The organism is Gracilibacillus sp. HCP3S3_G5_2 (assembly GCF_052063305.1).
In the GTDB taxonomy this organism is placed as follows: Bacteria; Bacillota; Bacilli; order Bacillales; family Amphibacillaceae; genus Gracilibacillus.
The window spans coordinates 57,672-115,342 of the sequence record NZ_JBQHXU010000005.1; the positions used below are offsets into that span (position 1 = coordinate 57,672).

A 57,671-nucleotide genomic window follows, 5' to 3' on the forward strand; every position below is an offset into this window, starting at 1 on the left:
TTGCTGCTCTTGCTAATTCAGCATATTTGATTCGGAGCTTTTCTTCCTCACTATTTTCACATACTTGATTAAGCCATGGTGCCATACCTACTAATAAGCGGGCTAATGCTTCCAAATGGGAAAATTTCTCCCTATTGGTTCCTTCCTTCATCTCGACCGGCATTTCTTTTTTTAATGTTCTATCTTTCAAGTGTAGAAGAACAGGATTTGCTATTTGCAACATCGACTGAAGCCAATAATCTCGCTCTTTATTGTCTATCATTTTAATTTCTCCCCTCTCACTTTACTAAAAACTCGTCAGGTATTACGAAGATTTTCTTAACTATCTATCATTATACTAAAAAAGAGAAGGAGAGTTTTCACCTCCTTCTTCACAATTATATGCTTTTATTCACACTATCACTTAAATCTGTCAACCCTTTATCCCACCAATCATAACCCCTTTAACAAAATATTTTTGTAAGAAAGGGTATAAACAAAGAATTGGCACTGTTGCTACAATAATAGTAGCGTACTTAACCGTTTCACCTATTGGCATAGCATCCACTGCACTTACACCTGATGTCATACTACTTGTATCGTTTGCGATTAGTATTTCACGTAATATTAACTGTACTGGAAATAACTCCCTATCTTGTAAGAAAATCATCGCATGGAACCAAGAATTCCAGTGAAACACCCCATAGAACAGTATCATAACAGCTACAACAGGAAGCGATAATGGCAAAACGATTCTAAACAATATTGTAAAGTCATTAGCCCCATCAATACGCGCAGATTCTTCTAAGCTTTCTGGAATTCCTTGAAAGGCAGTACGCATAATAATTAAATTAAATGCACTAACTGCTGTGGGAAGAATTAATGCCCAACGTGTATCAATCAAATTCATTTCATTTACAAGCAAGTAAAGAGGAATAAGGCCCCCTTCAAAAAACATCGTGAAGACAATCATAAACATAATAAAGTTACTCCACAAAACATTTTTTCTTGAAAGTGCATAGGCTCCTAGAGATGTTAGAAGAATATTTACAGCGGTACCGACAACCACATAAAATAAGGTATTAAGATAAGAAGTAACAATCATTGGGTTATTAAATACCATTTTGTAAGCTTCGACTGTAAAATTCTTTGGAGCAAGCATTATCCCTCTAGTTTGCGCAACGTAAGCGGGATCGCTTAGGGACGCAAATAATATATAAAGTAATGGGTAAAACGTAACTAATGACAAAAGAACAAGAAATATTATGTTCCCATAATCAAATAAGCGCTCCCCCAGTGTTTTTTTCATCATGTATCCCCTCCTACCATAATTTGGTGTCACCAACTTTTCTTGCTATTCCATTTGCTATTACTAATAGCGTAAAGGCTATTAGGGCCTTAAACAGTCCCACTGCAGCACTGTAGCTAAAATTACTTTCTAGAATACCTTTTCTATAAACATAAGTTCCAATTACATCTGCAGTTTCATAAGTTGTTGGATTGTACATTAACAATATTTTTTCTTCACCTACTGTCATAAACTTACCAATAAGCAAGATTAGCAAGATGACAACTGTGGGCATAATTCCCGGTAAAGTAATATGAAACATTTGCTTAAATCGACCAGCACCATCCATTTTTGCAGCTTCGTACAATGCTGGATCAATATTTGATATAGCAGCAAGAAAAATAATGGAACTCCAACCAACATTCTGCCAAATATCTGAGCCTATAAAGAGTGTTCTAAACCACTCTGATTCTTGCATAAAAGCAATCGGTTCAATGCCAAATAAAAATACTAAAATGTCATTAATCACACCATCTCTTGCGGTAAAATCAAATAATATACCCACTATAACTACCAGAGAAACAAAGTGAGGCATGTACGTAACCGTTTGAACAGTTCGTTTGAATATTCTGCCTCTGACCTCATTAAGTAATAATGCCAATATTATCCCTGCAGGAAAAGCAAAAAGTAAGCTGTAAAAACTAAGAAGAATCGTATTCCTCAACAACCTCCAAAAGAAGAAGCTATTAAAAAATTCTTTGAAATGTTCGAAACCTACCCACGGGCTTCCAAGAAATCCAAGCTCTGGCGAGTAATCTTTAAAAGCAATTTGCAATCCATACATTGGTCCGTATTGAAAAATTATATAATATAAAATTACTGGAGAAACCATCAGATATATCATTTTATTTCTTTTAAAATCTTTCTTGACCCTCTCTATGAAGCTAACAACTTTATCTCGTAGACTGCTTTTAGATTTAGAGTGAAAAGAAGTAACTTCCTTTTCCGTTTTCGCCATTTCCTCACCCCTTTCTTCATGATAAGAATATATCATTTGCTGTCATGCTGAGACTTTCAACACAACAGCATACATACTATAGTTACCTTGCTATATAACGATCTAAAGCTGCTTGTTGAAGTTCAATCGCTCTTTCAATCCCCATACCTTTTAACGTCTCAACGAAATCTTCAAAGTTACTTAAAGGTTCTTCTCCCATAATAAATCTAAGAACCATTTCATCGTAATAAGTGTCCAAGTCGCTCATAATGGAATTATACTCTTCACTTTCATCAGCATTTAAAGTGATTGGCGGCATATTAATTTCGTTTTCTGCTGTTTCCCCCCATATCTCTACCGCTTCTTGCTGTTGAGGCAATTCTAGGTATTGCTCTACGTAACGTACATCTTGCACCAATGGTCCACCATAAGATGCCCTTATATATTTACCTAATGCCTGATTCATGGGCAGACCATCTGGATTCTCCGTGATTTCCTCCGTGTAAGTAGGATATCCATCTACCATTTCATAACTTTCACCTTCAATACCGAAATTAAAGAGCATATGTCCTTCCTCAGAGTATGCAAAATCCAGCCATTTAACAATTTCTTCCGGATTCTCAGCCGAACCTGAAATGGCAGCACTATGCATCCCTTCATATGGATGTGCAAGTTGAGCTGTAGCTGCTTTTTCACCCTCTTTAAGACTAGGATGAGGAGTCGGAGAAAGTGTAAATTCAGGATTTTGTTCATCCATTAACCCCATATATTTACCTATCCCACCACCAGTAAAGCCAAATAAACTACCAAGTTGATTATTTGTTACCTTAGCATCTAGTAGTTTTGTATCAACTGCAGCAAAATCCGGATCAAGTAATCCTTGTTCATACCATTTGTTCATCGTTGTTAAAAATTCTTTAAATTCTGGTTGTATGGATCCATATTTAACAGTTCCATTATCGTTATAGAATTGCGCATGAATTCCATATGCACCAACAAATGCTCCGATATTCTTAATGTCATCAGGCTGAACCATAAGCGGAATTTCATCCAACTCACCGTTTCCGTTAGGATCCTCATTTTTGAAAGCTGTTAAAACTTCTTCCCATTCACTTATCGTCGATGGTTGTTCTAGGTCCAGTTTGTCCAGCCAATCTTGACGGATCATCATCCCCATAAATACCATTAATTTTTCATCCCCACGAATAAAAGGAAAAGTATAAATATTTCCCGCATCAGTTGTAACCATTTTCTTAACTTCTGGGTTCTCATTTAAATAACGATTAAGATTCGGTGCATAATTTTCTATCAATTCATTTAAGCGTATAATGTTACCCGCTTCAATTGCCTTATCAGGACCATTTGGAACAGTCCGCCAATTATATTCAATTACATCAGGTAACTTTCCTGAAGCAATCATAAGGTTAAACTGTTCTGTTATATCAGTACCTTCTCCTGATGGATGCTTGAATTCAACTTTTGTTCCTGTTATTTTTTCTAACTCCTGATAAACTCCAACATCATTAAGCGTTTGAGAGGTTTGTGAAACACTTGGATGTAATTCAGTCCAATAAGTAATTTCTTCTGGATATTCAACTTCCTCAGGATCTTTTAGTTCGATATCTTCCCCTTCGGCTTGTTCCTCTTGCTCATTAGATGTTTCATTGCTAGAACACCCAACAACTAATAGAAGTAAGATTAGCAGCAAGAGTAAAAATGATAACGTTTTCATATGATTCCTCATATTGATGTAGTCCTCCCTTTTCGTTTTAAATTGAAAATTATTTCGTAATAATCATAAGTCAATAAATGACTAAAAGGATATAGTCCATTCTTTGGATTAGTTATCAATATTTTAGAAACGATTATTATCTCTTCACTATTACGTTATCAAATCTTTATATATAGCCGTTCAGTACTTGATGCACACAGTTAAATCCTCTACCCAAAATGTCTATAGGACTATAATGGGAGAGGATAACTCAAGCCATCTTATACAATATTTTCCAAACTAAAATTTCACATATATCTTCAAATAATCTCTCGATACTTCCCAGGTGTTACGCCCTCTACTTTTTTAAATACTCTAATTAATCCTACACTGTTTGAATAACCTACGTTTGTCGCAATCTCCGATATTGTAAGTTTTCGATTTGGCAGCATTTTCTTAGATTCTTCTATTCTAATTTTGGTTATAAAATCACTAAGAGTAATACCCCCCTGCTTCTTAAAGAAGGCAGATAAATAGGATGGATTCATGGAAAAGTGTTCAGCGATCATCCCTAGGCTAAGCATGTTATTATTATAGTTTTCTTCAATAAAATGAGTAATTTCCTTATATAGGCTTTCTGCTTTAGTCGAATGATTTTCTTGTATTTTATGGCAGAACTTATAATATAAAAAATTAATTTTCTCTTGTAATTCTTCGACCGTATTAGAGTCTGAAATAACCTTAAATGGTTGCAGCGTATCAATGAACTTTTGCTTATCTTCTTCTCTTAAGTTACTAAGTAATTTAACCCAGGTACTTAATAAGTCATAAGATAAGCATTTACTCATTTCCGGGGTCATTTCTTGTTGAACATTATTACTAAAAATTTGATCAAGGGTTTTTTCTACATTTACAAAATCACCATTCTTTGCAAAATTAAGTATCTGAACTTCCGTTTCCACTGGATAATGATAATCATACCCACTATTGTTTTTAATATCTTTATAAAAAATAATAGAACCTGGTCCTTTTATCACCCGATAATCTAGAGCCATTATTGCTTCTCCGTAACATTCTGAGACTTTATTTAATCCATAATGAATTTGACTAATAGCTACGGAAATCTTTATACTAAATTGTTGATCTAAAATGTCTTTCAATTTTTTAACAAGGTTTACTTGTCTATTTTCTTGGCTTTCCGAATTATCATAATAATTATTTAATATAACTAACTTGTCACGCTCTATTTCAACTGTATATCCGTTCTCATCGAAAATCTCCTCACTAAGATTAGCTATAATAAATCTCGTCAACACCCATTTCATTACGATATTCTCTTTCGTAAATTGACAGTGATCCTCAATTTGGATGATGATGACACTAAAATAGTCCCCTTTAAAGCTAACATTCATGCTGTCTAACTCTTTTTGAGGAATAGTCGGTAAATCAACTTGGCCCCTAATCAACCGTAAAATAAAATTAGCTCTTATTACTGGTTCTTGTTGAGAAACGATCTGTTTTAATTGTGATTGTTTATGTTTAGAACTTACAACCGCCTGCTTTATTAAGTCCAACTCATTCGTGAATGTACCTTTTGGATGGTCATTCCCTATAATTGTATGAACCACTTCACGAATTGGTCGATAATTCTTATTTGCTAAATAATAAGAAACGATAATACCTAAAATGATAGATATAAATAGTAAACCGAAAGCCCATGATTTTACTTGATTTACTTTTGATAACACAGTCTCCCTTGGAAATAAAGATAAATACGTCCAACCGTTTTTTTCTGAAGTTGTAAAGGAAGCAACCATAGTGTTTCCGTTTATATCTTTTTCGAAGGAACCTTCTTTCTTATTCAGTAACGGTTTTATCTCTTCAAAAGTACCCTCATTTTCACTAGTGGACATCATAATTTCTTTATTCTCATCTGCTATATACATAATTCCTCTGTTAAATCCCTCTAGTTGTTGAAGCATCTCTCTAATCTGCTTTTCATCAATGTGAACCATAAGTATTCCTCTTACATCTGTTACCTCCCCATATGGCAATGATTGAATAAGCGTGATGATGTTTTCTTCTCTTGAATTCATAATTACTTTTTCTGAAGGATAATAATCTCTCAAATGAAAGCCTGACATCTTACTATTCATTATTTCATCATAAGTAGAATGTTGGTAACGCTTAATGTGGTTAAAAAACATAGATGAATTTGTTTTCATTGTGGGTGATAGTAACACATCAGACTGAGAAAAATACACGTAAAAATCATCAATATGGGTACTAACCGTTTTATATTTTTTTAATTCTTTTATAAAATGGATATATTCATAATTACTCACCTTCTGTTGCATTGTCATTAAATCGTTTAATCTCTGGTTTAATGAAATTTGTATGGATAATTGCTCAGTTTCCTCAAACCTGTTATCTAAGACATTTCTTACTTGTTCTAACATAGCCGTATTCGATTCATGTGCATTTTCGACCATGATTGCTTCAATTCGGTTAAATAACATAAAGCCAATTAGTACAGGTATAAGTAGCACAACCAAATAGGAGACAAGAAGTTTCACAAAAACATTTATACGCGTTTCACCATTTTTAAAGCGCTTCCATTTTATCATTACGTTCACCTCGTATTATAAATAAATACAACTTTATCAAACACATACTTTATAAAGAAAAAAGTCCACCTTAGAAAATTATAAGTTGGTAGATACAATAAAAGTTATTGTATAATAACCAATAATGTCGTTCTGTTGTTTTATTAGGAGGGTGTTATGAATAAATTATTTGAACAAATTGATTTAAAGCCATTTCATTGGATTTATCGAAGAATTTCTGAAGATAATTTTAGTGGATTCTATCATTGGCATCAAGGCTGTGAGTTATTATTTGTTTACCGTGGACAAGGACGAGTAATTGTTAATCAACAAACCTATGATATCAAACCAGGTATGCTATTCTTCTTTCAACCTTTTCAATTGCATAAGGTATATGTAGAAGTATCTCCTGACACCCCTTACGAGCGAAGCATTATGCACTTTGACCCTTTAACACTAGGAAAAAGTTTGGATAGTTTCCCTGGTTTAAGCAAATTGTTAAACCGGATGCAGAATAGCGTTCTTGAGGAACAAGCATTTGACTTAAGTAATAATTATCACTATGTATATGAAATTTGCGAAGCACTTAATAATTCGTTAAAAACAAATACCTGGGAAGAAGATAGTCAACTTTTTCTCATGCAAATGCTCTCTTGTATCCGATCCAATATGCAAGATAAGAAATTAGACACTACTATAGATAAATATCGCTCTCTACATCATTCTGAAAGAATCATGCAATGGCTACAAGAACATTATATGGAACCTTTTGACCTGGAAAAACTATCAAATGACGTTCACCTATCTAAATCCTATGTTTCAAGAATATTTAAGCGTGAAACCGGGAGTAACCTAACTGAATATTTAACTATTCTTAGAATTAAGCAAGCATGTCAATTATTGCAAATGAGCGAAGAGCCCATAGAAATCATTAGTGAAAATGTCGGATTAGGAAATGTTTCCTATTTCATTCAGTTATTCAAAAGAATGATTGGCACAACACCACACCAGTATAGACTTTGGCATAAAATAACATGAAAGACAGATCTATTTTAAGTAGTTCCTTCCTTAATAGTAGAGTTAGGATCTAACATCTATTCTCTTTTTCTCTATGAAAATAGCTATTTATACTGCCTTCATGAAATACGATACTTTTTTATGTAAAACTCTAAAAGAAATCCTTTCGGTATCACTTCTTCTATCAAAAACATAAAGACCTCCATATTTTATGGTAAATTCTGTTTAAATAAGAGAGAGCGATTATGCAAAACAATATTAAATAATGGTGTGTGGGATCAGGAGGTATAAACGTACAAAATGAGAATTTTTAAGCAAGCTTTTATATTAAAACTCTTCGTATCTCATAATAGTCCTATATGGTAAGCACTTGCTTCTAGTATATAAGTAACTCTATCATTATGGATAATTATTATTGGTTGTAGTATACGAATTTTCTAGTAACAGAGTTCATACCAAAACAAAAAACTTGCAGAGAATACTCCCTACAAGCATTTTAAATATAGCTACAAACCTTAGTTAACCTATCTGCTGATCTACATTGACAACTGGTCTGTCATTGACAAAATCAATTTTACTTATACAAGTCTCTCTCAATAAACCCTTCTCCGGATCTATTAGTCGGTGATAGACCAGAAACCATTCACCCTTGTATTCTGTCATGGAAGCATGACCTGTTCCCAATGCATATTGTGACGGTTGAGTCACTCTATTATCTGTTGGAGCTTTATAAGGACCATATATATTTTTACTCGTTGCATAACAAATTTGATATCTTGGATCACGTGTATCGTAGTTACTCCAAGTTAATAAGTAATCATCACCCCATCTTTGTAAATGAGGTCCTTCATTATAAACACCAATGTCAAATTCTTCTGGATCTTTACCACGACTTTTATATATTTGATCAGATAATAGTTTCGGCTCGGACTTAAATGAAACCATATCTTCTTCTAGCGGTACGATCCAACATTTCCCTTGTCCCCAGAGTAGATACGGTTGATTATCATCATCAACAAACAAGTCTGCGTCAATACTTTGACAATTATATTCATTCTTTTTAATTAAAGGATAACCCAACAAATCCTTAAATGGACCTACTGGAGAATCAGATACAGCAATACCTATTTGTGCTTCTGCGGAGAAATACATATAATACTTACCATTATACTTATTAACACCTGGAGCCCAAGCTCTTGAATTTGCCCAACTTACATTAAGTAAATCTAAAGCTAAATATGGACCGTCCCAATGAACAAGATCTTTACTGTGAAACACATGAAACTTATCGTAAACCCAACCATCACTATCTTTTGTCGGATACAAATAATAATCCTCTCCGTCTTTTAATATAAATGGATCAGCCCATTCTCCCTGGATAATTGGTCCTTGTCTGTTCATCTCATTTCCCTCCACAATCATGAATTATAAAAAGGCTTTCATTCAATGTCATAACATCTGTACCATTTACCTACGCCGAGGTAATCTTATCGCATGTGCTTTTAAAACAAAAATAGGCGATAAAAGCAATAAGTGAGCCCATGAAAAAAGGTATAACAAAAGTAACAACCTCAAAACTAATAAAAATAATGAAGAAGCTAACTATTCCTAACGAAAGAGATTGAATCGGTTTTCCCAAAGTAATCCATAGAGCATTTTTTAATATGCCTAAAAATTTCATCTCTATATGAACTGTTAAAGAAAAAAAATGCAGACTATAAACGACAATAAAATTGATAACCAATAAAAGTAACAAAGAACTACTGAAGCTATAATATGTCACCAAATAATAGTAATCGATAAATATCACCACTAGTGCAATAGATATAACGAATCCACCTAGAACACTATATCCATAATTCGTTTTATAATATGTTAAATAGGATTTGAATATGGCAACATCTTCTCCTCTACTCCATTTACGTATCAGCCCAAACATTGCTGTTGTGGCCGGGAAGAAAATAAATGGTACAACAATCAATAGAGTTATCCCTAAAATCGCCAGATCCTGAAAACTTGTTACTAAAAATATATTTAACAATAAATATATTACCGGTATATTAAAAACTAGCCATAATATATTGGCTGTGGTAAATCTAAATATCCACTCAGACATTCTTATAAACAGCCCCATAAATCCATTAGTATTCATTGCCTATTCACCCTACTCTCCAGACGTTATTCTTTCACTGAGCCTAATGTAATACCTTTTACGAAATACTTCTGAAGAAATGGATAGATAATTAGAATGGGAAGCATCGTAACAACTATCTTAGCCGCATTAAATGTTCTTGTTGACGCTTTTTGCATAATTTCCTCTTTATTAGCAGAGGTAATTTCATCCGGACGAATAACTAGCTGTTGAATATATGTTTGTAACGGCATATTTTCGGTTTTATTCATATAAATCAAACCATCAAAGAACGAATTCCAATGCATAACAATGCTAAATAACGTGACAGTCGCAATTGCTGGTAACGCTAAAGGGACATAAATCTGAATAAGCATACGCCATGGTCCAGATCCATCAACAATAGCTGCATCTTTTAAAGCTCTAGGTAATCCCCTAAAAAAGTTCATTAAGATGATCACATTAAAAATCGGTACTGCAGTCGGAAGAACTAGTGCCCACAGTGTGTCAATTAAACCTGTTGACTGTACGACCATATAGGTTGGAATTAAACCACCATTAAACATAAAGGCAAAAATAATAATCCACATATATATATTTCGGCTCCGAAATTCAGAAGTTTCATTAGACAGAGCGAATGCCATCATCACAGTTAAAACAAAGTTAATAATTCCGCCTAACAGTACTCTTTTTACCGAAACAAAAAAGGAATTAAAAAAATACGGATCATCCATTATTTGTGTGTATGGAGCAAAAGTAAAATCCACCGGAAACAATGTAACGCTACCGGCAGAAGCAGCAGAACTACTGCTAAAGGATAGTGCAAATATATGAACTACAGGTAGTAAACTGAGAAACGATATGAATAGTAAAATGACAAGAATGATCATATCCGTAATATTAAGTCGTTTTCCTTTGTGTCCCACTTTAATATTCGTATGCTTTCTTACAGCTTCCATCAAATACACCCTCTTTCCCAAAATCAAAGTTAGAATATTCTGTAGTTAGCATATTTATAAGCCAGTCGATAAGATAGGATAATTAAGACGAACCCTATTAATGCTTTCATCATGCCCACTGCAGTTGCTAAACCAAATTGTGCATTTATTAATCCCGTACGGTAAACAAACGTATCAATAATATCACCAGATTCATAAACTAGAGGATTATATAGGTTAAAGATTTGATCAAATCCTGCATTAAGAATTTGACCGATACTTAACGTTGACAGTAATACAATCGTCGGGGCAATTCCTGGTAAGGTGATATGCCATATCTTACGCAAACGAGTAGCTCCATCGATATCTGCTGCTTCATATAATGCCGGGTTAATAGCAGTCAAAGCAGCCAGTATAATAATGGCATTAAAGCCGAACTCCTTCCAAACATCACTTAAAACCACTATAATTGGAAACCAAGTGTTACTTGCTAGGAAAAAAATCGTATCACCAGTAAAAAAGGAAATAACTCTATTAATTAAACCATCACCAGACAGCATATCTATTAATACACCTGCAAGAACAACCCACGATAAAAAGTGGGGTAGATAAACAATTGTTTGAATATACCTTTTTACTCTCATAAGTATAAGTTCGTTTAAAAGTAGTGCAAATGCCACTGGTACGATGATATTCATGATAATTTTCATACTAGCTATAAAAATGGTGTTAAAAAATACTCTTGTACTGCTGTCCAACTCAAACATGTACATAAAGTTTTCTAATCCTACCCACTCTGATCCTGAAATTCCCTTTGCTGGAATATAATTTTGGAAGGCCATCACGTTTCCAAATATGGGTAGTAGATTATAAATCAGTAAAAGGATCATCCCCGGTAATAACATTAAATGGTAATGTATCGTTACTCCTTTATATCGCATTCCTTTTCCCCCTCAGCACTATAAATCTTACTTGTATATGGTAAACGAGAAATGGCTGTATCCATCCATTTCTCGTTTATCATTAATTCTCGTTAACAATTTCGCTTACTTCTTCTGTTATCGTGTCACCGCCCTGACTTTTCCATTTTGAAACAAACTCATCAAAGTAATCTAAAGGCTCAGAACCGAGAATAATTTGTAGAAAAGCTTCATCTTCCATTGTTTGTAAATTAGCCCATCGTTTTTCCATGGTTTCTGTCTGCCCATAAAAAACTCCTTGAACTTTATTTACATCTGTTGTATTAATAATGTCCGCACCTTGTAGAAATGCATTCGCTCTTGCCCATGCAGAAAGGTCCTTTTTTGGATTTTCTTGGTTCACTAAATAATCTTCATAAACCTGTTTTGGTTCTCCCATTAAATCATCTGGCGATCCATTACCTTCTATAACTTCTTTGACTTGAGCAGCTTTTACTTCCTTATCATCATACCTACTTAATAATAAGGAGAAAGGCATATGTGCCCAGTTAAATCCCATATCTTCTTCACCCTCGTAAAATCCGTAACCATCCCCTTGGACCTGATCAATATCAAACTGATAGTTCAACGTTTCTACAATAACTTCAGGTCTTTCAAATCCTTTTCGTACTACTAAATAAGAAGAGCTAGGGGCTGTCATATGAGTATTCATTGTTCCTTCAGCATTCTTAGGTACAGTAAGTGCAATCCACTCCGCTTTTGGATCTTGTTCTAATTGATTTCTGAGTACCGAGAATGGTGCCCACCATGGATATAGAAGCATACCGGAGGTTCCATTGACCACAAGTTCTTCCGAATCCTCAGGTTTTTTGACTCCAAATTCTTGCTCTATTACACCTAATTCGTACATTTCCCGTAATTTACCTAGGGCTTCCTTTGTTTCAGGTTGAATAGATCCATATACAACCTCACCATTATCATTTTCAATCCACATTTCTGGATAAGCATCAAAATAACTAAAAATGGTATCGAAGCCAAACAAACTATTTCCGATATTTACTATACTCTGACTTCCTAAAAGCCCGACTGTATCATCTTTCCCACTTTGATTTGGGTCTTGTTCTTTAAATGCCTTTGCTACTTCAATGAGATCGTCTAATGTTTCCGGTACATCAAGATTAAGTTGATCCAACCAATCCTCACGAATCCAAAGTAAATTTATTCCATCTGCACCTGGATTAATATTTGGAATCGCCATTAGTTTTCCATCATAGGTAGCTTGTTCTAAACCATAGTCACCAGTATCTTCATATGCCCCCCTTAAATCGTCAGATACTGTATTGTTAAACGCTTCGGTCATATCCTCGATTAGGTCCGCCTCAACAAGCTGAGTTAGTTGTGTTTTATCCACTACCATGACATCTGGTATATCTCCGCTTGCAATCGCTAAACTATTTTTCTGCTCAATATCTTGTGAACTACCTTGATAAGCTAGCACATAGTCTACATTTAATTCTTCTTCTAAGAATCTTGTATATTCATTGTCCTCCACCGTATCACCATTAGGTAAGTTAGAATCTAACTCTCCCGCTTTACCTATTGTTATTTCGATGGTATCAGATGAACCTTGTACGTCCTCACTATCTTCAGACGATGAAGATTCATCATCGCTACATGCTGTTGCAAGCGCTAGCAAAATAAATAAGATAAATAATAATGACTTTCTCACAACATCATTCCCCTTTCTTTTTCATTTTGTAATCCCAATACAATTGTAATGGAGAAGTTGTGATAATAGGGATAGATAACTGTATAGAAAAACAGTTATTTTTGTAATCGCTTCCATTTAAAGAGAACAACTTTCTGCATTATTTTATACCATTTTGGCTATTTTCTTGAAATTTCACCTTTTTTCTATACGCAGATGGTAAACATTTTACTTCCATTTGAAATACCTTGCTGAAATAGCGCTCATCCTTGAATCCAGTTTGCTCAGCAATTTCATAAATAGGTAGCATGGTGGTCGAAAGAAGATGCTGGGCCTTTTCAATACGGAGTTGTTTTACAAACTCGGTAAAGCTTGTTCCAGCAATTCTCTTAAAATAGCGACTAAAATAAGCTCTACTCATGCACGCATATTCAGCAATTTCCTCCTGGGTAAAATGAAGGTTTTCTTGTTTTCTCATATAATTAATCGCTTTATAAATACCTGCGACGATTTCTTCAGGGTATTGACTATTATTATATCGTTCTCTTATGACTTGCCGAACATCTAATAACCACATTTTCCAATCATGCCATGAAGAAAAATTTTCAAATTTACTTAACCATTCATGTATACAATTACCAATGTCAAATTCCTCTGCCCATTTAAACATGGACTCATAAAAAATTTGCTTTACTTTAGCGGGATACGGTCTGAATTGTTCCACTGTAGCCTGTAGTACATGAAAACATTCATCACGAAACATCCATTCATAGCTAGACCATTTTATAACTAGTTCATTTAAATCGAAAGAACGATTGTCAGGAAGGTTACTTATCTTACAGTCATACAATTTTTTATTAGGTTGATACTCATAGAAAAAATGATAATCTAAGTATTGATTTAACATTTTATAGATATCTTCCCATGTAAATCCTTTCAGGTCGGATACTTTTACACCAACTAGTCCATGGTAATTATAAACAATACTAGATTCTTGAAACTCCTCCTCATCACTCTCAGTTGGGATGAACCAAACATTATCTGCAACGGGAAGGTTAGGATGTAGTTTTAACCACTCTTCGATTTCCTTATTCTCCTTTTGTTCTATTGAAATTAACACCATACCACACTCGAATTGGAGCCACCTTTCCTTTGGTTGTATAGAATGGAGTCGTTTTGTTATAGATGCTAACACCTCATCGACTTTATCATTTTCTAGTTGCGTTTTTAAAATATAATCAATCGCTCCAAATCGCAACGCTTCTTGAACATAATTAAATTCTTCATAGCAGGTTAATACAACTACGGAGATATCTCGATAATCTCGTGAAATGTCTTTTAATAACGCTAAACCATCCATCTCAGGCATACTTATGTCTGTAAAAACTACATCCACTTTATTACCTTGAATGTATTCGAGAGCTTTACGTCCGTTACTAGCTTCGCCAACAACTTTAATACCATATTTATCCCATGGAAGTAAAAAGTTAAGCCCCTTTCTAACAAGGGGCTCATCATCTACTATCAAAGCTTTAATCATTATCCTCCACCCTTTCTTCATACTCTAATAAAATGCTAACCTCTGTTCCTTTATTCTTTTGACTAGTTATATACAATTTACTATTTGGCCCGAAATAGCTTTTAATCATTTTATCAACATAGTTTAGACCAATACCTAAACCATGTTTCTTGTTTTCACCTGCTAATAAAGCCTTCATTTCCAAATCATCCATCCCCTTCCCATCATCCGTCACCACAATAGATAAGTATCGATCTCTTTCAGTTGTAACGCTTACTTTGATTGTGCCTTCATTTCCCTCTAAACCATGGTATAAAGCATTTTCTACAAGGGGTTGTAACAGAAATCTTGGTGTTTCGTAATCCCACACCTGTTCATCCACGGTTATTTCAACATCAAATATGTTTTCATATCGAATTTTTTGTAATTCTATATAATCTATCAAAGAATTGATTTCCTCTCTAATCGGAACAACATAGCCATCCTTTGCTAGATTATAATTTAACAGCTTAACAAACAATGCTACATATCGGTCAATTGTTTCATGTTCTCCCATTCTCGATAACCACTGAATCGTGTTTAAAGAGTTATATAAAAAGTGAGGATTAATTTGAGCCATTAATTTTTCAATTTCGACTTCGCTTTTATTTTTCTCCTCCTGTTCCACCTTCTTCACTAAATTTTTAATCTTAGTAGTCATTTTATTGAACTCAGAAATGATAGAATCAAACTCTCTAATACCACTTGTGCTCATTTTTACATCTATGTTGCTATGGGAGATCATCGAAATCCCCTGATTAATCTTGCTTAATGGCTTATACACGATTTTTTTGAAAATGACTGCAAGAAGAAAACTACATAAAAGAGATAATAACGTAACTGCCAAGAAAGTATATAACCATTTCCTAAATTCATATCCATAATCTTTTTGGTCAATAAAGGCAACAATCTTCCAGTCTTGATCACTGTCCTTACTAAATATTTTATAACCATCCAACTCACTTAAATCATATTTATCCCCAATAGAAAATAAGCTTTCCTTCTCTGTGTAAATAACTTCACCTTGATTATTTACTAAGATATGAAATGCTTCCATTCCATATTGCATAGAATTCAATATATTTTCAAAGGTACTAAAATTGCTTTCTATGTATATCACGACATTGGATGTTTGTTCATTATTAGTAATATCAAATTTCCTACTTAAGGAAAATACAGTATTTTCACTATTTTTATATTGTGATTCGTGAGGACCATAAAAATGACTACCGTGCATAGATGTTAATTCAGGTAAGTGTTTTAATTGAAAATCCTCTGTTTGCATATTAGTAAATAGTTGTATATTGTTTTTCTGATCATAATACAATGTCATGCCAACTATCGGATTTGTATAATTCATTAAGGCGATATTGTGTTCAATCTGATTCGTTAAACTAATCCTTTCAACCAAATTCTCGGTACTCATATACTTATAAACATCTTGTCCAATTAATCCATTAAATGTAAACTGTTGAGATGTATAATTCATATTCTCTAAAGTGTTTTCTAAGTTTAAACTTACCTTTTCAACATTTTCTTCAAGTCCTTTGTCGATCTTATTTACTAATATTGAATAAATTGAGTACACTGAAATGGTGCCAATTACTATTAAAGGAATAACGGAGCTTGCTGTTAACATCATATAAAGCCGGCTTTTTAGCGATAATGGATAATTGAAGAAGTGGTTGGTGTTATACAATTTATTATCCTCCTGAAAATAATATTGAATGAGAGAAAAAATGAAAACGCTTACCTTTAAAGGCATATTCTATAGATAAATACAGTACTTTGATAGACAGAAAGGATAAAAGTACTTTCTAATAAGTGGTATAATTTTAGCATTATTAAGAATCCTATTCAATAATGTAATCCAACACCTCTAGGTTTAAATCCCCAATATATCTTTTTTGACTTTTCCATATCTTCAATATTTGGAGCAAATACAATATGATACTTACAATTCCAGTTCGTATGTACTAAACTATTAGAAAACTCCTCCGTATGCTATTATTTTGGTTCCGGTTTCTAGACTAAACACTATCTTATTGCCTCCATCTCTTTTCATTTATAAAAAAATTGACTACTTATAAAAGTAGTCAGGAATACATATAAACATTATAAATAATCTTTTTGTTCCAACGTATACCGTATTTTCTTCCGTGCCAGTTTCCCCCAGTTTTTCACTGCGTTTTCTGTGACACCTTGTTGTTCGGCAATGGATCTGACAGAGCGGTCGTGCAATATAAATTCTACAAACCAACACCATTGCTTATCCGAAAGCTCTTCTTGGATATCCATCAGCATTCGTGTATCCAAATCCAATTCGTCCTCGATAATTAAATCTTCGATGGTTACTTGATCAAGCCATTTCTGCTGCTTTTCACGTTCGCGATTCTCCTTGCGAATCTTATTGATGAAGCGACGTGCGATACAGCTGTATACATAGGTTGATAATTTTGACTTCGTTTGATCGTAGCTTTTAAATGCTTCCCATACCGCAATTAATCCTTCTTGATAAAAATCTCCTTCCACGTCACGAATCTGATATTTATGGATCAAATGATGAATCATACGCTCATAATCTTTCAATACTTCTTCAAATTTCATTTTCGTATTCTCCTAGATGATAAGCGCTTATCTTGAATTACCGGTGAATCTAGCATATCGGAAAAGCCTCTGCCATTCACATTCCCATACTTGCTCCATGATGAAAGAAATTCAAAAAAGCTTTTGTAATTTCGCTATTTTCTCTTATGAAAATTGTTATATTATGCTGTTTAAATGGAATACGCTACTTTTTAGAAACTAAAAGTTATCCCGACAGCTGCGTTTTCTTCGGGAGATGCGTTCCAATAATTATATTTAGCGCTTACAGCCTCGAAGTGAGCTAAATCCTCTGGTGTCACAGGTTGGGGAGAATTCTTCACTGGTCTTCCTATCTCCTTAAAAAACTGTGCCATTGTATTAGTCACGGTAATGTAAAGGACCGCGGGTTTGTTAGAAACGTTTCTCCAAGCATGATGTGAATTTCCTGGAATGTGTATATAATCACCTGCCTGTGCCGAGATCCATTCGTAGCCCTGCTTATCTTGTCTTAAAGCCTCTATCTCTCCAGAAATGACGATAAAATCCTCCGTATCACTGTGACTGTGAAGCGGAACAGCAACACCAGGCGGGATCTCACCTTTCATAACACAAAAGTCATTGTGCTCCTCTTCTGGCAATGTTAAAAACTCTACGGTAGGCCCAAAGACTTCAAGGGTCAGGCCAGATGTGGGATTCTTTTTTGTACTCATGTATTTCCTCTCCTTTTTTCGCTTCTATTTGTGGAACCAGATTTTTTCCGTTTGAAGCGCCTATTGTTCGTTTTTGTTTCTATATTAATTCCTAACAGCAAATCTCCTTTTATCTCCTATATTACTTTTTTGAAATCACCTTATCATTTTCATAACCTCCTATAATTTGTTAGTGATCGATCAATAACATAATAATCAACTTTAATCTCCAATGCAAGTGTAAATGTGTAATTCCAAAAAATCGCTATTTTTTTTAAAAAAACTGCGTACTTTTTTTACGCTACTAGTATCTGGAACTTTGTTTCCGATCGCCATTCTAGAGCTGCACCTTCGGACACCACAAATCCTGGCAACTGGTAATATTCTGACATTTTTCCAGTAGAAAGTTTGCTTAAATCAGATTGCTCGTTAAACTTATGAGGATTAAGGGGAGAGTGTTCAGCAGCTTCCCCTTAATCCTTGTAATTGTTTAAAAACTCCTTATCGCCAAAACGTAATCTGTTCTGGACTAAGACGAACGGAATCATGGCCACTTTCTTCAGCCTTTCCAAGAGCTAATACTACAACAGGCGTATATCGCTCGGAATCTAAGTTAAAGGCTTCTGCTAACTGATCTGCTTCAAAACCACCTATTGGATTGGTATCATACCCATAGGCTCTTGCTGTCAGCATCAATTGCATAGTAAAAAAACCACTATCCACTTTAATAATCTCATTAGTTTTATCTCTTGGGAGTGCTGGATAATAGGTCTTAATGGTTGCTAATTGTTTGTCACGCACTTCTGGTGGCATCTTTCCTTGTTCAACAGCCATATTATAAATGTAATCAGCATTCTCATAGGATTTAGTATCTGCAAAGATTAAAAGCATCGCGGAAGACGTATCATTTTGTTGAGTATTAAACATAACAAGAGGACGCAATTTTTTCTTTCCTTCTTCACTCTCAACGACTACCACCCGCCAAGGTTGTAGATTAGCTGATGACGGAGCTGTTGACGCATCTTCAATAATCTGCGTCAACTCTTCTCTAGGTATTTTGTAATTTGATTGATACATACGAACAGAGCGTCGCCCCTTCATAACATACTCAAAATCGTTTTGTTTGAAAGCCATATTATTACTCCTTTTTTAATATTTGTGATATCTTGCATGTATCACACTATGATGATTGTAAACTATGAAGTTTACTTCATAGCAAGAAAAAAAAGGGGTGATTTATTATGAAGATTAGCGAAGTAGCAAGAATGGTTGATCTTCCAATATCAACCATCCGTTATTATGAGAAAATAGGCATTATCCCTGATGATTATATACTGAGAGACCAGAATAATTATCGAAATTATTCCTTAGAAATCATTCATCATCTGAATGTTGTAAAAAAATGTTTAGCCGTTGGTTTTTCAATTAATGATATACAATCTATGATATTGAAGGATGGAATGTCTAAAGATGAACAAACACACATTATTAAAGAAAAAATATCAGAAATTGAAGACGCTAAAAAAAAATTAGAGAAGTCCAAACAAGAACTTTACGACATTCTTGAATTGGATATTACGTGTGAGGATGGATTCGGAAAATATCACAATGAACAATTTTAGGGGCTGAAATTTTTAAGTTCGCACGCAGTCCACATGTTCTACTGTATATTCCCGAAACGCAGTTCAAAATGATTGGAATCAGATTTATCTATTGATTAAATACATTTGCCAGCTTCTTTTTGGATTATTCATACATCAGTGTGAGATTTAACCTGCTCCAATATATAGATTTGGAACTTACCACTTGCATTTGAGGGCAAAGTTAGTTATTATGTAATTGATTAATTACTAACTTGTTGTAGGAGGTTCTAGCAATGGTCAGATCGACATCAAAAATGCGTAAGGAGGAGATTCTTGAGGCCGGGTTAGAAGTATTCGCTAAACGGGGGTATTATAATACAACCACCGCAATGATTGCAGAAAAAGCTGGTATATCTCAACCATATGTCTTTAGATTCTTTCAAACAAAGGAAGAGTTGTTTATCGCTGCATTAGTTCGGGCATTTGAAAGAATACTTCAAACTTTTAATAAAATAGAGTCCGGACCGGAACAGCTGGGTGACAAAATGGTCGAAGCCTATGAAGAATTGATGCAATCACATCCTAATGAAATTGCTTTAATGGTGATCGGAATTTCTGTTACGGAAGAAGCTGTTCGAAAAACTACAAAAGAGGGGTTATCCCGCATTCGAAATTATGCTTTGGAAAGGTTTAAATCAGCTGGGATAAAGAATGCTGAAAGGGAAGCAACTATCTTCATCGCAATGGGGATGTTATGTAATATCGCTAATTTCATAGATCTTCCTGAGCTTTTTGATATGTAAAAAATAAATAACCTATCATTGGTTATTTATTTATCATCAAAAGTTATTGATTAATCACTAATAATCATGATTGTGAAATAGAAAAAAGCAAAAAATTTTTTATAGAAATGGTGGCAAATGAAAAGCTTTTCTTGGACTAATTTCTAGGTACATTTAATGATGAGCGATCATAATGCGAATGGTTGATAGACCTTATCAAAAAAAAGATTTGTTTTGAATCGAGAGAAATAGAAGCAACATATTGGCCCTATGCAAGTAACTCCATTGAAAAGGCCTTAAAGAAACGCTACAAGTTTTTAAGCTTAGTAAAAAATAAATGTTACGTTACGGTACGAATAAAAAAAGGAGGCGAACAAACAATGCCATCAAAAGAAAGAGAGAAAGAGACTCTAAAGACCACGCTCGATAGTATACTAACCAATTCTGTGAAAAGAGCAGGTGGTGTTCCTGGAGTGGTTGCCATGGTAACAGACCGTGAAGGAAATATTTATGAGGGAGCCGCAGGTGTTCGTGATTCCAATACTCAGCAGTCTATGACTACTGATACTGTGTTTTCCTTATTCTCAACTACTAAAGCATTAACAGGTTCAGTCCTGATGAAATTGGTAGAGGAAGGAAAGGCTCATCTTGATGATCCTGTTAAGGAGTATGTTCCAGAAATTGCTGATATTATGGTTCTTGAAGGATTTGACCCAGATGGGCAACCCAGATTAAGGAAACCAAAAATAGATGTTACAATCAATATGCTAATGCTTCATACAGCAGGATTTGGATATGAATTTTTTAGCGCTGAGGATCGAAAATATCGTGAAGCTAAAGATGTGCCTGCTGTTTTGACAAGTACTTTTGATTCAATGAAAAGTGTATTGCTATTCGAACCAGGTGAAAGATGGAACTATGGTGTCAATATTGACTGGGTCGGAAAAATTGTTGAGGCTGTGTACGGCATGAGATTGGAAGAAGTAATGAAAAGGGAGCTTTTTACTCCTCTTGATATGTCAGATATTGGTTTTACACTATCATCATCAATGACGGAGAGACGTGCTACCATCCATACTCGTAACCAGGAAGGGAAACTTACACCTAAACCTGACATGATTTTGCCACAAAATCCCGAAATCGATATGGGTGGACACGGGTTATATGCGAGTATAGGAGAATACATGAAATTTATAAGAATGATTCTTAATGATGGTTCTGGTGTGCTAAATCCAGAAACCGTTTCCAAAATGGCTCAAAGCGGCCTGGGAGACTTAAAAAGTGGAGGATGGGTTTCATCTGATCCAGTAGTGGTAAATGACGGGGAATTCTTCCCTGGTTTTCAAAAATCCTGGTCGTACACATTCCAAGTAAATGATGAGCCCCTTCCTACAGGACGTCCAGCTGGTCAATTGATGTGGGGCGGTTTAGCCAATCTTTTCTACTGGATTGATCGCGAGAATGGTATTGGTGGTTTTTGGTCTACTCAAATGCTGCCTTATCAAGATCCTTCCTCATATTTAGGATACCTGGAATTTGAATCAGCTGTTTATCAAAATGTGAAAAAGTAATTTTATAGTCTCTTAAGTTTAGATCAATGGTAAATACGTCTATCTATTTTAAGCTCGATTTGTTTTATTCAAACAAATCAACGTATATCAACAAATTCTATAATCAAAATTTATTTTGAGGAGCGATAGAAATGGAAAACTTACAATCTAAGGTAATTATTATTACAGGGGCATCCAGCGGAATTGGGAAAACAACTGCCAAGTTTTTAGCTCAACATGGTGCAAAGGTTGTATTGGCTGCAAGAAGAGAGGATCGACTAAAAACTATAGCGGATCATATTCTTCAGGAAGGTGGTAACGCAGTTTATAAGCAGACAGATGTGACTAAATCTGAAGATATGCAGAAGCTAGCTCAGTTTACACTCGAAAAGTTTGGTCGAATTGACGTTCTTATCAATAATGCTGCCTTTCAGTTGATTTCTCCATTACATGAACTGAAAGTGAACGAATGGGACCAAATCATTGATGTGAACATCAAAGGAGTTCTTTATGGCATTGCTGCAGTACTTCCAATCATGAGGAAACAGAAATCAGGACATATTATAAACATGTCATCAGTTGTGGCACATAAGATTGTCCCCACAACTGCTGTCTACAGTGCAAGTAAATCTGCTGTCCAAGCAATCTCGGAAGGACTGCGTCAAGAAGAATCAACAGAGTCTGGGATTCGGTCTACAGTCATCACGCCAGGAGTAACAGCGACTGGGGATCAGTACTCCGATTTTCCAAGTCTTGAGCCCTCCACTGTATCACGAGCGATTGCCTACGCAATCAATCAGCCTGATGATGCCAATTTAAATGAAATCGTCATCAGACCCACATTGCAATCCATATAAAGGTTTTCATTTGAATTTCAGGCATGTTAACCAAAACCATCAGTATATACTGGTGGTTTTGCTCTGCGGTTGAAAGTCTTTGCCTAAAAGGCCCACCGCATGGGCCTCCCTCTTAATACTAGAGATGGTTGTGATTGCCATCCTCTCTATTACTAAATGATCACGTTAATCTGTATGGGGCCCAACGAATAATTCCATGTAAACACGTTCGTTAAAACCTTTTAATTTTGAAAACCTTTCTTTTTTCCGTTCTAACTCTGAAAATCCAAGCTTTTTATATCGATAGGCGACTTCATTAGTATCTATCACTTCCAAGATATAATGTTGATATGAGGCATACTTCATGACGTAACGAAACAGAGCAGTTGATACTCCTTTTCCACGCGCTTTCACTGTTGTGGCAACACATTCAATATATCCTGTATCATCTTGGTAAGGTAAACTCTTATTAAATTCGCTCTTCATCAATTGATAAGCCATACTCCCTTTTATACCTCTTTCATCATCTTATGGTGCTTTTCCAAAGGTCCTCTCTTACTTAGTCTAAAAATTTTTGGTTTGTATGATTTTTTATTTTCTTTGTATTTGGGCTTTAATCTATTGACATGAATTCCTCATCATCCTGCCAATCCACATCTAAGCCTTCGATAATCGTTTCGAAATCACCAGAAACAATAGTATAAACATCCCTTCCAACGATTAACGTGTCATGATTAAAATCAACCATGACGGAATTGTATCCGGTTTGTAGGGTTATATCATTCTCTAATAAGTATGGATCTTTAAATAGATCTTTTTTTAACTCTATTGTTTTTAGTTGATCCAATAAGGTATCCACCTCACCTTGATCGGTAATTACTCCCAAAAGACTCCCACGATCTTCTGTCGCGTTTCTTTGCTCTATCACAATTCTAGTGACATCTTTATATAGTTCATTCATGACAACATCTTCAAAAGCGGTGATTCGTGTGGCCTGGAAATACCAGATCAATACAGCTAGCAGGAATAAAGAGCCAAATGACAAGGCGATGATCTTTTTTTCTTCATCTTATCTCTCCTGTTAGATATATTGAGGAAAAACTTCAAAGAAGGTTTATTTTTTGACGCTAATCCTTCTTTATCTTTAATATGGGAGTAACTTAACTCCTTTAAAGGAATAGAGTAAAAAAGGTTAATTATTGTTATATTTAGGTTAGGAAAGTGAAATAGTTGAAAGTAAAGCCCCGTTACTTTGATAAGCGTATGGTATTTTTTATTTGCTCAAAATGGTGGAGGTCATGCTGAGCTAAACCCTTAAAGTATTCGTATAAGGATAAGGTGGTTTTCCCCATTAAAATTTTTACTTCCCAATGTTCAGTAGGAATTTCATCAATTGCTTTATAAAGTGCAATTCTCGTAGAAACAAAATTATCTATTGTCACTCGTTTATTTTGTTCTCTACTTATCAAAGCTGATTTTTCATTTGTTTTCTCAGTATCTGGACTTTTTGGAAGCTCATGCTTTGAAAATAAAAAAGGTAAACGCTTAAGTAATACAAATTCATCCCAAGGTATAAAATGACCAATAATTTCTGCCACTGTCCATTTACCTTCAAGAATTTGAGTTCTCCATTCCATTTCACTTAAAGTGTTTAATGATTTAACATACTCTATTGTGTTTAATTGATGTTGGAGAATTTCTTGTTTAAATTTATTCACTACATCATCTCGCTTTTATTTTAATAGCTTCATTATAACATTAACTCTTTTTGAACAAAAACTGCTCATTAGTTGACGAAGGATTTATATCTTCTTAAAGTAATCAGAAAGCTTTTCTTTTTCTTGCTCACGTAATTGTTTATTTTCTTTTCCTCCAACTTTTCAATCCTTCTATCAAAAAAGACATAGGTTCATTTTGTTATACTCAAAAAAGCAACAATAATCACCTATGCAATCTAGTAATTAATAGAAAATAAATAGAAATCCAACATGGAGTGATATAGGGTGACTAAAAATGTTTCAAATAAGCAAATTGGAAGATGTTAAAAAACAAATTAAAGCGTCTGCAAGTGCAATATACGTCATACAAGAAGATAACGTAATAGGTAAAAGGTATTTCCGGGTTTAATCCTTTAACAAAGCGAAAAGTAATTAGCCACACTTCTCTAACTACAGTTAATGGTCTGCTTCAAGAATATGTTTTTCAACCATTAAAGTTCTCAGAAACTGGTCGGGAATCAACGTATAAAAGTAATCTTGTTGCAGATGTTTTTGAATTCCCTGAAGAACCTAAGATTAGATTAGCTGATGATAGTGTATGTGAAAGAAATTTGTATGTAAGCGCTAGAGAATTTGCACATTGGGGTTACTTACATTTGAATAAGAGGAAAATTCATGGTAATCAAATTTTACCAAAAGATCTATTTCATTTAATTACCTCCGTGCAAACTCCTAAAGATAATGAAGAAAACCTTGAAAGAGACACTGTTAAGCCGATCAAGGTTTTCCATTCTATCTTTCTCGTTAAAGCATGCATTCGCTAATTGCTAGCCACTAATTGTCCAGCTGCTTTCACTCTAATTTTCGTAGCATTTCCCGGCAAATATGCTAGGGGCACATCTTCTATATCTACTATTGTTAAATTATTTGGATCTGCACCAGCTGTAATAGCTTCATTGAATGCTAATTTCTTCGCTTGTTCTAATGTTTTCTCACGCCCTGCTTCATCTATCCGAAAGATTTTCTCAATTTGTCCACTTACTTCTGAGATAGCAGAACCTATCGCATTTGCCACTCCAAAATTATTCGGACAAATCGTTTCTTCAGCACCTGTTAATCCATCAGGGAATAAGATACTTCCACCACCTACTAGAATAACCGGAACAGGTTCTGAACTAGTTTTCATTTGATCGATACCTGCCTCAACCATCTGAACCATTTCTTGATAAACGGCTTCTACAAAATCCTTCTCTAAATGACTTACTAAACGAGCATCTCCTAATGAAGCTTTACCATATGCTACCGCAATATCGGTAGTGGTAATCGTATCTCCTCCGAAAACGAGGGCTTTTTCTTGTAGACGATGGCCAACACTTTCCGGTCCAATACTAAAAGTTTTATCCTCATGCTTGGTAATAATCGTTCCGCCGCCTAGACCTATGGATAAAATATCTGGCATTCTAAAGTTTGTTCTCACTCCACCAATATCGACTGCTAGAGAAGATTGTCTTGGAAATGAATTGCTTAATACTCCAATATCTGACGTTGTTCCCCCGATATCTAGTACAAGGGCATCACTTTTTCCTGTTAAATAAGCGGCACCGCGTAAACTATTGGTTGGTCCACAAGCAATCGTTAAAATTGGATATTTCACCGTGTATTCTACTGACATTAACGTACCATCATTTTGGCCAAAGAACACCTTTGCATCGATGCCTTCTTCTTTTAATGCTTTAGTAAAACCATCTGCTGTCGTTCTCGCCACATCTACTATAGCAGCATTTAGGATTGTTGCATTTTCCCGTTCTAATAAACCAACATTGCCAATTTCACTTGAAAAAGATAAGGCGACATCATCACCTAATACCTCTTTTACAATCTCTCCTACACGTACTTCGTGCTCATTTGAAACTGGTGAAAAAACAGATGTGATAGCGATGGAATCTACTTTTCCTTTTAGTTCATGAGCAATTTGGTAGATTTCGTTCTCATCTAATTCACTGATTAAGCGACCATCGAATTCATGACCACCTTTGACAATATAAACATGCTTATCTAACATAGTCCGTAAATCTTCTGGCACACCAATTAACGGTTTTACAGCCAAGGTTGCAGGAGCACCAATACGAATAACTGCAATATTATTTAGCCGTTTTCTTTCCACAATCGCATTAGTACAATGAGTTGTGCCAAGCATCGCATAATGTATTTGCTCTCTTGGTACATTGGATTTTGCCACAACCTCTTTTAATGCCTGATAAATCCCTGTACTAACATCTTCTGTTGTTGCCTGTTTGGTTTCTGCTATAACATGGTAGTCATTGTCCAACAAAACTGCATCTGTATGTGTTCCCCCTACATCAATTCCTATACGATATTCCATTTATTTCACCTCACCTTGCAAGATATGTTCAACTGGTTGATAATCCACATCATAACCGAAATATTTTGGCCCTACTGTTTCAATTGCTTTTTTGGTACGCCACTTCTTGTCACATGGAATCCCAATTACTACACAACGCGCTCCGTATCGTAACCCCTCTGTTGTAATGGGCATTGCTGTCTCAGCATCAAGTACAGCAATTAAATCAGGTGTCATACAAATAGCTTGGTCACCTTTCTTTGCTAATAAATGTTCATTTTGGAAATGAAGTGAGAGAGACTCATTGTAATATTCGTCAAACCCTTGAATTTTTGCTACTCCTTTAGCAAATCCCGCATCTGTTCTACGATCAATATCACTCACTTTTCCTTTAAATAATTCAAAGCCTCCCACAATATCTAATAGCTTTTGAATTGGGTTTTCTTTTGCTTCACGCAATGTCCGACCTATCTTTTCTTCCAGCTCTAGCATATGGTGGATACCTGTAGCTTTTACATTTTTACCTGTCATCGGATAAATCGATAACATAACCGAGCCACCCATTTCTACAGTGGCAACTCTTGCAATTCGTTCTGCCCATACATTATTAATTGTATTTAATAAGGAAGTATTTCCTTTATCATCTGCTAATACCATTGGCGTTGCTGAAACGCCTTCTAAATAAAAGGTTACCATTTGAAGTTCTGGAAAGGCACGTCCCATTCCATCTGCATCAACTACCGGAATCCCTTGTTGAGCAGCAAGTGCAAAAGGTACGAGTGAATTCACTCCTCCAGCCTCAATTGGCATGGTTGCATATACTTCCTTGCCTAAATATTGCTGAATTTCTTCAAAAGCCATTTTGGCTTCTTGGCCACTCGGAATTTTTTCAACCATAACAGTTGGTGCACCCATCATCGCTGTTGGTATAACGAGGGCATCATCTGGTAGCTCATCTGGTGTGATCACTTGAATGGAGCCATGCTCTTCTATTGCCTGTAGGGCCATTAGCTTTCCGATAAAAGGATCACCACCTCCACCTGTTCCAAGTAAAGCAGCACCTACCGCAATGTTCTCTATTTCTTGTTTACCAATATATCTCATTAGATCACTTCCTTTTTCATTTCTGGTTGCTGTTGACTTATATTGCTACTCATTTTACTTGCAATTAACTGTAAAATGAAAGCTATTAAAAAGGCATCAAATCCGGCAGCTCCTGTAATCTGAAACAACCCAAATCCCGTTGGAGCTGGAGTAGTCATAAATGCTACCACAGTTGCCACAACCCATACACTAATTCCTATAGGTTCGATAGATTTAACTTTAGTAAGATTTGAAAAATGAAATTTGCTTCGATCGATCAAGAAGGTGGCCACATATATACCGCCGATTGGGGGAATAAATGCACTTAAGAAATTAAGAAACGGGATAAAATTATCATAAATTCCTGCTACTGCAAGAATCGTCCCAATCGCACCACCACCAATGGCTAAATAAAACTTCGGAACTTTCTGAAAAATTGTTGCAAACCCTAAAGCAGAAGAATATAAATTATTATCATTTGTTGTCCACTGGGCTAAAATTAACACTAATAAAGCTGCTGATCCCCAGCCTAGCCCTATCATAATTGCCACAATGTCCCCTACTGCAGTTGCCTTCGCTAATAAAATGGAAACAATGAGGACAATAGAATATCCTAAAAAATAACCCACAAAGCTGGAAATCACTGCATCTTTAGCTGTTTTCGCATATCGAGAAATATCTGGACCAATGATGGCTCCGATAGCTAATGAACCAATAATTAAGGAAATGGCTGCCCCTATCGTTATTGGTTCGGTTATTACTGATTCACTTATAATTGCTGAAAATGAGCGACCATTTAGTGCCTTAATTAAGGATGCAACAAGCAAAATTCCTAACAAAGGTACTGCCGCCATACTTAATTTCTCAATCGCCTTATAACCAATAACAGCGGTTAATGTCATCAATACCCCACCGATTAAAATTAAGATGGTACCTGATACAGTTATACCAAAAACATCAGATATAATATTTTGTAAACTATCTCCAAAAAGAGCTAACTGTACACCAAACCACCCTAACAAAGCAATGGCTAAAATAACCGAAACCCCAAAAGCACCATATCTCCCTAATGCAAACATCGACACGAGTGAAGTAGATAAGCCTGTTTTTGCACCAACTACACTACAAAGCGCACTAAGAATAGCGAGAAGAAACGTCCCAATAAATGTAGCGATGAGTGCATGTGAGAATGTTAATCCAGCACCTAAAGAACTACCTAATACAACAGCAGAAAGTGCAATAATCCCTCCCATCCAAACAAGGGAAAGTTTTCCCCAACCTTTTCGGTACTCTTGTGGAACGGGTTCTCGCTCAAAATCATTGATAACTTTTTTATGATAACGATCTGACATCTTATATCCTCCTAAATATAAATCTGTTTATTCACATGAAGTGGGTGCTATTCCTAACCAAAACTGCTTCCATATTACATCTAATCTTCGATACATGAGATTATCATCATATCTTTGCATTTCCCAAAACAAACCATCCATAATACATTGAAAGCTTGTGGCTAGTTCGTATGGATCTCGCTTTTGAATTTCATTCTTTTCTATGCCTATTTCAAACATTTTCACCAAGCTTTTATGCTCTTGCTCTTCCAGTTGTTGAAATTGTTCATGAATGATACTTTTGGCAATTTTTGGCGGGAATAACATTAATCGCACTAATATTTTTCCTTGCTGATCTTCTCTTAATTGAAAATCAATAATATCTGTTAACATTTGATAAAGCTGATCCTTTAATGGAACTGAATCTCTCCATTTCGTTCCTCTTTCGACAATTTTCGCATGTTCGTTCAACGTATCTTGATAAACTTGTATAAAGAGGTCTTCCTTATTAGCGAAAAAAGCATATATGGATGGTGGTTTGATTCCAACTTCTTTTGCTATTTCCTTTAATGTCGCTCCTTCATATCCTTTTTCTGTATATAAACGAACTGCTACTTCTTTTATTTGTTTTTTAGTAGACATTCCCTGCCTCCTTTACCTAACTAATATTAGTTAGGTAAATTATAAATAGGTCACAATTAAATTGCAAGAATTATTTGAAAATTAAATATATTAATAGAGTTAGAAATATACTTTAAGTAGGAAAAAGAGTATTTTAAAAATTTGTTGGAAGAAACCATGCAGCAAAGAGAACTCAGATCCAAAACCCGATACGTTCAACAAACGACTACGTAAGATATTTATCTCCATTAAAAATTAGATATACTCTACTAACTCACTTATGTTCTTTAATGAAATTATATTGTCTTTCTTATACTCCAATCCGCTTCCAATCCCGAACCCTTTCATACCCAACCTAATTGCTAATTCTATATCAACTGCTGAATCACCAATCATAAAAGATTCGGTCAAATTGATATTTTGGTATTTTTCCAATGCTTGTTTTATCATGCCATCTTTAGGTTTTATACAAGAGCACCCTTCATTTCTGCCATGGGGACAGTAAAAAACCTCAAGTATTTCTATGTTGTGATCTTTTAATTTTTTGATCATCTGATCATTTATAAGGTGATATTGCTCTAACGTGATATAGCCTTCATTGATTATGTATTGGTTAGTAACAATGATAATCTTATACTCTTTACGTATGACCTCTTTCATTGCAGGAATGGCACCATTTATAAATTTAGGCTTCCTTATAGTCGACCATTGTTGATCTGGATAATCCTCAATTATGGTGCCATCTCTATCAAAAAAAGCAACCTTCATAATCCCTTCCCCTTTTATGACTTATTTGGAGCTATCTACATCATTTAATCTATAAGTAAGAATAAAAATTTTCATAAAGCAACCCGATATGAATAAAGTACTCTAAATTCAGAGAAAGATCTAGGATTAATTGGATATTGAAAATACTCAATTTTCCATAAAAAGTTCTTCTATAGGTCTGAACCTCTCCCAATGAGCAAATAAATTTTATTCTGTAACAGTTATTGTTACGATCAAATGGAAAGGGAATGAAGAAAGGAAATGACATATGACAAATATTAACATACCTGTTTCTGTCCTTAACCTAGTCCCTATTCGTCAGGGAAATGGACCGAAAGAAGCAATTGATCAAATGGTGGAGCTCGCACAGGCTGTCGATAAAATGGGCTACGAGCGATATTGGATAGCAGAGCACCATAATACAACGACATTAGTTAGTTCAGCAACGACCATTTTAATGAAACATACACTTGAGAATACGAAAAATATTCGGGTTGGATCTGGTGGTGTCATGCTTCCAAATCACGCACCACTGACAGTAGCCGAACAATTTGGCACAATGGCGACAATCTATCCGGATCGATTAGATTTAGGATTAGGCAGAGCTCCAGGAACAGACCAGCTAACTGCAAGTGCCTTAAGGAGGTCTAAAGATGATCCAGTCTATACTTTTCCACAAGATGTACAATCATTGTTAACTTATTTTGGACCTGAAGAAGAACAAGGATATGTCAAAGCATTTCCTGGTATCGGAACGAATATTCCGATTTATATTCTTGGTTCATCAACTGATTCTGCTCATTTAGCTGCAAAACTGGGCTTACCTTACGTATTTGCATCTCATTTTGCTCCTAGATATATGGAAGATGCTATTTCTATTTATCGCAGAGAGTTTCAGCCATCGAAATATTTAGATAAGCCATATATGATGGTTTGTTTGAATGTCATTGCAGCAGAAACAGACGAGGAAGCAAAATTTGAATCAACCACCATGCAACAATTTTTCTTAAATGTTGTCCGAGGTTCGAGTACTCCTTTAAGCCCACCAGTGGAAGATATGAATGAGTTATGGACCATGCAAGAGAAGCATGTTGCGTCATCTATGTCTAGTGTTACACTGCTTGGTAGCAAAGAATCGATTAGCGAACAATTAACGAATTTCCAAGAGAAATACCAAGTGGATGAATTAATGGCAGTTTCTTATATTTACGATACAGAGAAACAAAAAAGATCTTACCAAATATTGAAAGACGTGGTGGATGGTAAATAAAAAAACTCGTCCAATCTCTAAGAAAAGCAAATTCCGTTATTATGGAATTTGCTTTTTCTTTAATCTAGAGCATTTGTATAAGAACTAATTGTGCCATTATTTGCATACCAAAGTAGTAACTTCTCCATCAGAGGCAACAAGTACTTTATCAGTCATATCGATAAATAAACCTGTCTCGACAACACCAACTAATGCTTTTATCTTATTGTGTAGTATCTCGGGATTTGGAATTTCTTTAAAGTCACAATCTAAGATATAGTTATTGTTATCTGTTACAAAAGGCTTCTCCTTACCCCCCCTAATTTTTGGATTCCCACCAAGTTCAGCAAGTCTATTTGACGTAAGCTCCCATCCAAAAGGTAATACTTCAACAGGCAACGGAAAACTACCTAATTCAGGAACTACTTTTGAATCGTCTACCATTATAAGCAGTTCTTTCGCTGCTGAAGCAACAATTTTCTCCCTTACCAGTGAGCCACCGCCACCTTTTAGCAATTGAAATTGTTGATTCACTTCATCTGCGCCATCAATGGCAAGATCTAGTTGATCAACCTGCGAAAAATCTGTTAATGGAATACCTAATTGATTTGCCAAACGTTCCGTATTAATGGATGCCGGGACCGCTTTTATCTGTAATTTCTCATTTTTTAACCGCTTGGCAAGTGCCTTGAGCATCCAATTTACCGTAGAGCCTGCTCCTAACCCAATCGTCATACCGTTTTTCACATAAGAAACTGCAGCTTCTCCAACTTTTTTCTTATTATTTTCTGCTTCTGTTAGCATGCTTTCTCCTCCTTTTATGTTGCCTAAATGAGGCTATTGCTTTAAGATAATTCGCTCATCCTAAAGAACTCTCCAATTTGCAAATCCAACTGAAAAAAGAAAACCAGCATTAAAAGTATCTAGTCGAGCATATATGAATGTTAGTGTTCCCAAGATACTTCATCAAAGACATTTTTCTCGGTCTTAAAGTTGTATTGACTGTGAAAATTATTATTTTACACATACAAATTTTAAGGTGTTTTTGAACTCAAGCCAAGTATATATTAAAATGGCTTTCAACAAACCTAGACTGAGAAATAGCAGATCAATCAGATATAGGGAGAGATTTATTGGTCACTTCGAAGAATCTTACTATACTTAAACGAAACGGATTTACTATCAACTTTAATAATTTATCTAGCGACTTCACATTCCCTTAAAAAATAAACGCTTGGATCTAACCGATCATCCAAGCGCTCAATCTATCATTCTATTAACTTAAATACTCATTACGCCGCCCTTTGAAGCGTTTGTAACAAGCTTGGAATATCTTCCTAACCAACCGTTTTTAATTTTAGGCTCAAAGTCTTTTAAGGATTTTCTACGTGCCTCCAAGACTTCCTCAGATAGTTTCGCATTAATTGTTCGATTTGGTAAGTCGATCGTGATGATGTCGCCATTTTCAATTAAGGCAATTGGGCCACCCTCTGCTGCCTCTGGAGAGATGTGTCCAATCGAAATCCCGCGAGATGCCCCTGAGAAACGACCATCTGTTAAAAGAGCAACAGTTTTACCTAAACCACGTCCCATAATTGCGGAAGTTGGTGCTAACATTTCTGGCATTCCTGGACCACCTTTAGGTCCTTCATATCGAATGATGACAACATGTCCTTCTTTTACTACACCATCATCAATTGCTTGTTGCGCTTCCTCTTGAGAATCAAAAACAATAGCTTCTCCTTCGAATTCTGTAATAGAAGGATCTACAGCCCCTACTTTGATTACGGCACCCTCCGGAGCAATATTTCCGAATAAGATGGATAACCCTCCGACTGGACTGTATGGATTATCTTTTGGACGGATGACTTGTTCATTCGTAATTTCATATCCACTTACCAGTTCACCCATTGTCTTACCTGTGATTGTTATACGATCAGGATGAATTGCATTTGGAATCTTAGTTAACTCATTTATAATCGCACTGACTCCACCCGCTTTATTAATATCATCCATAGAGAAATCCGATGCAGGCATAATTTTTGCAAGATATGGTACACGAGCAGCCACTTTGTTAATATCTTCAAGGTTATAGTCGATACCAGCTTCATTAGCAATTGCTAAAGTATGTAGAACGGTATTCGTTGATCCACCCATCGCCATATCGAGTGCAAATGCATCATCAATTGCTTCTTTCGTGATAATATCGCGAGGTTTCACATCCTCTTCAATCATACGGACTAAGTGTCTAGCTGCCTCATAAATCAATTCTTTACGCTTCTCACTAGTAGCAACTATGGAACCATTTCCAGGAAGAGCTACCCCTAACATTTCCATCAAACAGTTCATGGAGTTAGCGGTGAACATTCCGGAACAAGATCCACATGTTGGACAAGCATTGTTTTCAATATCATTAAACTCTTCTTCTGTCATCTTACCTGATTTATAGGCACCAACACCTTCAAAAACGGATGTCAATGATAACTGTTTTCCGTCCGAGCTTATACCAGCTTCCATCGGACCACCTGAAACGAAAACAGAAGGAACATTGGTACGAGCAGCAGCCATCAACATACCAGGTGTAATTTTATCACAGTTTGGAATATAGAATACGCCATCAAACCAATGAGCATTGATCACCGTTTCCGCACTATCAGCAATTAACTCACGACTTGGTAATGAATAACGCATCCCGATATGCCCCATTGCGATGCCATCATCCACACCAATCGTATTGAATTCAAATGGAATACCACCAGCTTCAATGATTGCTTCTTTCACCACATCTGCAAATTCACGTAAATGTACATGGCCAGGAATAATATCTATATAAGAATTACAGACACCAATAAATGGTTTCCCTAAATCTTTTGCCTTTACTTTTCCTGTAGCATATAAAAGACTACGGTGAGGAGCACGATCTACCCCAATTTTAATCGTATCACTTCTTCGCATCAGCCCACACATCCTTGATTTTTATTTGTTAACTGTATTTTATAGCGTTAGTTGTCTGCTGTCAATGGAGTTGTATGATGTTAAAATGAACATTACCTTTTGGTGTTGAGTTATTAATGCGCTCGTGTTTGAAAAAGTGTATTGTGAACATTCTTTGTTTTTCTCTCTTCGGTTTGTTTATTATCTCTTTTTATTCTACAAATCTGTTGTCTTCTCTCTTCGATTTGTTTATTATCCTTCTTTATTCTACAAATCTGTTGTCTTCTCTCTTCGATTTGTTTATTATCCTTCTTTATTCTACAAATCTGTTGTCTTCTCTCTTCGATTTGTTTATTAAATCATTGCTCTTACTTGATTTTCTCTCATAAAAAGGACATCCTGGATAACTCCAGGATGTCCTACACTTCTATTATTCAATTCCCAACTCTTTCATCGCATGCAGAATATGAATTTTCATTGCGCTTCTTGCGCCTTCTGGATTACGATTTTTCATGAATTCCATAATCATTTTATGATCATTAATTGTATAATTGATAGCTAGTTCCTTTTTCGTTGATAAAATAACTCCCTTATCAATCCCTTGATAAATTACTGGCATTAGTTTTTCCATAAACTCATTGTGGGTAGCTTTTACGATGGATTTATGGAAATTCTGTTCTTCCGTTGTCCGATCCTCGTTTTGCTTAATTTTTTGTTCTATTTGCTTTCCATAATCTAAAATACGCTTTAATTCCGAATCACTTGCTCGTATCGTTGCATAATAGGCAGCCTCTGGTTCAAAGATTAAGCGCATTTCATACAAATCTTTTGCATTTATTTTTGCATCAGCAAGAAAGCTTAACGATTCTATATTATTTACATCAATCTCTTCTTTTACATATGTACCCTTTCCTCGTCGAATCTCTAAAATACCGTTCGTAACCAATATCCGGATAGCTTCACGAAGTGTTGTTCTACTAATATTCAACTCTTCCGACAATTCATTTTCGTTTGGAAGCTTATCACCTGGTAGGAATCTTTTCTCTATAGCAATCATCGACATTATATCGTCTGCTACACTATCGGATAGCCTTTTCTGTATCATATACTTTATCACCCTATTTTCTTTTTAGTATAGCATATAGGTTTGGAGATCACATGGAAACAAAAGCAAGATCACTTGTGTTCCTTATGGTAAAATAAAGAAAATGGTATTATCAGGAGGTTTACATGACTAATTATAAAGTAATTTTATTTGATTTAGACGGCACACTCTCCGATCCAAAGATAGGCATCACTAAATCTGTTCAATATGCATTGCAAAGAATGGACATCATGGAGCCTAATATGGATAAACTGGAATGTTTTATTGGACCTCCATTACAAACATCATTTGCCGAATATTATCATTTTGATGAGGCACAAACACAAAAAGCAATAGCTTTATATAGAGAAAGATTTAAGGAAGTGGGGATGTTTGAGAATGAGTTATATCCAGATGTTCCCAATCTCTTAAAAACGTTAAAGAAACAAGCGTTTACTTTAATTGTGGCAACTTCAAAACCTACTGTTTTCGCTAAGCAAATAGTAAAGCATTTTAATATTGATCAATATTTCGAACTTGTTGTAGGAAGTAATCTTGATGGGACAAGGTCATCCAAAACAGAAATTATTCAATACATACTAGATAAATATAATGAACGGAGCCTTAGTGATTTTATCATGATTGGAGACAGAAAGCACGATATTATTGGAGCAAATAATACGAATATCGCTTCTATTGGAGTTACTTATGGGTATGGTTCATTGGAAGAATTGAGCCATTCCAACCCTACTCATATTGTCAATAATGTTAATCAATTAAAAGATATTTTGATAGGAAGAACCTAGAGTTATCTTATCTTGTTTTTAGTATTAAGAAAGGTGGAAAAAATGAGAGAAATAGAATATGAGGAATTTTATGAGAAGGTCGGAAAATCAAATGGTTGGGATTTTAGTAAAATACAAACAGCTTCCGAAGGGGTTCGGTGGGATTTTTATGAAGAAGTTATTAAAAGGAGTAAAAAAACAGACGTTCTTTTAGATATTGGTACTGGAGGTGGAGAGAATATACTAAGAATTGCTTATTCCCTATTTTTCCTGATTGGAATTGATTTATCTAAAGGAATGCTGGAAACGGCTATAGCTAATTTTAAGAAATCAAATGCTGCTAACGTTAGGTTTTTCCATATGGCTGCGGATGAGTTACAATTTCCCACTGGATTTTTCAATATTGTTTCAAGTTGTCACGCACTATTTTCTTCAGGTGAAGTATTTAGAGTATTAAAAAAGGACGGACTGTTTCTCACACAGCAAGTAAGTGAAGCAGATAAATTAAATATAAAAAAAGCATTTGGTCGAGGACAAGCATTTGATGAAACGGATGGAGCGTTAAAAGAGCAATATATTCGCGAACTAACGAACGCAGGTTTTTCTAATATTCAATCCTTCGATTATGATGCTATTGAATATTATCAAAGACCTAGTGACCTTATTTTCTTACTCAAACATACACCAATCATCCCGAATTTTGGCCAAGATAAAAAGGACTTTGAAATATTGAATGATTTTATTAAAAATAATGAGTCTGAAAAAGGGATTCGAACCAATTCCAAAAGGTTTTTACTAATAGCCCAAAAATAGAAGGTATATGTTTATCCTTCCGCTCAAATAGTCAATTCATCATTAACTTTATTGCATTGTTTGACTTCTTTCCAGTCACTTCCTAACTAGATTCTTTTAAAAATAAAACTAGGAGTTTCATCAGACAATTAGATAACGAAACAGAGACTCGGATAAACATTTTACTTGTACAAAAGTCCGAATAATTCGCTTGGAATTAATTCGGACTATTTGTTAATAAGTGACAGGTAGTCTTATCACTTCGTCAACATACTTCGCTTTTCACAGATACGGCTTCAGCCCCCTTGATAAGCATAGATCTCTTGTCTTTCTCTTCTTAAGCTTACACTATCTCCTAAGGAGTTTACATAATTGGGCTACGCTCAGTTATCGGTGTTACCATCACCTATTTTATCATTCCATATTTGAATTATTTATATTTATTTTAAGATTGTCCCAGCAATTATTATTTTAAAAAATCTCGTACTAACGCAATATACGCTTCATTTTCTTCAATTTGTGGTGAATGACCACTATTTTCAAAGATTACAAGCTTTGATTTTGGTATCTGTTCTGCAATAATTTCGGAACAGATAACGGGAGTAATCCAATCATGTCTTCCTACCGTTACTAGCGTGGGTACGGAAATATTGTGTAAATCTTCTATGATATTATAATTTGGTTTATTCGTATTGAATGCAAAATTATGTGTTTCATAACGATAAAAGATCGAATTCAGTTTTTTCTTTGTTGCTTCTTCATCGAAATCAACTGTATACATTGGTTGTATTGCTGTAAATAGGTCCTTTAATTCTTTATTTGACTCCACTCTGCCTTCAAATAACTTTCTTAAACCTGTCTCATCAATTCCACTCAAGTTACTCTCTAGTGCTTGATCAATCGACAAGTGATCAAAATCATTGCTGGCCGCAGTATCTCTAAGCAGTACATGTGTCACATTATCTGGATAGCGAAGTACATATTCCAATGTTAAGAATCCACCATAAGAACCACCTAGTATCTTAATTGGACCTCCAACTAATTTCTGTCTTACTTCTTCTATATCTGCCGTCCATTGTTCATGTGTAAATGGACCATTACCTTCTGAACGACCGGAGCCACGCATATCCATAAAGATTAATTGATAGTCATCACCCAATGCTTGAAAAGATTTAATATCACCTCGACAATCACCTAATCCAGGAGCACCATGAATAAAAAAGATCGTCTCGCCTTCTGGATTACCGTGAACCTCATAATACATTCTATTTCCGTTGATCGTCATTTCCATATTAAAAACCCCCTCTACTTTTTGACGAATTTTGGATCAAGCGCGTCCCTTAATCCATCTCCTAAGAAGTTATATGCCAGTACAACAAGCGTGATCGCGGCACCTGGTAAGATACCAAGAATAGGTGCTGTCCATAAATATTGTTGAGAGTTTTGCAGCATATTTCCCCAAGTTGGAGTTGGTGGTTGAATCCCTAACCCTAAATAACTGATAGCACTCTCTGTTAAAATGGACCATGCGATCATTAGTGTTCCGGAGACTATAATGGATGGCAATATTTGTGGAATGATATATTTGATTAAAATTCGGTTTACTTTTGCCCCGGCTGCATTTGCCGCTTCGACGAATTCATACTCCTTCCATTTCAGTGTTTCACCGTACACAACACGTGTCATCTCCATCCATCCAGTTAAGGCAATAACAACAACCACCATTACAGGACTTGTTCCTAAAACAGTCAATGCTACTAGCACGAAGAAAAAGTTTGGAATGGCCATCATTGCTTCGGTAAATCTCATCAATACTGATTCGATTATCCCTCCAAAAAAACCCGCACATGCTCCAATAACTGTTCCAATAATCAGAGCAAATAGCATGGCACATAAACCAACTAATAATGTTACTCTGCCCCCGTACAGCATTCTTGCAAAAACATCCCTTCCAAGTTCATCCGTCCCAAATGGATGTTGCCACGACCACTCCGCAAGTGATCCAGCAGTTGTTAATTCTTCTGGAGTATATGGCCATATATATGGAGCTAGAAAAACAATGGCATGAATAATTAGTAAGAACCAAAGTGAAACATACGCCACTTTATTTTGTTTCAATCTATTTAATAAGACAAATCTAGCTTTTTTTGAAGGTGCTATTACTGTGTCCACATAGTTTGTTTTATTCATTGTATCCAATATAATCACCTTCCTATCCCACATTTTTCACTCGTGGGTCAACTTGAGAGTATACTAAATCAACTAGCAAATTACAGATAATTACGACAACCGTAATAACTACTGTAATTCCCATAACGAGTGGATAATCACGGCCATTCGCTGCCTCGATAATAAGTGTTCCAATTCCTGTCCAACCAAAGATTGTTTCAATAATAACGGCACCACTTAACAGTCTTGGAATCAATACGCCGATCATGCTGATGACAGGTATTAATGCGTTACGAAGTGCATGTACATATAACACGATTAATTCTTTCGCTCCTTTTGCTCGAGCGGTACGAATATAATTCTGTGAAATAACTTCTAACATTGATGACCTTGTAAAACGAACAATATTCGGTAAAATTGTCATGGATAATATGACCATTGGCATGGCGATGTGTTGAAGGTACCCCAACAAGTCAAAATCATCTCCCCTAGGACCGACACCTGAAGATGGTAGCCAATTAAGCTCTACAGAAAACAATAGGATCAGCATTAACCCTAACCAAAAAGAAGGTATGGATAGCCCTATAACACTTGAAAAATTTATGAGGTGATCTTGTACCTTACCTCTTTTAATAGCAGAAATTACGCCTAAAACAATCCCAGCAGCAATAGAAAATATTAGCGTAATGATCGTTAATTCAATCGTATAAGGAAGACGCTCTGCAATTCGTTGTATAACAGGTTCACTTGTATTAAAGGAAACTCCTAAATCTCCTTGAATTGCATTACGTAACCAGTCCATATACCTAATATGAATAGGATCATCCAAATTAAGTCGTTCAATAATAGCTTGTCGATCTTCAGGTGATGCTTCCATACGTACTGTACCGGTTGGACCACCTGGAGCTAGATTAATTAAGAAAAAAGTGATGATCGTAACAAGAAGTAATAGAATCGCACTTTGTCCTAACCGATTTAGAGTAAAACGAAGCATCGTATTCCTCCTCACTAACTTTTATGGAGAAGTGTGCTTTTAATAAAAAGCACACTTCTTATTATTCTTTAATGTACCACTCATTGACATAATGCAGAGCGTCACCAAATGCAAGATCTGGTACACCTTGTAAAACAGACTGTTTTACTTGCACTTCCTGAGGATACCAAAGGAACATATATGGCAATTCTTCAGACATTAACTGTTGTGCCTCCGCATAAATTTCCATTCGTTCCTCTACATCGCTTGCTTCAGCACCTGCTTCTAGCAATTGATCCATTTCCTCATTTCTATATGCCGGTATATTGTTACCGCCATCCGCATTATCGGAGTGCATGTATGCAGTTAAATCCGGATCAGCAGGATATCTCCACCAGTTTAATGTCATCTCATAATCACGTTGAACCACTACTTTATCAATCATCGTATTCCAATCCATCGTGTTTAATTGTACGTCAATACCTACTTGTCCCAAGTATTGTTGTATGAGTTGTGCAATGTTCTCTAAATCACCTTGTATACCAATATCAAAAGTTATGGTCAATTTCTCTCCATTTTTTTCTACAATGCCGTCACCATCAGTATCCTCATATCCTAATTCAGCTAATAGCTCCTTCGCTTTCTCTTGATCAAATGGATAATCATTTACATCATCTGTATAATACTCACCTAACGCAGGTGCAATACCTGCATTCGCTATCGTCCCATATCCCTGTAACACAGTATCAATTATATTTTGACGATCAATTGCGTAGAGCATCGCTTGTCGTAATCGTTTATCCTGATATTCTTCTATATTCTGATTTAAGATAAGCCAAAAGAAACGTGGTGTTTCACGTCCTACTACTGTGATGGAGTCTTCATTTTCTACTCGTTCCATTGCTGAGTTATCGTCTAAAGCAAAAATATCAAGTTCGCCACTCAATAATTGTGCAATATGGGTATTAGCGTCTGGCAAAACCTTATATTCCAGTTCATCTAAGTTAGCAACCTCACCATAATAGTCTTCATTTCGTTCTAATACGACATTTTGACCAGAAGTATATGATTTCAACTTGAACGGCCCTGTACCAATGGGATTTTCTTTATTAAAGGATGTCAAATCCCAAGGGTCTTCACCAGCAAAAATATGTTCAGGAAGAATCTCCGTATTAAAGCTTAAATAGGCTGGCAATGCTGCTACTGGTTGATTTAAATAGAAATTAACAGTATATTCATCTTCTGCTTCTACTCGATCCAATTGACTAAAATAAGAAGCATTATTTGCGCCTAACTCTTCATTCAACGAGATATCATTAAATGTATAAACAACATCATCGGCAGTGAACTGCTCGCCATCATGCCATTTCACATCATCTCTAAGAAAGAAGGTCCATACCAATCCATCCTCCGATGTTTCCCAATCTTTAGCTAAGGCTGGAGATGGCAACATGTCTTTTCCTGGTTTGGTTAATCCGTCAAAAAGGACACGGTTAATAACATTGGACTCTGCATATGCACTTGGGTGCCATGGATTAAACGTAGGATCTGCTACAATTGGTATCGATACAGACCCTCCATCGACTACCTCGCTATTTTCACTTTCATCACCTGTTGCGGAATCAGCACTTTCTTCTGAACCATATGAACAAGCACTTATGACAAACACACTAAAAGTAAGACATAGTATTAATAGCCAATTATTCTTCATCTATTATCACTCTTCCTCTATTATTTAGCCCACGTAGCTTCAAGTACGCGAAGGATATTCTTTCCGACAACTTTTGCAATATCATCGTGCTTATAACCATGTTTGACCAACCAACGAATAATATTTGGAAAACATTCCGCTGGATTTTCTAGTCCTTTTACATAATCCACCCGTTTTAAGTCGGTTGCCTGCGCACTTTTTATCGATAATTGACCTGCTAATGTATTGTGTAGTCCTACGTGATCACCAAATAATGTATCAGGACCAAAAGCAACATGATCAATCCCTACTAAATTCGCCACATACTCAAAATGTTCCATGAAAGACTCGATACCATGTTCTGGATGTTTTTTCGTTACCGTTGAATGAGGGGCTGCCTCGATCGCAATAACTCCACCCTTTTCAGCGCAAGCTTTAATGACTTCGTCTGGTTTCATACGCTTTGTATTCCATAGACCTCGTGCTCCAGCATGGTTAATAGTTACTGGTTTTTCACTCGTTTCGATTGTATCTAGAGCTGTTTGATCTCCAGCATGTGACACATCAATCGTGATCCCTAATTTATTCATACGTTGTACCGCTTGTTTTCCAAAAACGGTTAAACCTGCATCATTTGGTTCACGGAGTCCTGCACCCAATTGATTGGCTTCCGAATACGCAATTCCCATCGTACGAATACCAAATCCATATAAAATATCTAAACGATCTAATTCATTTTCAATCATCGTACTGGATTCTAGTGCTCCAACAAAGGCAATCTTTCCTTCTTTCTTAGCTCGATACAAGTCAGAGATACGTTCTGCTTTAATCACCATATCTTGGTGCGCAATATCACTAAAGCGAATCCCTAGATCATGAATCACATCAGACCACTTCCATCCTGCTAATGACGTGACCATTGCTGTTCCATCCATGAAATTTTCAAAGATTACATCAAGCCCGGAATTACTTAATGCTTCATATCCAGTAAAATCTCGTCCATGACGACGAAACTCATAAAATTCACCTAAATCTTCTGGGGCAATAAACGTATGTTCATGCATGGAAATAATATTTTCTTTGCGCATAATATCTTGAACTACTGCTTCTTCTTCCTCACTAACCGGATACGTATATGCCGGAAACAATCCTATTTCTTTTGCTAATTTAAATTCCTTATAATCTACGCCTGCTTCTAGATATTGAAATGATTTGTAACCATCGTAATTCTTTTTGTTTGAATTTTCTGTAATTTTAGCCAAAATGTAACGCTCCTTTTATATTCAACTAGAAATCTATGATAAAATAGAATAGGAGTATTTCACATACTCACTTTCTCACTACTAGCTTCTTTAGCTTGGATGGCTTCTAGTAGTGTTTGCCCTTTTGGTAAAGGGTAGTGGCAAGAGACGAAGTGGCCGCTTCGAACTTCTTGCATATTTGGTATTTCTTGTTTACATCGTTCGGTTGCTAATGGACATCTTGTCCGGAAGCTGCAACCAGAAGGTGGGGATGCAGGTGAAGGCACCTCACCTTTCAAAACGATGTGTTCTTTTCTAGCTTCTGGATCGGGATCTGGAACAGCTGTAAGAAGGGCAGCTGTATAAGGATGTGCTGGATGATCGAAAATATTATCAGTTTCTGATATTTCCACCAATTTCCCTAGATACATCACACCTACTCGATCAGAAATATGTCGAACTACATTCAATCCGTGTGCAATAAACAATAAAGTCAAGCCAAATTCTTCCTTTAACTTCATTAGTAGATTAATTACTTGCGACTGAACGGATACATCTAATGCCGACACCGGTTCATCTGCAACCACAAATTCCGGATTTAAAGCTAATGCTCTTGCAATACCAACACGTTGACGTTGTCCTCCAGAGAATTCATGTGGATAACTGTTGTAACGGGTTGGATCTAAACCAACCAGTTCTAACAATTCTTTTACTTTTTCTTCCTTTTCTTTCCCCTTATATAAGCCATGAATATCATACATTTCACCGATAATTTGGCCTATAGTGAAGCGCGGGTTCAATGACCCAAATGGATCCTGATAAATAATTTGCATATGGCTTCGTAGTTTCCTCATTTGCTCCTTACTATAAGTAAGAATGTTTTCATTGTGAAATAACACTTGTCCATCGGTTGGTTCCTGCAGTCTGAGAATATTTCTTCCTAATGTGGACTTTCCACAACCAGACTCCCCTACCAAGCCTAGCGTTTCCCCTTTATAAATTTCCAACGATACTCCATTTACTGCTTTTAATACTTTCTTATTTCGATTTAGCACACCACCTCCTTTAAGTTTAAAATGTTTTTTTAAATTCTTAATTTCGACAAGCAGTTCTTTATTGCTTTCGACTTGCCTGCTAGTATTGTGGCTCACGACAAACTCCCCTCCTTCTCACGTTTGATATTTTCTGGCTGTAAAAATTGGTCAACATGCCAACAGGCTACCTCCCTACCATCTCTTGCTTCTAATGGCGGTTGATTCGTATGGCATTTTTCAGTGGCAAGTGGACATCTCGGCGCAAATCGACAGCCTTCAGGCAGCTGATTTAAACTAGGTATCGTCCCTTTTATGGAATTTAACTGTGTCCCCCTTTCCCCTTTCATTGTAGGAACAGAGTCCAGTAAACCCTTTGTATAAGGGTGATAAGGTTGATTAAATATGTCATCAGTCTTTGCTATTTCCATAATTTTTCCGGCATACATTATGATAATTCGGTCAGACATCTCTGCAGCAACCCCAATATCATGTGTAATCAACATGATCGACATATTGCGATCTTTTCGTAGTTCACGTAACAAGGTTAATATTTGCGCCTCAATTGTAACGTCCAAAGCAGTAGTTGGCTCGTCGGCTATAAGGAACTCTGGCTCGGAAGCTAGTGCGATTGCAATCATGACACGTTGCCGCATCCCACCTGACAATTCATGAGGGTATTGTTTTAACCTTGCCTGTGGCTCATTTATGCCTACTTGACGTAGTAGTTCCTCTGCACGTTCCATTGCTGTTTTCTTATTGATCTTCTGATGAAAACGAATCGCTTCTACGATCTGTTTGCCAACAGTAAATACCGGATTTAATGCAGTCAATGGTTCTTGAAAAATCATGGCTATCTCTTTCCCTCTGATTTTGCGCATTTCCTCCGAGTTCTTGTCTGTCAGCTCTTCTCCCTTGAATCGAATACTTCCATTAATGATGTGACCATTTTCATATTCAACCAGTCGCATAATACTCATGGATGTCACACTTTTACCACTACCAGACTCTCCAACAATACATACTGTTTCTCCAGTTTTGACATCAAATGATACGCCATCTACTGCTTTTAGCCAGCCATCTTTTCCTTGATATCCTGTAGTTAGATTATTCACTTCTAGCATCTTCCTCATTTGACTCCCCCCTTTCTATTAGTTTTATAGATTATTAATCAAGTAATCTCTTCTAGTTGGAAGACTTACCATTTTCAAAATGGAATGTAATTCTTCTCGATATTCCATTAAAATGTTTGCCATTGATTCGGCAACATCCTCGGTCAAACGATAGGCTGGTCCACCAATGGATAAGGAGCCTAAAATAGACTGTTGATAATCAAAAATAGGAACAGCAACTGCAGCAACATCGGGTATTGTTTCACCTGATGTATACGCCCACCCTACTTGTCTGATCATTGATAATGTCTCACAGATATCCTCCTTAGAAGTAATTTGACTTGCACCTCTATCAATTCCATCCTGGATAATTTTATGTTGTGATTTCTCTGGAATATAAGCAAGAATGGTTTTATGCGAGGCTCCTATATAGAGTGGACTACGCTTTCCCTTTGAATCTGAAAAACGAACATGACGTTGGCTCTCAACTATCTTTGCAAACAATCCCTCCTCCCGATCTAAAAGTGTTAGTACTACACTTTCTCCTGTTCGAGTGGCAACCTCTTGCATTATTGGTTCAATTAATTCCTTTAATTTAAGGTTGTCTTCTACCACATTACTTAACTCTATAAATTTAATTCCTAACTCATATTTTTGAGTATTGGGATTTCGAAATAAATAGCCCTTCTCTACCAATGTAGATACAAGCCTGTAAACAATGGTGTGACTCATATCCAGTTTCCGAGAAAGTTCTCTTAATCCCCAAGAGGGATTGTCAGAAGTAAATTCTTCTAAAATATTCAATGCTTTTAAAACTGTTTTTGAGCTCAATTCATTTCCCACCTCCTGCGGTTCTATAATAGAACCATAATTGCGAATATTGTTGTTAGAAACTATATTACCATAAATCACGATCATTTCAATTGAAAATTTAAAAAATTCAGAAAATTAGTGATATTTATGAAAAATTGAATAATATTTTGTGATAATATCACTAAAAACTCTATGAAATAGGCTTACAAGCGTAAAATAGCCCACACCTGTATCCAGGTATGGACTAATTCACGCTTACATGTGTTATATATCCAATTCTATTAAAACTGAACTGCTGATATTTAAAAAATACTTAAATCCCATTGCTTGGCAATATGTCGGAGAAGTCTAATCCCTGCGATGCTATTACCTTGTTTGTCGAGAGCAGGTCCGTAGACTCCAATCCCACATCCTTCAAGGAATGGAAGGTCCTTTTGTCTCGCTCTTGGAGGAGCAACTGCAACAATTCCACCAGAGACACCACTTTTTGCTGGTATACCGACATACGCAGCGAATTTTCCAGAAGCATCATACATCCCACAAGTTAACATCAATGCTTTTGCTAAGCGAGCAACTGGGCGTGGAATAATTTCTTTCTCCGTTTTGGTATCCTTCCCATCATTTGCTAATATTGCTCCTAAATGAGCCAAATCCTTCAGTGAAACTTCGATAGAACATTGTTTAAAATAAGTTTCCAATGTTAGTTCTAGCTCTGATTCCAGATAACCCGTTTCGACCAGATAATATCCAATAGCTCGATTTCGTATCGAGGTTTCGCTTTCTGATTCAAATACATCCATGTTTAAGGCAGGGCGGTAACCTAAAATTTTTTCCAGCAACCGAAAAAGTGGCGCCAATTTCTCATCAGACGTTTTTCCTTTCAATAGCGATGTTACCGTAATTGCTCCAGCATTCACAAATGGATTAAATGGTTTTTGGAGCTGTTTCATTTCTAGGTGCATAATGGAATTAAAAGCCTCTCCAGTCGGCTCCACATCGACCCGGCTCAGCACATAGGAAACGCCTCTTTCCATACATGCTACAATAAAGGTAAATACTTTAGAAATACTCTGCATGGTAAAAGGAATATCCACATCTCCAGACTCAATAGTATCACCGTCAATACCCATAATGGAGATTCCCAGGTGACTTTTATCCGCTTGTTGTAAAAGTGGTATGTAGGAAGCAAGTTCTCCTTCCTCCGTATGTTTCCAATAAAATTTCACCCAGTCATCGACATAATTTTGTAGCCAGTCTTTCGTTAATTTTGTATTTTGATTAATAGCACCTTGTACCACAAAACCACCTCACTAGGTAGTAGTTTGTGTAACTATTCCCGAAAGTTGCATGTAAAGATAAAATAGATCAATACAAATTATCTTTTTCAAGGGTAACTCGAAAATTTTGTGGAAAAGTTTTTTATCTATTGAATTCGAATCATCAATAGTTGACATAGAACCTGTATAATTTTTAACCTAAATTAATTCATCTCTTATTTTTTCTTTCCACTTAATTATGTTTTCTACTGCATTTGTTTCTCCGCCTAAGTATATATCTTCAATTGTCATTGACCACAAACGAAGTGTACGTTTTCTTTCTTTATTTGGGAGAGGATTTGTTATTTTACTTATGTCGGTTACTCTCTCTCGGTTCTTCTTGAGAATATAAGCATTATCCCAGTTATTATCATACGCGTCAGTAAATAAGTTGATTAAGTGCTGGTAACCCTCGACTGTATAATTGGAAGGATGTTGTATCATGTAACATGAAACAAGCCAGAAATGTAATGCATATAAATTAGGATTATTATGCTCCCAAGTAAGAGGAAAACAAAATAATTCATAACAGGAAAAACCATCCGTTTCATTTGCCCCACATTCCATACATCTACCAGATTCCATAATAGTATTATTATCAACCATAAAACTGACCCTTTCCTAAAACAAGTGTTTTTCTATAAGTTTATAATATGACGTAACGTAAAGGTCAATCTATAACATATGATTAGATAATTCTCTAGTAGTCGCACAGTCAAGATTGCTTTAAGTGATTTTCCTCCCGAAAGTTCAAATACTTTTTTAATAAAGGAAAATTAAAAACTTCGATTCCCTCTAACAAACCGTCAATAAAAAGAAGATGCTAATTCAGAAAAACTTCACAAACTAGGGTTTCAAATCGTTAATAACTTCTGTTTTTTCATATCAAAAGCATGTTATCTCAACAAGGAATGAAAATTAGTCCCATATTTGAGGCCTATCAATATTCATCGTTCTCATATAATCTAATAATTGACCTGTATGAACAGACTCATGATAAGCAATTCGCATAAGCATATCTCCAAGTGTCCTAACATAACCTACATCAGACCGGTCAATTTTAATGTTTTCTAAATCACTAGGAGTGATTGTTTTTATGTAATTAATGAATTGTTCACGATATGGTTGAGCAAATGCCAAGTCATCTTCTACTGTTGTAAATTTTTTTCTTTCGTAAGGATTAGACACATTTGTTAACACTCTACTACCTTTTCCAAGGAGTATTTGGTGGTAAAGATACTCCCCTTCTAATATATGTCTAATCATCTCAGCACAAGTCATGGCACCTTCGTCAGGTTTCCAATCTAACATATTGCTTGGTATGGCTTTCCATACTTTTATGCTCCGACGTCTAATTTCTTCAAAATTAAGTATAATTAAATCATTCTGATTCACGTTGTATCCCCTCCATATTTATAAGAACATTCGTTCCTATTATACATTAGTTCTGCCTAAATGAAAAATTTCAGGTGAAAGGGCTTCCGATTTTCATTTGTCACTACTATAAATCTTGTTTACCTTTACTCAAAATAGCGATACCGATTGTTAAACAACCGCTAGCTATTAGTTAAAAACCACGCTTACATACTTGTTAGAAACACTTTTCCTTTTGGCTTTTTAGAGGATTCCACAACTCTAATAGCCTCCTTTATATTAGCTAAATCATACTAGTAGACCAATCGATATAAAATGGCCATTCGGACGGATACAAAAAGCTAATTCATCGCCGTCAGAGCCTCAGAAGGGTTGATAGAACGTGCCAACATTCGAACAAGCACTTCATTTTTATTAGGTGGTTGAATGCTTTTATATTCAACTTTTAATACGTCCTCGGGATTACCAAATTCATGGTATTTCACACACATAGTATCCAAATTAAGAAAACCCCTTAATAAAAAGCAGATTTATTAGTAATAACCTTGCACTCCTCAGCTCAGTCAATTCGATCACCTTCTTGGATTATACAGCACAATAAGAATACACTAATTTATATCACTTTGAGAATAATAACGTATTAATTTACCATGTAGTTTTGCATACTCAATTTCTTTTCTTGTACTATTTCCAATGTAGCCATTTACATCGATCACAAAAATTTCATCTGACATATTAATTTTTTCATAATGCATTTGCTCAAATAATTCTGCTTGTTCCTCTGTGATTTCAATACCTTCACTTTGTTCAAAAAAACCAAGACTTAAAACAATATTCCCTTGCAATGTAAGATATGCATTTGCTTTCTCAAATTGCTCTTTAAACTTTGTAGACCCGCACAAAGTAATGACGTTCATGAAAAATGACCTACTTCCCTAATTTATTTCCATTTTTGTGAAATAGCGACCTTTCGTTATTTAAGTATCTACCTTTATTTAAATGATGGTGGGGTTTAAATTCGTGAAGTAACAGATAAAAGCTAATACTATCCAAAAATGGCATTTCTTACATGAGTTTTGATATAATTTATCCAAAGACTCTTTTTTACTAAAAATGTATAGACGGCGGGGAATGATTAACTTGGAATTTATTATTGGATTATTAATCCTTTTTGGTGTAGTTTATTTTTTACAGAAAAAAGGCATTGTGAAACATCTTAAGTTCCCTACAGTACATAACAACATCGTTATAAAACGTGACATGAATCGTAAACTCACTATGTCCTATAAGACCTTTAATGGAATAGAAGACTACTTATTTTTCACGAAACAAGCCCGACCATATACGCTGAACTATGACGTTAAGGTCCAAGCAGGTTCACTCATATTGAAATGTGCAAAAGGAAAAGAAGTTTTATTCGAAAAAGAGTTTACTCAAGATGAGCAGGGATCTTTTTCATTTACTGCCAAACATAATCGTTATCACTTGTTCGTAATTGGAACGTATACACAAGGCGGATGTGATGTTACATTCATCCCTCAATCAACTGAAGCTATTAATGAGTTATGAATAATACCTCTTTTTACATCTCCATATTATTACAATTACAACATAAAACGGTAGAATAAATAGTGAAGTATTGTGGAAAGAATTAACTGGTTTGAGCTTGCATTAGCTCATATATCTTACGAACTGTGTTGACATTTCTTATCGTAACCTGTTTGTAGATCTTTGACCCAACGATCCTTGACATACCGCTTTTGGTTACATTTTTCTTATCGACAGACCATAGGATCGCTCCAGGGACATATTTTACCGTGTCAATATTTGGTTTAATAACCAGATTTCCAAGTACAGCTTCATTATCAATTTCATCCCATAAAAACAGGACATCACTTTTCATGTCTTTGTCATTTCTCCATGACTCCGGAATTGCACGAATGAGTTCTCTGATATCATCAATACTACGAATTACTACGTTTATTTGTAATCCAAAATCATTATGTATCGCTTCTTCCAATAGCCGGGATAGATCATCCTTTGATAGACCATTGTTTGAAAAAATAATATTACCAGTATTGATATAAGTTATCACACTTTGCATTCCGACTTGTTCAAACGTTTGTTTAAGCAGCTTCATGTCTATTTTGTTTTTTCCACCCACATTAATTCCTCGAAGTAGCGCAATATACACCATAACTATACTCCCTTTAACTTTTTCTATCACCTTATTGGCTAGTCCATCAAAGTTGCGTTGATCGGATCCCTTTAGCTACATATTCGATATTCATCATCCAATTTTATCACATATATTACCAATAAAGTCTGAAAAAGAGGAGAAATTTGAGGTTAACTGTAAAGGACGACCTATTATGATGTAGGTCGCCTGAAATGTTAATTATTGTCCTTGATTTCCCATATTTGTTGCATTAGAAAGAAATTTTTGGATTTGCTGTCCTTGTCCTTGCCCCTGTCCCTGTCCGTTCATCATATTATATGCAGCAATGCCTACACCTATTGAACCTAGTATAGATAACCACTGAATATTTCTCATGAAAATAACCCCCTAGTTAAATATCGGCTATTTCTAGCCTTTATTATTTTGTGAAAAAAGGGTTTAAAAATGTGTGGAAATCATTTCTGTCTAACCTGCAAAAAATATAAGATAACCATTTGAATACAATCTCACTAATTGATTAAAATAAAAATGTGTAGATTTATCATTTTTTCTACATAATTTTAGCTTTGCATATCCTTTTTTGCACGTTTTATAAGCTGAACGACGAAATCGGATTTATAATCGGAATAAGCTAACAATTTTCGATAACCTTGTTGATATGCTTCCAATTTATGTTTAGCATATCGATTCGCGTCATCAGGGTGCGTTCGTAAATAATTTCGTAGCAGTATATTATCATTCCATATATTCGACCTATATCGAGTTATTGCCAAGTTGAATGAGCGAATACCACGCTTCCGACAGTATATTCTACCTGGAACACCAGCTGTTCCGAGGCATTCATAACCAATCTGTTCTAACTCTTTTTTTTGAGCCAATGTTATCTCTAAAGAATTAGGAATCCCTACTAATATATCGACAATCGGTTTTGAAGGGAGTCCTGGAACAGAAGTGCTACCAATATGCTCAAACGTGACATTTATATCGAAGATAAGTTTTAATGACCTTATTTCTTCCTCATACCAATTCTTCCATTCAGGATTGAAGTTTGAAATTGAAATTTCTTCATCAATCTCCATATACCTGCCTCCTACCTAATTATTTACTTATTGTTATTACGTTGGAAGGTAAAGTACCTGACTCTATCCAATTTTCGATCATTTCGTTAAAGAAAACAGGTTTTATCAGGGGTAGTCCATGACCAACATGAGGAATAATGATCCCTGTACAATTTGAATTGTTGGCAACTAAATCTGAAGCTGATTTTTTCATTACTTCTTTTTCATTTTCACCAACTGTAACTAATATCTTTCCTTCGGCTTTATCAAAATGGTTGGGGATGTCAAATGACATATTTTCTTCTAATATTCGAATAAGTGTATTTGCTTTCATTTGCGTACTTTCATTGTAATATGTTTCGAAATATTCTTCCTCAATATAGAGGGATTTCGCTTGAAGTTTTGAAAAGGATTTGTTTTTAACTAATGGAAAAGATAATTTTATGGAGGGTCCTATCATTTTTCTGACAACTGAGTTTGGTCTGACTAATGCACTGTTAATAATTGCATAATCAACTAAATTGGGATTGAGACTCAACATTTGAATAATTACTTGTGCACCTAACGAGAAGCCAACAACTATTATTTTTTTTCCATTTGCTTTTTTGGCTATTAACTCATTTACTTTTTCTGCACTTAGTAGAATGGTGAATTTTTCTGTATTTTTACTTTTACCTTGTTCTGGCAGGTCAATTGTAACGCAATGATAGTTAGTAAAGTATCGAATTTGTTTTTCCCACATCCAACTACTTACTCCACCTCCATGTAAAAACACCATTAATGGAGCGTACTTATCCCCATACTCTTGATAACTTAAATCCAAATTATCCACCTCTTTTTTGTTTTGTTATTAAATTAACTGACCATTACTTTAATAAGAAAAAGAATTATTTCATTTTTTAAGAAACACCCTGGAATAAGTGAGATATCTGTTACATTACTCTGAAATAACCCCCTCACTTAATAACGACTTGCTGACCTAAGAAGTACCTTTATTTTATATTAAACTATTGATTATAGCCCTTTTTTATTAACTAAGTCTGCAAACGCTTTATATGCTTGACTTGCATATTTCTCGTCTAGTCTTATTAATCCTGTTTCTATATATCGGTAAGGCTTAGGTACTTCTTTCACATATAAATCCTTATAAGTATCTGTTAGAACTGATTTTGGTAAAAGAGTAGAAGTTATTCCCTCCCTTACACTACTCAAAAGAGTGTCTAATGAGCTAATCTCCATATATTTATCTAGAGATTCCTCTTCATCTTGATACCATTTTTCTAATTTCCTCCTAAAAGGGCACCCTTGCGGAGAAATTGCCCAACGGATATTAGACATATTAAATAGTTCTTCTTTTCCTGTTAGGACGACAAGTTCATTTGTTTGTAAGTAATCGAGTGTGAAGCTTGTCTTACTTAAATCACCAGTTACTAAGTACCTGTTGGCTCATCATCTTGTAAAGCTCTGACTGATTCATCAACCATATGTAAAATGAATTCAGCATATTTCCTAAATTATTTTCCTTTTTCAGTAATCGCTATACCTTTAACCCCTCTGTGAAATAATAATACGCCCAATTCATCTTCTAACTTCTTTAGACGAGCGATTACATTGGACTGAACATAATTTAACTGTTTAGCAGCGCCTGAGATACTTCCACTTTCTGCTATAGCTAAAAAAACTCTTATATCTCTTAACTCCATACTAACACCCCAAAACCAAATATATCTTTAAAAGTGATATTAATATCTCTAACAATCATTAACATGATAAAAGTTCTTCCTTATAATTATATTTGTATTTCTGTTTCGTTAAAGCATAAGCCATTGTCAACGTAAAAAGTAAATTTAGGATGGTACTAACAACGGTAATAAAAACTTACAAAAGCCGGGAAATTACGAATCCCCTCCTTTGAGAAATGGAAGGAAGACCTTTAAGTAAGAAGAAATCATACACTTTTACGCATAGGTATGATCTCTTTTTGTTTGAAAGTGGAAAATGATATTATAATTAACATTTTACAAAAAATTACACAATTAATAGTTGATAATTCCAAACTGTATGTTAAACTGACACTGTTCTAATTTAGAAGATAATCGAAAAGAAGGAGGGTTAAAGTGAAATACAAAATAGGTATTATTGTTTTAATCGTAAGTTTACTTTTCAATATCTTTTTATTATTTCAAAATAAAGAATTAGAGAAAATGGCTGATAGTCGTGCTAACATTATATATAGCAACTGGTATAGAACAGTTATGGCTCTTAGCGATCCTGACTTTTACTCCTCTTTGTCTGAAAATGAGGAATCGCGGGAAATTGGGAGATTTTTTGGTGCATCAGAAGATTTAGTGGGGATACTTTTAACAAAGTATCCAAAAATGGATAGAAATTTAATTAGCTCTTATACAATGAGTTCCATTTTTAGTGGTGAAATTAATCCATATACACGATTAAAAATGTTAATGGAAAAACATAATTTTTCTGAAGAAAATCTACCGACTCAAGAACAATTCGAAGCGTTGTTCAAGGACGTTGATAAGGAGTTAAACTAATAAAAACTTCATAACTCATGATTAAATAAGCCTTGTGAAAAAAACACGCAAACTTCTAATTTTGTTAAAATATTAATTAACAAAATTGAGTTGCGTGTAGTTGAATTCTAACATTTCTTTACCTGATTAGAAGGGGTAATTGTTACACAATCAAATGAATAGAAAGTTATTATTTTGGAACATTAGTCAAATCAGTAAGTTGCTGTTGTGATATTTTCGCAAACTCTGAAGTCTAGTTTTAATAAAAACTTTACTTAAAACCTCACGATATAGTTATCCTCCATTGATCAAAAGTACAACCTTTCCTGGAAACTTCCGATCTATTAATTGCTGGGCGATCGTTCCGATTTTCTCCCACGGTGCTTCTACTGCTATATAAGGCTTCAACTGACTCTTTGCAACCAAGTCTCCTAAAATCTCCAGACCTTCTTCAATCGTTATAAGATAATCGCCATTTATTCTACTTCACGCCATAACTCCTGTATTAATTCTATTATCTTTTTCTGAATTGGTGAAAGCAGTCGACTTGGATGATAGATTAAATAAATAGAACGGTGATGAGACTCAAACTCTTTGAATAAAATGGTCCCTTCTTTTATTTCCTGCTCCACGGAAAGCTTAGAAACGACAGCAATTCCAAGGTTGGCCAGTATCGACTTTTTTATCGCCTCTGCGCTTTGCAGTTCCAGTTCGTATTGAAACTGCAGCTTGTTTTGCTCACACCACCCTCGAAATATTTTAGTTGATCTGGAATCTTCCTCTCTCAACAAAATTCGCTCATTAGCGAAAATTCGCGGATCATCTTTCCGATACCTAGCCAGTCTGTGTTTTACATGCATGGCAATACCAATGGGATCTTCCTTAATTGGGAGAGAGACAAACTCTGCCACTTCTTCCTTCTGTGCCACAATAATGCCGATATCAATACTGTAATCATGCAAATAATCGCGGATAGCTCTCGCATTATGAACGCGTATTTTCAGATCGGAATCAGGGATCTCCTGAAAGATATGCGGCAGTGTCGCGGGAATTAGAGAGTTTGCCACCGTATTGCTAACCCCAATAATAACAGAGCCTTTTCTAATATCTTGAATATCTAGTATGGTTTGTTCCGCTTGCTTATGAATTTGCAGGATCTTTTCCACATATGGCAGCAGTATTTTTCCGGTAGAAGTGAGCATTGTACGTCTACCTCTATATTCCACGAGTTCAAGATTGCACTTGGTTTCCATTTTTTTAATATGAAAAGTTATCGTAGGTTGGCTTAATTGCAGTTGTTCTGCGACTTTCGTTAGTTGGCCCTTTTGATGAATGGCCTGTAATATTTCGTATTGCTGAAGTGTGAACATATTCATTGCCTCCTATAGAAAAAATCTATACTTAACTAATATTTTATAAAAGAAATATTAATAATGCCTTAACAGGGTGTTAATTTAACGTTAACGTTTGCTTTGTATACTAAATGTAAGACCAAAAAGGAGGAATTATAAAAATGAAAAAATTATTGTTACTTGTAGTTGGTATGTTGTTTATTGTCACAGCTTGTGGAGCAGACAATGGACCAGTAGAAGCACAAAATAGTGAAGTAGAATTAGATACCATTCGCTTTGTGGACACAGGGGCAGAGGGGATGGAAGAATTAAAGCGAGAGTTTGGTCCTTTCAAAGAGGCATTGGCAGAAACAACTGGTAAAGAGGTGGAATTTTTCTCGATTTCCAATCGAACAGCAGCCACTACAGCGATGGAATTTGGCCAGGTAGATGTCGTGCTGACTGGACCTGGTGAGTATGTAACCATGAAGAATGCAATTGATGTCAAAGGCATTGTTGGAATTACAAGACCAGGATATCGTAGCATTATTGCAGTACCTGCTGACAGTGACATCCAAACGCTTAAGGACTTAAAAGGAAAAACGATTGCTATGAAGGATGTTGGCTCCACTTCAGGTCATGTTACTCCGATGGGTATGCTGATCGACGCAGGAATCGATCCAAACAATGATGTTAAATCCATTATGCTAGGGGAAACCTTTGTGGAAGCTTTTAAATCTGGCGAAACAGATGCTATTGCCTTCTCTCTATCTAGATACAATGATTTAGTTGCAGAATGGGGAGAAGAAAATGTACGCGTCCTAGCAGAAAGTGAAGATCTTCCTAATGATTTATTTGTAGCAAGTGAAGAGATGAGTGATGAACAAGTGGAAGAGATGAAGCAGCAAATGATCGACAATCAGGATAAGTTGTTGGAAAGTATGCTTATAACAGGTGAACACGAGCATTATCAAGAAAGTGAATTTGTGGAAGTCGATGATAAACAATATGATGAACTTCGCAACATTTATGAAGAAATTGGAATTGAAATCGAATAGTGGAGGCCAAAGATGCTATTGCTTAAAGACGTAACGAAAATTTTCCCCGACGGTACAGAGGCCCTATCTTCGATCAATTTAGACCTCTCCACAGGAGAGCTGGTCATTTTGCTTGGTCATAATGGTTCAGGCAAATCCACCTTACTACGTACTATGGGAGGCTTGGAAATGCTCACTGCTGGTGATATT

Annotated in this window: 58 protein-coding genes and 2 pseudogenes (2 of these 60 cut by a window edge); 12 read left to right on the forward strand and 48 right to left on the reverse strand. The window is 35.5% G+C overall.

All coding sequences use genetic code 11. The features are described 5' to 3' along the window. From ACTNEP_RS09040 to ACTNEP_RS09060, 5 genes are all read right to left on the reverse strand, one after another. On the reverse strand, nucleotides 1-262 hold the beginning of the coding sequence (locus ACTNEP_RS09040) for a DUF2264 domain-containing protein (RefSeq protein WP_441161555.1). It extends 749 nt beyond the left edge of the window; only the first 262 of its 1,011 coding nucleotides appear in the window; its start codon is at nucleotides 260-262; its stop codon lies beyond the left edge, outside the window. A gap of 150 nt (nucleotides 263-412) precedes the next feature. After that, the gene (locus ACTNEP_RS09045) at nucleotides 413-1,291 is read right to left on the reverse strand and encodes a carbohydrate ABC transporter permease (RefSeq protein WP_441161556.1); all 879 of its coding nucleotides are present in this window, start codon (nucleotides 1,289-1,291) and stop codon (nucleotides 413-415) included. 10 nt (nucleotides 1,292-1,301) lie between these two features. Then, complete coding sequence (locus tag ACTNEP_RS09050; RefSeq protein ID WP_441161819.1) at nucleotides 1,302-2,171, reverse strand: ABC transporter permease; 870 nt, start codon at nucleotides 2,169-2,171, stop codon at nucleotides 1,302-1,304. Between the two features lie 196 nt (nucleotides 2,172-2,367). Further along, entirely contained in the window at nucleotides 2,368-3,996 is a 1,629-nt protein-coding gene (locus ACTNEP_RS09055) for an extracellular solute-binding protein (protein WP_441161557.1), read from the reverse strand. A gap of 299 nt (nucleotides 3,997-4,295) precedes the next feature. Continuing rightward, nucleotides 4,296-6,602 carry an AraC family transcriptional regulator gene (locus tag ACTNEP_RS09060; protein ID WP_441161559.1) on the reverse strand — a complete coding sequence of 769 codons (2,307 nt, stop codon included), beginning with the start codon at nucleotides 6,600-6,602 and terminating at the stop codon, nucleotides 4,296-4,298. A gap of 156 nt (nucleotides 6,603-6,758) precedes the next feature. Between ACTNEP_RS09060 and ACTNEP_RS09065 the strand changes: the two genes are divergently transcribed. Further along, nucleotides 6,759-7,619: a helix-turn-helix domain-containing protein gene (locus tag ACTNEP_RS09065; protein WP_441161560.1), complete on the forward strand. Its 861-nt coding sequence runs from the start codon at nucleotides 6,759-6,761 to the stop codon at nucleotides 7,617-7,619. Between the two features lie 498 nt (nucleotides 7,620-8,117). On the opposite strand, the gene ACTNEP_RS09070 is transcribed toward ACTNEP_RS09065, so the two are convergent. The 11 genes and pseudogenes from ACTNEP_RS09070 to ACTNEP_RS09120 form a co-directional block, all read right to left on the reverse strand. Continuing rightward, nucleotides 8,118-8,999 carry a family 43 glycosylhydrolase gene (locus tag ACTNEP_RS09070; RefSeq protein ID WP_441161561.1) on the reverse strand — a complete coding sequence of 294 codons (882 nt, stop codon included), beginning with the start codon at nucleotides 8,997-8,999 and terminating at the stop codon, nucleotides 8,118-8,120. 70 nt (nucleotides 9,000-9,069) lie between these two features. Beyond that, a complete protein-coding gene (locus ACTNEP_RS09075; RefSeq protein ID WP_441161562.1) occupies nucleotides 9,070-9,750 on the reverse strand; it encodes a YesL family protein in 681 nt (226 codons plus the stop codon). Nucleotides 9,751-9,776: 26 nt separating this feature from the next. After that, a complete protein-coding gene (locus ACTNEP_RS09080) occupies nucleotides 9,777-10,688 on the reverse strand; it encodes a carbohydrate ABC transporter permease (RefSeq protein ID WP_441161564.1) in 912 nt (303 codons plus the stop codon). Between the two features lie 29 nt (nucleotides 10,689-10,717). Next, nucleotides 10,718-11,608, reverse strand: a complete 891-nt coding sequence (locus tag ACTNEP_RS09085) for an ABC transporter permease (RefSeq protein WP_441161565.1) — start codon at nucleotides 11,606-11,608, stop codon at nucleotides 10,718-10,720. A gap of 82 nt (nucleotides 11,609-11,690) precedes the next feature. After that, nucleotides 11,691-13,316, reverse strand: a complete 1,626-nt coding sequence (locus ACTNEP_RS09090) for an extracellular solute-binding protein (RefSeq protein WP_441161566.1) — start codon at nucleotides 13,314-13,316, stop codon at nucleotides 11,691-11,693. Nucleotides 13,317-13,455: 139 nt separating this feature from the next. Further along, nucleotides 13,456-14,835 (reverse strand): response regulator transcription factor, encoded by a 1,380-nt coding sequence (locus ACTNEP_RS09095; RefSeq protein WP_441161567.1) that lies wholly within the window; start codon nucleotides 14,833-14,835, stop codon nucleotides 13,456-13,458. Continuing rightward, nucleotides 14,828-16,552 (reverse strand): cache domain-containing sensor histidine kinase, encoded by a 1,725-nt coding sequence (locus tag ACTNEP_RS09100; protein WP_441161568.1) that lies wholly within the window; start codon nucleotides 16,550-16,552, stop codon nucleotides 14,828-14,830. Before ACTNEP_RS09100 ends, ACTNEP_RS09095 begins: the two co-directional genes overlap by 8 nt. A gap of 198 nt (nucleotides 16,553-16,750) precedes the next feature. Beyond that, nucleotides 16,751-16,842 (reverse strand): annotated as a pseudogene (locus ACTNEP_RS09105) (IS200/IS605 family transposase); the annotation flags it as partial. Nucleotides 16,843-16,968: 126 nt separating this feature from the next. Beyond that, the gene (locus ACTNEP_RS09110; protein WP_441161569.1) at nucleotides 16,969-17,460 is read right to left on the reverse strand and encodes a sigma-70 family RNA polymerase sigma factor; all 492 of its coding nucleotides are present in this window, start codon (nucleotides 17,458-17,460) and stop codon (nucleotides 16,969-16,971) included. A gap of 191 nt (nucleotides 17,461-17,651) precedes the next feature. Next, entirely contained in the window at nucleotides 17,652-18,149 is a 498-nt protein-coding gene (locus tag ACTNEP_RS09115; protein WP_441161570.1) for a cupin domain-containing protein, read from the reverse strand. Nucleotides 18,150-18,629: 480 nt separating this feature from the next. Further along, nucleotides 18,630-19,262: a nitroreductase family protein gene (locus tag ACTNEP_RS09120; protein WP_441161571.1), complete on the reverse strand. Its 633-nt coding sequence runs from the start codon at nucleotides 19,260-19,262 to the stop codon at nucleotides 18,630-18,632. Nucleotides 19,263-19,369: 107 nt separating this feature from the next. Here ACTNEP_RS09120 and ACTNEP_RS09125 point away from each other — a divergent pair, with 107 nt between their 5' ends. The 4 genes from ACTNEP_RS09125 (at nucleotide 19,370) to ACTNEP_RS09140 (ending at nucleotide 22,900) form a co-directional block, all read left to right on the forward strand. Continuing rightward, on the forward strand, nucleotides 19,370-19,750 hold the full coding sequence (locus ACTNEP_RS09125) for a helix-turn-helix domain-containing protein (protein WP_441161572.1): 381 nt from the start codon (nucleotides 19,370-19,372) through the stop codon (nucleotides 19,748-19,750). Between the two features lie 254 nt (nucleotides 19,751-20,004). Next, a complete protein-coding gene (locus ACTNEP_RS09130) occupies nucleotides 20,005-20,514 on the forward strand; it encodes a TetR/AcrR family transcriptional regulator (RefSeq protein WP_441161573.1) in 510 nt (169 codons plus the stop codon). 359 nt (nucleotides 20,515-20,873) lie between these two features. After that, the gene (locus ACTNEP_RS09135) at nucleotides 20,874-22,064 is read left to right on the forward strand and encodes a serine hydrolase domain-containing protein (RefSeq protein ID WP_441161574.1); all 1,191 of its coding nucleotides are present in this window, start codon (nucleotides 20,874-20,876) and stop codon (nucleotides 22,062-22,064) included. 131 nt (nucleotides 22,065-22,195) lie between these two features. After that, entirely contained in the window at nucleotides 22,196-22,900 is a 705-nt protein-coding gene (locus ACTNEP_RS09140) for an SDR family oxidoreductase (RefSeq protein ID WP_441161576.1), read from the forward strand. Between the two features lie 165 nt (nucleotides 22,901-23,065). Here ACTNEP_RS09140 and ACTNEP_RS09145 read toward each other — a convergent pair whose 3' ends face one another. The 8 genes from ACTNEP_RS09145 to ACTNEP_RS09180 form a co-directional block, all read right to left on the reverse strand. Further along, nucleotides 23,066-23,380 carry a GNAT family N-acetyltransferase gene (locus ACTNEP_RS09145; protein ID WP_441161577.1) on the reverse strand — a complete coding sequence of 105 codons (315 nt, stop codon included), beginning with the start codon at nucleotides 23,378-23,380 and terminating at the stop codon, nucleotides 23,066-23,068. A gap of 112 nt (nucleotides 23,381-23,492) precedes the next feature. Further along, nucleotides 23,493-23,840 carry a hypothetical protein gene (locus tag ACTNEP_RS09150; protein ID WP_441161578.1) on the reverse strand — a complete coding sequence of 116 codons (348 nt, stop codon included), beginning with the start codon at nucleotides 23,838-23,840 and terminating at the stop codon, nucleotides 23,493-23,495. Between the two features lie 286 nt (nucleotides 23,841-24,126). Further along, a complete protein-coding gene (locus tag ACTNEP_RS09155; RefSeq protein WP_441161579.1) occupies nucleotides 24,127-24,597 on the reverse strand; it encodes a DinB family protein in 471 nt (156 codons plus the stop codon). 820 nt (nucleotides 24,598-25,417) lie between these two features. Then, on the reverse strand, nucleotides 25,418-26,980 hold the full coding sequence (locus ACTNEP_RS09160; RefSeq protein WP_441161580.1) for a hydantoinase/oxoprolinase N-terminal domain-containing protein: 1,563 nt from the start codon (nucleotides 26,978-26,980) through the stop codon (nucleotides 25,418-25,420). Beyond that, nucleotides 26,981-28,063 (reverse strand): DUF917 domain-containing protein, encoded by a 1,083-nt coding sequence (locus ACTNEP_RS09165; protein ID WP_441161581.1) that lies wholly within the window; start codon nucleotides 28,061-28,063, stop codon nucleotides 26,981-26,983. Further along, a complete protein-coding gene (locus ACTNEP_RS09170; protein WP_441161582.1) occupies nucleotides 28,063-29,394 on the reverse strand; it encodes a cytosine permease in 1,332 nt (443 codons plus the stop codon). The genes ACTNEP_RS09165 and ACTNEP_RS09170 overlap by 1 nt, the downstream gene beginning before the upstream one ends. A gap of 27 nt (nucleotides 29,395-29,421) precedes the next feature. Continuing rightward, entirely contained in the window at nucleotides 29,422-30,015 is a 594-nt protein-coding gene (locus ACTNEP_RS09175; RefSeq protein ID WP_441161583.1) for a TetR/AcrR family transcriptional regulator, read from the reverse strand. Between the two features lie 234 nt (nucleotides 30,016-30,249). After that, complete coding sequence (locus ACTNEP_RS09180; protein ID WP_441161585.1) at nucleotides 30,250-30,762, reverse strand: D-glycero-alpha-D-manno-heptose-1,7-bisphosphate 7-phosphatase; 513 nt, start codon at nucleotides 30,760-30,762, stop codon at nucleotides 30,250-30,252. 268 nt (nucleotides 30,763-31,030) lie between these two features. Between ACTNEP_RS09180 and ACTNEP_RS09185 the strand changes: the two genes are divergently transcribed. Further along, nucleotides 31,031-32,032 carry an LLM class flavin-dependent oxidoreductase gene (locus tag ACTNEP_RS09185; RefSeq protein WP_441161586.1) on the forward strand — a complete coding sequence of 334 codons (1,002 nt, stop codon included), beginning with the start codon at nucleotides 31,031-31,033 and terminating at the stop codon, nucleotides 32,030-32,032. A 96-nt stretch (nucleotides 32,033-32,128) separates the two neighbouring features. On the opposite strand, the gene rpiA is transcribed toward ACTNEP_RS09185, so the two are convergent. The 3 genes from rpiA to ACTNEP_RS09200 all read right to left on the reverse strand — a co-directional run bounded on the left by rpiA (nucleotide 32,129) and on the right by ACTNEP_RS09200 (nucleotide 36,050). Beyond that, a complete protein-coding gene (rpiA, locus tag ACTNEP_RS09190) occupies nucleotides 32,129-32,815 on the reverse strand; it encodes a ribose-5-phosphate isomerase RpiA (protein ID WP_441161587.1) in 687 nt (228 codons plus the stop codon). A gap of 477 nt (nucleotides 32,816-33,292) precedes the next feature. After that, the gene (gene ilvD, locus ACTNEP_RS09195; RefSeq protein WP_441161589.1) at nucleotides 33,293-34,966 is read right to left on the reverse strand and encodes a dihydroxy-acid dehydratase; all 1,674 of its coding nucleotides are present in this window, start codon (nucleotides 34,964-34,966) and stop codon (nucleotides 33,293-33,295) included. A gap of 409 nt (nucleotides 34,967-35,375) precedes the next feature. Then, nucleotides 35,376-36,050 carry a FadR/GntR family transcriptional regulator gene (locus ACTNEP_RS09200; RefSeq protein ID WP_441161590.1) on the reverse strand — a complete coding sequence of 225 codons (675 nt, stop codon included), beginning with the start codon at nucleotides 36,048-36,050 and terminating at the stop codon, nucleotides 35,376-35,378. Nucleotides 36,051-36,175: 125 nt separating this feature from the next. Between ACTNEP_RS09200 and ACTNEP_RS09205 the strand changes: the two genes are divergently transcribed. After that, entirely contained in the window at nucleotides 36,176-36,835 is a 660-nt protein-coding gene (locus ACTNEP_RS09205; RefSeq protein WP_441161591.1) for an HAD family hydrolase, read from the forward strand. Between the two features lie 42 nt (nucleotides 36,836-36,877). After that, nucleotides 36,878-37,627 carry a class I SAM-dependent methyltransferase gene (locus ACTNEP_RS09210; RefSeq protein ID WP_441161592.1) on the forward strand — a complete coding sequence of 250 codons (750 nt, stop codon included), beginning with the start codon at nucleotides 36,878-36,880 and terminating at the stop codon, nucleotides 37,625-37,627. Nucleotides 37,628-38,072: 445 nt separating this feature from the next. Here ACTNEP_RS09210 and ACTNEP_RS09215 read toward each other — a convergent pair whose 3' ends face one another. From ACTNEP_RS09215 to ACTNEP_RS09275, 13 genes are all read right to left on the reverse strand, one after another. Further along, a complete protein-coding gene (locus tag ACTNEP_RS09215; protein WP_441161593.1) occupies nucleotides 38,073-38,897 on the reverse strand; it encodes an alpha/beta fold hydrolase in 825 nt (274 codons plus the stop codon). 14 nt (nucleotides 38,898-38,911) lie between these two features. Next, complete coding sequence (locus ACTNEP_RS09220) at nucleotides 38,912-39,796, reverse strand: ABC transporter permease (protein WP_441161820.1); 885 nt, start codon at nucleotides 39,794-39,796, stop codon at nucleotides 38,912-38,914. Nucleotides 39,797-39,818: 22 nt separating this feature from the next. Continuing rightward, nucleotides 39,819-40,769: an ABC transporter permease gene (locus ACTNEP_RS09225; protein WP_441161594.1), complete on the reverse strand. Its 951-nt coding sequence runs from the start codon at nucleotides 40,767-40,769 to the stop codon at nucleotides 39,819-39,821. Nucleotides 40,770-40,830: 61 nt separating this feature from the next. Further along, complete coding sequence (locus tag ACTNEP_RS09230; protein WP_441161595.1) at nucleotides 40,831-42,459, reverse strand: ABC transporter substrate-binding protein; 1,629 nt, start codon at nucleotides 42,457-42,459, stop codon at nucleotides 40,831-40,833. Nucleotides 42,460-42,479: 20 nt separating this feature from the next. Further along, nucleotides 42,480-43,700 carry a dipeptidase gene (locus ACTNEP_RS09235; RefSeq protein ID WP_441161596.1) on the reverse strand — a complete coding sequence of 407 codons (1,221 nt, stop codon included), beginning with the start codon at nucleotides 43,698-43,700 and terminating at the stop codon, nucleotides 42,480-42,482. Nucleotides 43,701-43,759: 59 nt separating this feature from the next. Further along, nucleotides 43,760-44,830 carry an ABC transporter ATP-binding protein gene (locus tag ACTNEP_RS09240; protein ID WP_441161597.1) on the reverse strand — a complete coding sequence of 357 codons (1,071 nt, stop codon included), beginning with the start codon at nucleotides 44,828-44,830 and terminating at the stop codon, nucleotides 43,760-43,762. Beyond that, nucleotides 44,827-45,843 (reverse strand): ABC transporter ATP-binding protein, encoded by a 1,017-nt coding sequence (locus ACTNEP_RS09245; protein WP_441161599.1) that lies wholly within the window; start codon nucleotides 45,841-45,843, stop codon nucleotides 44,827-44,829. The genes ACTNEP_RS09240 and ACTNEP_RS09245 overlap by 4 nt, the downstream gene beginning before the upstream one ends. A 24-nt stretch (nucleotides 45,844-45,867) precedes the next feature. Next, entirely contained in the window at nucleotides 45,868-46,653 is a 786-nt protein-coding gene (locus tag ACTNEP_RS09250) for an IclR family transcriptional regulator (protein ID WP_441161600.1), read from the reverse strand. Between the two features lie 284 nt (nucleotides 46,654-46,937). Then, complete coding sequence (locus ACTNEP_RS09255) at nucleotides 46,938-47,933, reverse strand: glutaminase (protein ID WP_441161601.1); 996 nt, start codon at nucleotides 47,931-47,933, stop codon at nucleotides 46,938-46,940. A gap of 177 nt (nucleotides 47,934-48,110) precedes the next feature. Beyond that, entirely contained in the window at nucleotides 48,111-48,557 is a 447-nt protein-coding gene (locus ACTNEP_RS09260) for a DUF5946 family protein (protein WP_441161602.1), read from the reverse strand. Nucleotides 48,558-48,869: 312 nt separating this feature from the next. Beyond that, nucleotides 48,870-49,346 (reverse strand): DinB family protein, encoded by a 477-nt coding sequence (locus ACTNEP_RS09265; RefSeq protein WP_441161603.1) that lies wholly within the window; start codon nucleotides 49,344-49,346, stop codon nucleotides 48,870-48,872. Between the two features lie 320 nt (nucleotides 49,347-49,666). Next, entirely contained in the window at nucleotides 49,667-49,825 is a 159-nt protein-coding gene (locus ACTNEP_RS09270) for a hypothetical protein (protein WP_441161604.1), read from the reverse strand. A gap of 108 nt (nucleotides 49,826-49,933) precedes the next feature. After that, nucleotides 49,934-50,242: a hypothetical protein gene (locus ACTNEP_RS09275; RefSeq protein ID WP_441161605.1), complete on the reverse strand. Its 309-nt coding sequence runs from the start codon at nucleotides 50,240-50,242 to the stop codon at nucleotides 49,934-49,936. A gap of 214 nt (nucleotides 50,243-50,456) precedes the next feature. On the opposite strand from ACTNEP_RS09275, the gene ACTNEP_RS09280 reads away from it, so the two are divergent. Continuing rightward, entirely contained in the window at nucleotides 50,457-50,894 is a 438-nt protein-coding gene (locus ACTNEP_RS09280; protein WP_441161606.1) for a hypothetical protein, read from the forward strand. A gap of 82 nt (nucleotides 50,895-50,976) precedes the next feature. On the opposite strand, the gene ACTNEP_RS09285 is transcribed toward ACTNEP_RS09280, so the two are convergent. The 6 genes and pseudogenes from ACTNEP_RS09285 to ACTNEP_RS09310 form a co-directional block, all read right to left on the reverse strand. Next, nucleotides 50,977-51,522 carry a DUF1697 domain-containing protein gene (locus tag ACTNEP_RS09285; RefSeq protein WP_441161607.1) on the reverse strand — a complete coding sequence of 182 codons (546 nt, stop codon included), beginning with the start codon at nucleotides 51,520-51,522 and terminating at the stop codon, nucleotides 50,977-50,979. 201 nt (nucleotides 51,523-51,723) lie between these two features. Beyond that, nucleotides 51,724-51,879, reverse strand: coding sequence for a hypothetical protein (locus ACTNEP_RS09290; protein WP_441161609.1), 156 nt, complete (start codon nucleotides 51,877-51,879; stop codon nucleotides 51,724-51,726). Between the two features lie 185 nt (nucleotides 51,880-52,064). Then, complete coding sequence (locus tag ACTNEP_RS09295) at nucleotides 52,065-52,583, reverse strand: GrpB family protein (protein ID WP_441161610.1); 519 nt, start codon at nucleotides 52,581-52,583, stop codon at nucleotides 52,065-52,067. Between the two features lie 19 nt (nucleotides 52,584-52,602). Next, a complete protein-coding gene (locus ACTNEP_RS09300) occupies nucleotides 52,603-53,385 on the reverse strand; it encodes an alpha/beta fold hydrolase (RefSeq protein ID WP_441161612.1) in 783 nt (260 codons plus the stop codon). A 191-nt stretch (nucleotides 53,386-53,576) separates the two neighbouring features. Continuing rightward, a pseudogene (locus tag ACTNEP_RS09305) lies at nucleotides 53,577-53,927 on the reverse strand (LysR substrate-binding domain-containing protein); the annotation flags it as partial. 149 nt (nucleotides 53,928-54,076) lie between these two features. Then, nucleotides 54,077-54,265: a LysR family transcriptional regulator gene (locus ACTNEP_RS09310; RefSeq protein WP_441161614.1), complete on the reverse strand. Its 189-nt coding sequence runs from the start codon at nucleotides 54,263-54,265 to the stop codon at nucleotides 54,077-54,079. Nucleotides 54,266-54,679: 414 nt separating this feature from the next. Between ACTNEP_RS09310 and ACTNEP_RS09315 the strand changes: the two genes are divergently transcribed. Next, complete coding sequence (locus tag ACTNEP_RS09315; protein ID WP_441161615.1) at nucleotides 54,680-55,114, forward strand: hypothetical protein; 435 nt, start codon at nucleotides 54,680-54,682, stop codon at nucleotides 55,112-55,114. Between the two features lie 273 nt (nucleotides 55,115-55,387). Here the strand turns inward: ACTNEP_RS09315 and ACTNEP_RS09320 are convergent, their stop codons facing one another. Then, entirely contained in the window at nucleotides 55,388-55,519 is a 132-nt protein-coding gene (locus tag ACTNEP_RS09320) for a hypothetical protein (protein WP_441161616.1), read from the reverse strand. 50 nt (nucleotides 55,520-55,569) lie between these two features. Next, complete coding sequence (locus ACTNEP_RS09325; protein WP_441161617.1) at nucleotides 55,570-56,463, reverse strand: LysR family transcriptional regulator; 894 nt, start codon at nucleotides 56,461-56,463, stop codon at nucleotides 55,570-55,572. A gap of 143 nt (nucleotides 56,464-56,606) precedes the next feature. On the opposite strand from ACTNEP_RS09325, the gene ACTNEP_RS09330 reads away from it, so the two are divergent. Further along, nucleotides 56,607-57,482, forward strand: coding sequence for a phosphate/phosphite/phosphonate ABC transporter substrate-binding protein (locus ACTNEP_RS09330; protein WP_441161618.1), 876 nt, complete (start codon nucleotides 56,607-56,609; stop codon nucleotides 57,480-57,482). Nucleotides 57,483-57,494: 12 nt separating this feature from the next. Further along, nucleotides 57,495-57,671: the 5' portion of a phosphonate ABC transporter ATP-binding protein gene (phnC, locus tag ACTNEP_RS09335; RefSeq protein WP_441161619.1), read on the forward strand. It continues 588 nt past the right edge of the window; the window shows 177 of its 765 coding nt (coding positions 1-177); its start codon is at nucleotides 57,495-57,497; its stop codon lies off the right edge, out of view.

Excerpts from the sequence above, each read along its gene's own strand:
- ACTNEP_RS09045 (WP_441161556.1), bottom strand. The coding sequence starts at position 1,291 with ATGATGAAAAAAACACTGGGGGAGCGCTTATTTGATTATGGGAACATA.
- ACTNEP_RS09050 (WP_441161819.1), bottom strand. The coding sequence starts at position 2,171 with ATGATATATCTGATGGTTTCTCCAGTAATTTTATATTATATAATTTTT.
- ACTNEP_RS09055 (WP_441161557.1), bottom strand. The coding sequence starts at position 3,996 with ATGAAAACGTTATCATTTTTACTCTTGCTGCTAATCTTACTTCTATTA.
- ACTNEP_RS09060 (WP_441161559.1), bottom strand. The coding sequence starts at position 6,602 with ATGATAAAATGGAAGCGCTTTAAAAATGGTGAAACGCGTATAAATGTT.
- ACTNEP_RS09065 (WP_441161560.1), top strand. The coding sequence starts at position 6,759 with ATGAATAAATTATTTGAACAAATTGATTTAAAGCCATTTCATTGGATT.
- ACTNEP_RS09070 (WP_441161561.1), bottom strand. The coding sequence starts at position 8,999 with ATGAACAGACAAGGACCAATTATCCAGGGAGAATGGGCTGATCCATTT.
- ACTNEP_RS09075 (WP_441161562.1), bottom strand. The coding sequence starts at position 9,750 with ATGAATACTAATGGATTTATGGGGCTGTTTATAAGAATGTCTGAGTGG.
- ACTNEP_RS09080 (WP_441161564.1), bottom strand. The coding sequence starts at position 10,688 with ATGGAAGCTGTAAGAAAGCATACGAATATTAAAGTGGGACACAAAGGA.
- ACTNEP_RS09085 (WP_441161565.1), bottom strand. The coding sequence starts at position 11,608 with ATGCGATATAAAGGAGTAACGATACATTACCATTTAATGTTATTACCG.
- ACTNEP_RS09095 (WP_441161567.1), bottom strand. The coding sequence starts at position 14,835 with ATGATTAAAGCTTTGATAGTAGATGATGAGCCCCTTGTTAGAAAGGGG.
- ACTNEP_RS09110 (WP_441161569.1), bottom strand. The coding sequence starts at position 17,460 with ATGAAATTTGAAGAAGTATTGAAAGATTATGAGCGTATGATTCATCAT.
- ACTNEP_RS09115 (WP_441161570.1), bottom strand. The coding sequence starts at position 18,149 with ATGAGTACAAAAAAGAATCCCACATCTGGCCTGACCCTTGAAGTCTTT.
- ACTNEP_RS09120 (WP_441161571.1), bottom strand. The coding sequence starts at position 19,262 with ATGGCTTTCAAACAAAACGATTTTGAGTATGTTATGAAGGGGCGACGC.
- ACTNEP_RS09125 (WP_441161572.1), top strand. The coding sequence starts at position 19,370 with ATGAAGATTAGCGAAGTAGCAAGAATGGTTGATCTTCCAATATCAACC.
- ACTNEP_RS09130 (WP_441161573.1), top strand. The coding sequence starts at position 20,005 with ATGGTCAGATCGACATCAAAAATGCGTAAGGAGGAGATTCTTGAGGCC.
- ACTNEP_RS09135 (WP_441161574.1), top strand. The coding sequence starts at position 20,874 with ATGCCATCAAAAGAAAGAGAGAAAGAGACTCTAAAGACCACGCTCGAT.
- ACTNEP_RS09140 (WP_441161576.1), top strand. The coding sequence starts at position 22,196 with ATGGAAAACTTACAATCTAAGGTAATTATTATTACAGGGGCATCCAGC.
- ACTNEP_RS09145 (WP_441161577.1), bottom strand. The coding sequence starts at position 23,380 with ATGGCTTATCAATTGATGAAGAGCGAATTTAATAAGAGTTTACCTTAC.
- ACTNEP_RS09150 (WP_441161578.1), bottom strand. The coding sequence starts at position 23,840 with ATGAATGAACTATATAAAGATGTCACTAGAATTGTGATAGAGCAAAGA.
- ACTNEP_RS09160 (WP_441161580.1), bottom strand. The coding sequence starts at position 26,980 with ATGGAATATCGTATAGGAATTGATGTAGGGGGAACACATACAGATGCA.
- ACTNEP_RS09165 (WP_441161581.1), bottom strand. The coding sequence starts at position 28,063 with ATGAGATATATTGGTAAACAAGAAATAGAGAACATTGCGGTAGGTGCT.
- ACTNEP_RS09170 (WP_441161582.1), bottom strand. The coding sequence starts at position 29,394 with ATGTCAGATCGTTATCATAAAAAAGTTATCAATGATTTTGAGCGAGAA.
- ACTNEP_RS09175 (WP_441161583.1), bottom strand. The coding sequence starts at position 30,015 with ATGTCTACTAAAAAACAAATAAAAGAAGTAGCAGTTCGTTTATATACA.
- ACTNEP_RS09180 (WP_441161585.1), bottom strand. The coding sequence starts at position 30,762 with ATGAAGGTTGCTTTTTTTGATAGAGATGGCACCATAATTGAGGATTAT.
- ACTNEP_RS09185 (WP_441161586.1), top strand. The coding sequence starts at position 31,031 with ATGACAAATATTAACATACCTGTTTCTGTCCTTAACCTAGTCCCTATT.
- rpiA (WP_441161587.1), bottom strand. The coding sequence starts at position 32,815 with ATGCTAACAGAAGCAGAAAATAATAAGAAAAAAGTTGGAGAAGCTGCA.
- ilvD (WP_441161589.1), bottom strand. The coding sequence starts at position 34,966 with ATGCGAAGAAGTGATACGATTAAAATTGGGGTAGATCGTGCTCCTCAC.
- ACTNEP_RS09200 (WP_441161590.1), bottom strand. The coding sequence starts at position 36,050 with ATGATACAGAAAAGGCTATCCGATAGTGTAGCAGACGATATAATGTCG.
- ACTNEP_RS09205 (WP_441161591.1), top strand. The coding sequence starts at position 36,176 with ATGACTAATTATAAAGTAATTTTATTTGATTTAGACGGCACACTCTCC.
- ACTNEP_RS09210 (WP_441161592.1), top strand. The coding sequence starts at position 36,878 with ATGAGAGAAATAGAATATGAGGAATTTTATGAGAAGGTCGGAAAATCA.
- ACTNEP_RS09215 (WP_441161593.1), bottom strand. The coding sequence starts at position 38,897 with ATGGAAATGACGATCAACGGAAATAGAATGTATTATGAGGTTCACGGT.
- ACTNEP_RS09220 (WP_441161820.1), bottom strand. The coding sequence starts at position 39,796 with ATGAATAAAACAAACTATGTGGACACAGTAATAGCACCTTCAAAAAAA.
- ACTNEP_RS09225 (WP_441161594.1), bottom strand. The coding sequence starts at position 40,769 with ATGCTTCGTTTTACTCTAAATCGGTTAGGACAAAGTGCGATTCTATTA.
- ACTNEP_RS09230 (WP_441161595.1), bottom strand. The coding sequence starts at position 42,459 with ATGAAGAATAATTGGCTATTAATACTATGTCTTACTTTTAGTGTGTTT.
- ACTNEP_RS09245 (WP_441161599.1), bottom strand. The coding sequence starts at position 45,843 with ATGAGGAAGATGCTAGAAGTGAATAATCTAACTACAGGATATCAAGGA.
- ACTNEP_RS09260 (WP_441161602.1), bottom strand. The coding sequence starts at position 48,557 with ATGGTTGATAATAATACTATTATGGAATCTGGTAGATGTATGGAATGT.
- ACTNEP_RS09275 (WP_441161605.1), bottom strand. The coding sequence starts at position 50,242 with ATGAACGTCATTACTTTGTGCGGGTCTACAAAGTTTAAAGAGCAATTT.
- ACTNEP_RS09280 (WP_441161606.1), top strand. The coding sequence starts at position 50,457 with ATGATTAACTTGGAATTTATTATTGGATTATTAATCCTTTTTGGTGTA.
- ACTNEP_RS09285 (WP_441161607.1), bottom strand. The coding sequence starts at position 51,522 with ATGGTGTATATTGCGCTACTTCGAGGAATTAATGTGGGTGGAAAAAAC.
- ACTNEP_RS09290 (WP_441161609.1), bottom strand. The coding sequence starts at position 51,879 with ATGAGAAATATTCAGTGGTTATCTATACTAGGTTCAATAGGTGTAGGC.
- ACTNEP_RS09295 (WP_441161610.1), bottom strand. The coding sequence starts at position 52,583 with ATGGAGATTGATGAAGAAATTTCAATTTCAAACTTCAATCCTGAATGG.
- ACTNEP_RS09310 (WP_441161614.1), bottom strand. The coding sequence starts at position 54,265 with ATGGAGTTAAGAGATATAAGAGTTTTTTTAGCTATAGCAGAAAGTGGA.
- ACTNEP_RS09325 (WP_441161617.1), bottom strand. The coding sequence starts at position 56,463 with ATGTTCACACTTCAGCAATACGAAATATTACAGGCCATTCATCAAAAG.
- ACTNEP_RS09330 (WP_441161618.1), top strand. The coding sequence starts at position 56,607 with ATGAAAAAATTATTGTTACTTGTAGTTGGTATGTTGTTTATTGTCACA.